Annotated in this window: 38 protein-coding genes (1 of these 38 cut by a window edge); 30 read left to right on the top strand and 8 right to left on the bottom strand. The window is 49.9% G+C overall.

The genetic code is table 11. From position 1 onward, the window contains the following. Positions 1–1,874, top strand: a 1,874-nt coding sequence (locus M0R47_RS07250; protein WP_292552429.1) for a TonB-dependent receptor, incomplete at its 5' end; no start/stop codon positions are given. 237 nt (positions 1,875–2,111) lie between these two features. On the opposite strand, the gene M0R47_RS07245 is transcribed toward M0R47_RS07250, so the two are convergent. Continuing rightward, positions 2,112–3,671 carry a sigma 54-interacting transcriptional regulator gene (locus M0R47_RS07245; RefSeq protein ID WP_292552426.1) on the bottom strand — a complete coding sequence of 520 codons (1,560 nt, stop codon included), beginning with the start codon at positions 3,669–3,671 and terminating at the stop codon, positions 2,112–2,114. 157 nt (positions 3,672–3,828) lie between these two features. Here M0R47_RS07245 and M0R47_RS07240 point away from each other — a divergent pair, with 157 nt between their 5' ends. The 5 genes from M0R47_RS07240 to M0R47_RS07220 all read left to right on the top strand — a co-directional run bounded on the left by M0R47_RS07240 (position 3,829) and on the right by M0R47_RS07220 (position 7,949). Beyond that, on the top strand, positions 3,829–4,485 hold the full coding sequence (locus M0R47_RS07240; RefSeq protein WP_292552423.1) for a DUF938 domain-containing protein: 657 nt from the start codon (positions 3,829–3,831) through the stop codon (positions 4,483–4,485). A 199-nt stretch (positions 4,486–4,684) separates the two neighbouring features. Continuing rightward, the gene (locus M0R47_RS07235; RefSeq protein ID WP_292552420.1) at positions 4,685–5,419 is read left to right on the top strand and encodes an SDR family NAD(P)-dependent oxidoreductase; all 735 of its coding nucleotides are present in this window, start codon (positions 4,685–4,687) and stop codon (positions 5,417–5,419) included. Positions 5,420–5,429: 10 nt separating this feature from the next. Then, the gene (locus tag M0R47_RS07230; RefSeq protein ID WP_292552417.1) at positions 5,430–6,041 is read left to right on the top strand and encodes a DUF1326 domain-containing protein; all 612 of its coding nucleotides are present in this window, start codon (positions 5,430–5,432) and stop codon (positions 6,039–6,041) included. Then, positions 6,038–6,793, top strand: coding sequence for a DUF2182 domain-containing protein (locus tag M0R47_RS07225; RefSeq protein ID WP_292552414.1), 756 nt, complete (start codon positions 6,038–6,040; stop codon positions 6,791–6,793). The genes M0R47_RS07230 and M0R47_RS07225 overlap by 4 nt, the downstream gene beginning before the upstream one ends. Positions 6,794–6,830: 37 nt before the next feature. Continuing rightward, complete coding sequence (locus M0R47_RS07220) at positions 6,831–7,949, top strand: L,D-transpeptidase family protein (protein ID WP_292552445.1); 1,119 nt, start codon at positions 6,831–6,833, stop codon at positions 7,947–7,949. A gap of 9 nt (positions 7,950–7,958) precedes the next feature. On the opposite strand, the gene thiE is transcribed toward M0R47_RS07220, so the two are convergent. Genes thiE through M0R47_RS07205 form a run of 3 tightly spaced genes read right to left on the bottom strand, consistent with a single transcriptional unit; the run spans position 7,959 to position 10,261 of the window. Beyond that, a complete protein-coding gene (gene thiE / locus M0R47_RS07215) occupies positions 7,959–8,576 on the bottom strand; it encodes a thiamine phosphate synthase (RefSeq protein WP_292552442.1) in 618 nt (205 codons plus the stop codon). Further along, entirely contained in the window at positions 8,572–9,363 is a 792-nt protein-coding gene (locus tag M0R47_RS07210; protein ID WP_292552411.1) for a hydroxymethylpyrimidine/phosphomethylpyrimidine kinase, read from the bottom strand. Before M0R47_RS07210 ends, thiE begins: the two co-directional genes overlap by 5 nt. 4 nt (positions 9,364–9,367) lie before the next feature. Beyond that, positions 9,368–10,261 (bottom strand): OmpA family protein, encoded by an 894-nt coding sequence (locus M0R47_RS07205; protein WP_292552408.1) that lies wholly within the window; start codon positions 10,259–10,261, stop codon positions 9,368–9,370. Positions 10,262–10,474: 213 nt separating this feature from the next. Here M0R47_RS07205 and cydD point away from each other — a divergent pair, with 213 nt between their 5' ends. The 5 genes from cydD (at position 10,475) to M0R47_RS07180 (ending at position 20,343) form a co-directional block, all read left to right on the top strand. Then, positions 10,475–12,313 carry a thiol reductant ABC exporter subunit CydD gene (gene cydD, locus M0R47_RS07200; protein WP_292552405.1) on the top strand — a complete coding sequence of 613 codons (1,839 nt, stop codon included), beginning with the start codon at positions 10,475–10,477 and terminating at the stop codon, positions 12,311–12,313. After that, entirely contained in the window at positions 12,310–13,989 is a 1,680-nt protein-coding gene (gene cydC / locus M0R47_RS07195) for a thiol reductant ABC exporter subunit CydC (protein ID WP_292552402.1), read from the top strand. Before cydD ends, cydC begins: the two co-directional genes overlap by 4 nt. Before the next feature lie 849 nt (positions 13,990–14,838). Next, the gene (locus M0R47_RS07190; RefSeq protein ID WP_292552399.1) at positions 14,839–17,421 is read left to right on the top strand and encodes a PAS domain S-box protein; all 2,583 of its coding nucleotides are present in this window, start codon (positions 14,839–14,841) and stop codon (positions 17,419–17,421) included. Then, a complete protein-coding gene (locus M0R47_RS07185) occupies positions 17,418–17,876 on the top strand; it encodes a response regulator (protein WP_292552397.1) in 459 nt (152 codons plus the stop codon). Before M0R47_RS07190 ends, M0R47_RS07185 begins: the two co-directional genes overlap by 4 nt. 4 nt (positions 17,877–17,880) lie before the next feature. Further along, positions 17,881–20,343 (top strand): EAL domain-containing protein, encoded by a 2,463-nt coding sequence (locus tag M0R47_RS07180; protein ID WP_292552394.1) that lies wholly within the window; start codon positions 17,881–17,883, stop codon positions 20,341–20,343. 530 nt (positions 20,344–20,873) lie between these two features. Here the strand turns inward: M0R47_RS07180 and cydX are convergent. From cydX to M0R47_RS07160, 3 genes are read right to left on the bottom strand one after another with little or no spacing between them, the layout of a single operon-like run. Further along, positions 20,874–21,446, bottom strand: coding sequence for a cytochrome bd-I oxidase subunit CydX (gene cydX, locus M0R47_RS07175; RefSeq protein ID WP_366513176.1), 573 nt, complete (start codon positions 21,444–21,446; stop codon positions 20,874–20,876). Between the two features lie 9 nt (positions 21,447–21,455). Next, positions 21,456–22,625 carry a cytochrome d ubiquinol oxidase subunit II gene (gene cydB / locus M0R47_RS07165; RefSeq protein WP_292552391.1) on the bottom strand — a complete coding sequence of 390 codons (1,170 nt, stop codon included), beginning with the start codon at positions 22,623–22,625 and terminating at the stop codon, positions 21,456–21,458. Positions 22,626–22,627: 2 nt separating this feature from the next. After that, positions 22,628–24,184, bottom strand: coding sequence for a cytochrome ubiquinol oxidase subunit I (locus M0R47_RS07160; RefSeq protein ID WP_292552388.1), 1,557 nt, complete (start codon positions 24,182–24,184; stop codon positions 22,628–22,630). 354 nt (positions 24,185–24,538) lie between these two features. Here M0R47_RS07160 and M0R47_RS07155 point away from each other — a divergent pair, with 354 nt between their 5' ends. The 15 genes from M0R47_RS07155 (at position 24,539) to M0R47_RS07085 (ending at position 39,614) form a co-directional block, all read left to right on the top strand. Further along, the gene (locus M0R47_RS07155) at positions 24,539–25,819 is read left to right on the top strand and encodes an FAD/NAD(P)-binding oxidoreductase (RefSeq protein WP_292552384.1); all 1,281 of its coding nucleotides are present in this window, start codon (positions 24,539–24,541) and stop codon (positions 25,817–25,819) included. A 1-nt stretch (position 25,820) separates the two neighbouring features. After that, a complete protein-coding gene (locus M0R47_RS07150) occupies positions 25,821–26,021 on the top strand; it encodes a DUF2892 domain-containing protein (protein ID WP_292552381.1) in 201 nt (66 codons plus the stop codon). A gap of 179 nt (positions 26,022–26,200) precedes the next feature. Continuing rightward, entirely contained in the window at positions 26,201–27,598 is a 1,398-nt protein-coding gene (locus M0R47_RS07145) for a TolC family protein (protein WP_292552379.1), read from the top strand. Positions 27,599–27,898: 300 nt separating this feature from the next. Beyond that, positions 27,899–28,981: an efflux RND transporter periplasmic adaptor subunit gene (locus M0R47_RS07140; RefSeq protein ID WP_292552375.1), complete on the top strand. Its 1,083-nt coding sequence runs from the start codon at positions 27,899–27,901 to the stop codon at positions 28,979–28,981. Continuing rightward, positions 28,981–32,226 carry an efflux RND transporter permease subunit gene (locus tag M0R47_RS07135; protein ID WP_292552372.1) on the top strand — a complete coding sequence of 1,082 codons (3,246 nt, stop codon included), beginning with the start codon at positions 28,981–28,983 and terminating at the stop codon, positions 32,224–32,226. The genes M0R47_RS07140 and M0R47_RS07135 overlap by 1 nt, the downstream gene beginning before the upstream one ends. Positions 32,227–32,512: 286 nt before the next feature. Continuing rightward, positions 32,513–32,902, top strand: coding sequence for a succinate dehydrogenase, cytochrome b556 subunit (gene sdhC / locus M0R47_RS07130; RefSeq protein ID WP_292552369.1), 390 nt, complete (start codon positions 32,513–32,515; stop codon positions 32,900–32,902). Next, positions 32,892–33,272: a succinate dehydrogenase, hydrophobic membrane anchor protein gene (sdhD, locus tag M0R47_RS07125; RefSeq protein WP_292552367.1), complete on the top strand. Its 381-nt coding sequence runs from the start codon at positions 32,892–32,894 to the stop codon at positions 33,270–33,272. Before sdhC ends, sdhD begins: the two co-directional genes overlap by 11 nt. Positions 33,273–33,275: 3 nt before the next feature. Next, positions 33,276–35,060: a succinate dehydrogenase flavoprotein subunit gene (gene sdhA, locus M0R47_RS07120; RefSeq protein ID WP_292552365.1), complete on the top strand. Its 1,785-nt coding sequence runs from the start codon at positions 33,276–33,278 to the stop codon at positions 35,058–35,060. Continuing rightward, on the top strand, positions 35,060–35,845 hold the full coding sequence (locus M0R47_RS07115; protein WP_292552362.1) for a succinate dehydrogenase iron-sulfur subunit: 786 nt from the start codon (positions 35,060–35,062) through the stop codon (positions 35,843–35,845). Before sdhA ends, M0R47_RS07115 begins: the two co-directional genes overlap by 1 nt. Beyond that, positions 35,845–36,084 (top strand): succinate dehydrogenase assembly factor 2, encoded by a 240-nt coding sequence (locus tag M0R47_RS07110; protein WP_292552360.1) that lies wholly within the window; start codon positions 35,845–35,847, stop codon positions 36,082–36,084. The genes M0R47_RS07115 and M0R47_RS07110 overlap by 1 nt, the downstream gene beginning before the upstream one ends. Positions 36,085–36,344: 260 nt before the next feature. Beyond that, positions 36,345–36,569 carry an addiction module protein gene (locus M0R47_RS07105; RefSeq protein ID WP_292552357.1) on the top strand — a complete coding sequence of 75 codons (225 nt, stop codon included), beginning with the start codon at positions 36,345–36,347 and terminating at the stop codon, positions 36,567–36,569. Next, positions 36,566–36,862: a type II toxin-antitoxin system RelE/ParE family toxin gene (locus tag M0R47_RS07100; RefSeq protein WP_292552354.1), complete on the top strand. Its 297-nt coding sequence runs from the start codon at positions 36,566–36,568 to the stop codon at positions 36,860–36,862. The genes M0R47_RS07105 and M0R47_RS07100 overlap by 4 nt, the downstream gene beginning before the upstream one ends. A 722-nt stretch (positions 36,863–37,584) precedes the next feature. Next, complete coding sequence (locus tag M0R47_RS07095) at positions 37,585–37,944, top strand: hypothetical protein (protein WP_366513175.1); 360 nt, start codon at positions 37,585–37,587, stop codon at positions 37,942–37,944. Positions 37,945–38,088: 144 nt separating this feature from the next. Beyond that, the gene (locus tag M0R47_RS07090) at positions 38,089–38,913 is read left to right on the top strand and encodes a helix-turn-helix transcriptional regulator (protein ID WP_292552351.1); all 825 of its coding nucleotides are present in this window, start codon (positions 38,089–38,091) and stop codon (positions 38,911–38,913) included. Between the two features lie 251 nt (positions 38,914–39,164). Then, on the top strand, positions 39,165–39,614 hold the full coding sequence (locus M0R47_RS07085; RefSeq protein ID WP_292552348.1) for an SRPBCC family protein: 450 nt from the start codon (positions 39,165–39,167) through the stop codon (positions 39,612–39,614). Between the two features lie 136 nt (positions 39,615–39,750). Here M0R47_RS07085 and M0R47_RS07080 read toward each other — a convergent pair whose 3' ends face one another. Beyond that, complete coding sequence (locus tag M0R47_RS07080) at positions 39,751–39,942, bottom strand: hypothetical protein (protein WP_292552345.1); 192 nt, start codon at positions 39,940–39,942, stop codon at positions 39,751–39,753. Between the two features lie 331 nt (positions 39,943–40,273). Here M0R47_RS07080 and M0R47_RS07075 point away from each other — a divergent pair, with 331 nt between their 5' ends. The 4 genes from M0R47_RS07075 to M0R47_RS07060 form a co-directional block, all read left to right on the top strand. Continuing rightward, entirely contained in the window at positions 40,274–40,645 is a 372-nt protein-coding gene (locus tag M0R47_RS07075; protein ID WP_292552342.1) for a hypothetical protein, read from the top strand. 353 nt (positions 40,646–40,998) lie between these two features. Further along, positions 40,999–41,532, top strand: coding sequence for a copper resistance protein NlpE (locus M0R47_RS07070; protein ID WP_292552339.1), 534 nt, complete (start codon positions 40,999–41,001; stop codon positions 41,530–41,532). Positions 41,533–42,485: 953 nt separating this feature from the next. Then, on the top strand, positions 42,486–42,776 hold the full coding sequence (locus M0R47_RS07065) for a hypothetical protein (RefSeq protein WP_292552334.1): 291 nt from the start codon (positions 42,486–42,488) through the stop codon (positions 42,774–42,776). Positions 42,777–43,520: 744 nt separating this feature from the next. Beyond that, positions 43,521–43,590, top strand: partial view of a glycine zipper family protein gene (locus tag M0R47_RS07060; RefSeq protein WP_292552331.1) — the 5' portion only. Its footprint extends 347 nt past the window's final position; the window shows 70 of its 417 coding nt (coding positions 1–70); the start codon lies at positions 43,521–43,523; the stop codon falls past the right edge of the window.

Raw genomic sequence — 43,590 nt, 5'->3', positions numbered from 1 at the left:
CGATCTCGGTAGAAACGCCTGAGCCGGTTTTTGCCGAGCCGGGCAAGGATATTTTGCTGGATGGCAGCGCGTCATCGTTTTACCGCAGCAACGGCGATGCCTTTGGCGGCAGTATCTCCGCAGGTGTGGCCAACCAGAACGTGCGATTGGAGTATACCGGTTCGCATACCGAAAGCATGAACTATAACGATGCTAACGGCCAAAATGTGCAATCCAGCGCTTACGAGAATCAAAACCACTCGGCCGCCCTGTCGTTCAAAACTGACAACCACTTAGTGGTGATTCGAGGCGGCCAGCAGCACCAGCCTTTTCAGGGCTTTCCGAATCAACGGATGGACTTGACCAACAACGACAGCATATTTGGCAATATCATGCACAAAGGTGATTTCGACTGGGGTACGCTGGAGAGCAGGTTCTACTACGAGAGCACCCAGCACAGCATGGATATCGGCCAGGACAAGCATAACCAATTCCTGGATGGGTCAGCGAGCGGAGGCGGTTTCGCGCCGCCTAACGATCAGATGCCGATGGAGACCCGTGGCCGTAACCTGGGTTACAAGATCATGGCGGAGATCCCTTTCTCCGACCGTGATACATTCCGTATCGGCAACGAATATCATAGCAACCGGATCAGGGACTTTTGGCCGGCTGTACATACCGATACAACGATAGCAGCCAATAATAACGATCCTCGCACTGCGTTCTGGATGATGGCGCCGGAGAGCTACATCAATATCAACAACGGCGAGCGGGACCGGGTCGGTTTTTTTGGCGAATGGGAAGCCAACTGGAATGCGCAATGGAAAAGCTTGCTGGGTCTACGCTACGATCATACCAATACCGATACCGGCGATGTGCAGCCGTATAACCCGGATTTGATCAATACGGGGCCGGCCAGGACGATGGACAGGGCAGGGGCGATTACCGCATTAAACGCGGCCAATGCGTTCAATGCACGCGATCACGAGCGTAATAACGATACCTTCGATGTGACCGCGTTGATGCAGTACACCCCTAACGATATGAGCCAGTACGAATTCGGCTATGCGCGCAAAAATCGTGCCCCCAACCTTTATGAACGCTATACTTGGGGAGCGCGCAGAATGGACATGGCGATGATCGGCTGGCATGGCGACGGCAACGGCTATGTCGGCAATATGGATTTGACCGAAGAAACCGCGCATACCGTCAGTTTCACCGCAGCGTTTCACGAACCGAAAAGCAGTCTTTGGGAAGTCAGCGCCACGCCTTATTTCACTTATGTGAATAACTTCATTGATGCGGATCGCTGCCAGAGCGCATCGACGTCAACTGCCAGCGGTTGCGGCGCGACCCCTCAAACAGCTACCAACAGCTTCGTCTATTTGCAATATGCCAATCACGACGCCCGGCTGTGGGGCGCCGATGTCTCAGGTCGCGCCCAGCTGTATAAGGACAATAAGCTCGGAGAATTCGCCACTCATACCACGATGAGTTACGTGCGGGGAGAGCGCATGGATGGCGGTAATCTTTATCATATGATGCCGTTCAACATGAAACTTAGTCTGGATCATCGCTTGAGTAACTGGCAAAGCGCGCTGGAAATGCAATTCGTCGATAGCAAGAGCGATGTGCAGGCGATTCGCAACGAAACCCAAACGCCGTCGTATATTCTGCTGAATGCCAGAACCGGCTACGAATGGGGCAAAGTGCGCTTGGATGTCGGCTTGGATAACGTGTTGGACAAACAATATTACCAGCCGTTGGCCGGTGCTTATCTTGGCGACCGTTACGGCATGAACCCAACAGCGGCATCCAATGTTACCGTGCCTTGGGGGCGAAACATCGCCGGCATGGGGCGCTCTGCTTTTGTTGGTATCACTGTCAAATATTGATACCGTTTACACGGGCAACGCCAGGGATGCAGCGCACTTGTTGTGTTGCGTCCTTTTTTATCCGCAAATGACGTCGCTATATCGCAGTGGAAAGCAGGTCTTCTTGCCATAAAACAGACTGGGGCGATATTGCGACTTGGGCTCGTATTTTTCATTTACCATTAAAGTGAGTCTATGGAAATGGAATGCGAGCCTAAACGGCGCAAAATGGGTTTCAAATGCAAACCGCTGCAATAACTAGGCTCTGCGATAATCCGCCAAATTAACCCCATGCTTTTTCAGCTTGCTGTAGACGGCGCGCGATGTAATGCCCATGTCTTCCGCTACTTTTTTTACGTCGCCCTGATGCTGTTTCAGGGCGCTTTCAAGAAACGCTTGCTCTGCTTTGGCAAGCGCTTGTTCCTTGATGTCTTTCCATTCCTCAAGGTTGAGTGTTTTGGCCGGAAGCGGTAAATCCAGCTCGGTCATTTCTTTACCGGTCGCAAATAAAATGCTGCGCTCAAGGATGTTTTCCAGTTCGCGGACGTTGCCCGGCCAGGGATAGGCGCGGATTTTCTGCATCACTTCACGGCTGACCGATTCGACCGCTTTGTTATATTTCTTACTCAGGCGCTGCACAATCAATTGCACCAGGTAAGGCAAGTCTTCCGGGCGTTCGGCCAGCGGCGGGATGCTTAACCGGACCACGTTGATGCGGTAATACAGGTCGTTGCGGAACAGGCCTTGTTGGACCAGTTCTTCCAGGTTGTTGTTGGTTGCGGAGATTATTCTCAAATCGACCGACAGGGTCTGCTTGCCGCCGACTCTTTCCAGCTCGCCCTCCTGTAGCACGCGAAGCAGCCGGGTTTGTGCGGCCGGGGAGAGCGCGTCGACTTCATCCAGAAACAAGGTTCCTCCTTCGGCCCGTTCAAAGTAACCTTGATGCACTTCGATGGCGCCGGTGAACGCGCCTTTTTCATGCCCGAACAGCGCGCTTTCGATCAGGCTCTCAGGAATGGCGCCGCAGTTGATCGGGATAAAGGGTTTGTTGCAGCGGTCGCTCATCGCATGGATGGCGCGCGCGATCAATTCCTTGCCGACGCCGGTTTGACCGTGAATCAGCACGGTTGCCAGCGTTGGTGCAATCACTTCGATGGATTGCAGGATTTTCTGCATGGCCGGCGATTTGGCAATAATCGCCGGGGGCTGGTGTTTTTTTGCCGGCTGTTTGCTTTGTTTGCGCCAAATCTGCTGCATGCTCTGTTCGATGCGCGAGTGCAACTCGTTAATATCCTGCATTTCCTTAACGGGCGTGGTGTCGGTGTATTCCATGCCCGGACGGTTTTTTGCCGCGTTCGGGTTGGTGTACACGCACACTTCGCATTTGCCGTCGTGGCGGGCAATGCTTTTTTTGATTTCAACTTTAGCGTAACCGAAATTCCTGGCGGCAATGCCGCCAAAGACGCTGGATGTCATTCTACATAATTCGGGGAAATTGGTGACCCGGTCGCCAAAAGGGCAACTGGTATTCACAACGGTAATGCAGTCCTGGTTGCTCGAAACCAGTGAAAATTTACCGCCAATATTGTTCTTGAGGCCGAGGATCAGCTCGATATAGCTTTCTTTGTCAAGTAATTCGGTGTTATGCGCTTCTTCCCGGTAAGTTTCTTCAAAAAAGCACCCGGCAGTCTTGGCGATATGCTCGATCAATTGCTCGCAGTGCTTTTGTCCCTGTTGTTCGCTGGCATGCATTAACTCAAGGATAAAAGTTTGCAGGAAAAAAGTAGGCGTTAAATCGGAAAGCGAGTTGTTGGTCATGATGTTTTGTGAAGTAAATTTTCTCTCATTGAAGCATAGCTTCATTAATGAGGTAAAGTAAAAAATCAAGTTGTTGTAATTTAAAGAAAAAATTATTGATAATTACTGGCACGGCGCTTGCTGCTGTTGAAGAGGAACTAACAATGAGGAGTTAATAATGAGTCAAGATAAACCAACTTTAGATCCACATCCCTTAAGCGAATATGTAGCCTGGGCCGGAAACCGCAACCGCGAACCGCTTTTAGGCGTTTTAAAAGAAAAGCTGCCCAAAGACCCTGCAAATGTTTTGGAGCTCGCCAGCGGCAGCGGCATGCATATCAATTTTTTTGCACCGCATTTCGAGCATCTGCATTTTCATCCTTCCGATAAGGATGAAGAGGTTTTTGAGAATATCAAAAAACTGTCGACCGATCACAAAAACGACAATATAGCCGACCCTGTTCATCTGGATTTAACCGATCCAGACACTTGGTTTAATGCCGGTAAGCCCTTTTCATTTTCGGCAATTTTTTGCATCAATATTTTTCAGGTAGCGCCCATTTCTATTGCTGACGGCATGATGAAATGCGCTGAGCGATTACTGGATGATAACGGCATTTTGCTGATTTACGGACCGTTTCAAGTGGAAGGCACGTTTACCACCGATTCCAATAAAGAGTTCCATGAAACATTAAGTTCAGCTGGCGTTTCAGAGTGGGGTTTAAAAGATGTCGCCGATCTGAAAAAGGCGGCGGAAAATCACGGCTTAGAGTTAAAAGAGCAGATCAATATGCCTGCTAATAACTTTTCGCTGATATTTGGTAGAAAGGGTTAAAAAAGACGAAAGACGAAAGATGAAAGATGAAGGGCGAAGGGCGAAAAAAGCTTGCATTGATGGTTAAGAACTTTTTCAATTTTTAGCCTTTAGCCTTTAGCCTTTAGCCTTTAGCCTTTAGCCTTTAGCCTTTAGCCTTTAGCCTTTAGCCTTTAGCCTTTAGCCCTTCTTCAATGATACTCAATTCAGGAAATTAACGATGGAGAAAAAATGTTCAGCCATTATTATCGGGGTTGGTCCAGGGCAGGGACTGGGCGCTATACTCGCCAAATATTTTGCAGCAAAAGGTTTGCACGTTTATATAGCCGGGCGAAGTGAAGACAAGCTTCAACAGGTTGCCGAAGACATTCGGCAAAAAGGCGGTTCAGTCAGCATAGTGCTTGCCGATGCCACTGTTGAGTGCGATGTAGCGCATTTATTTAAAGTGGCGCGATTGGAGGGTCATAGCATTGATATTGCCGTTTATAACGTTGACAGCAACATCCCCTCGCCTTTGTTGGAAACGGATGCGGAAACCTTTACCGCACTGTGGCGGCAAAACTGCCTGGGTGCCTTTTTTTTCGGCAAGGAAGCGATTAACGCTATGAAAGACAAGCATAAAGGAACGCTGATTTTTACCGGGGCGACAGCGTCGTTAAGAGCAAAGCCGCCGTTCACCGGGTTTGCCGCCGCCAAAGCCGGATTAAGGGCGTTAGCGCAAGGCATGGCAAGAGAATTCTCGCCGCAGGGCATCCATGTGGTGCATACCGTTATTGACGGGGTAATTGACGGAGACCGGGCAAAAAACCAATTCCCGGACTATGTTAAAGCTAAAGGCAAAGAGGGCTTGCTACAGTTGGACGCTATCGCCGAAACCTATTGGGCCATTCACCAACAACATCCCAGCGCATGGACTCATGAGCTGGATTTGAGACCGTTCAAAGAACCGTTTTAGGAGGTGTGATATGTCGGAAACCAAAAACTGGATCTTGCAAGGTAGCTATTTTGAAACCTGTAACTGCGAAACTTCCTGTCCTTGCGTATGGCTGCAACCGCCGAGCCAAGGCGACTGCAAATTGCTGGTCGCATGGCATATTGACCAGGGACACCTGGGTGATCAAGCACTGGATGGGTTGAATGTTGCGTTGGCGTGTTATTCGCCGGGACTCATGATAGACGGCAACTGGCAAGCGGCCTTGTATGTCGATGAGCGCGCAGATGACCATCAATTGGATGCGATTGTGCAAATTTTTAGCGGCCAACAAGGCGGGCACCCTGCCATTTTAATGAGCTTTGTCAGCGAAGTGTTGGGTGTGAAAAAAGTAAAAATCGACTATCAGGAACAGGGTAACAGCCGGCGCTTGATTATTCCCGGCATAGCCCAAGCCGATATTGAAAGTGTCCAGGGCATAACCGGCGGGCAGGCAACGATTAACAATCCGCCTTTGTGCGTGGTAACCAGTCATCCTGCAATCGTCGCCAAATCAAAAGACTACCAGTACCAGGACTACGATAAGGACTGGCAGTTTTCCGGACGTAACGGTTATTTCTCCGCATTTGTTTATCAACCTCAATGAATTGGCTTAAAACGCAGACTGCAATTTTAGCGATGGTGCTGGCATGGGTTTTTGCTGCCTGGAGCTATCTGATTTATCAACATACCCAAATGACATCTCAGCCGATGTCGAGTATGTGGATGCCGCCTTCAGAGCCATTGGCATGGCGCTTTATCGACTTTGCTCTGGTTTATTTTATGTGGGCCGTGATGATGGCGGCAATGATGCTGCCTTCCGCTATGCCGATGATTTTGGCGTTTGCCCGTGTGTGCCGGCAGCAAAACAAGGCGGTCTATAAGTTGACCGGCCTGTTTACTTCGGCCTATGTGGGAATATGGATGTTATTCAGCACCGCGTTGGCATTGCTGCAATGGCAAATGCATGGCCTGACCTGGCTGTCGCCGATGATGGAGAGCCAAAATTCAATATCGGCAGCCGGTATTTTGTTCGTGGCTGGCTTTTACCAGTTTATGCCGATTAAAAACGCCTGTCTGGTGCACTGCAAAACCCCAATGGGCTTTTTGTTGAATGAATGGCAGGATGGGTCAGCCGGTGCATTCAAGATGGGATTAAAACATGGTGCATACTGTATAGGCTGTTGCTGGGCGCAAATGCTGATCATGTTCGTCGTGGGCGTAATGAACCTGCTGGGAATGGCGTTGATGACCCTGTTGGTCGTATTGGAGAAAACCTTGCCGCTGCAAGCAAAGCTCATTTGCAATGTGGTAGGCGTCGCATTTATTGCGTGGGGAATCGTCCTGTTAATTGCTTAAAAAAATTTCCGTTAATAAACCTGAGAAAATTACCTTCATGAAAATCCGTTCGCTATTTGCTTGTTCGTTCTTATTGTCTGTGTTCGGCGGTACGGCTAATGCCACGACCTATACGTTGCCCGAAAATAGCAATGACAGCGTTATCACCCAGTTTCAAGACGATGTGCCTTTAACGCGTGCGGAGCAAAACGAGACTTTGCCGGATGTGGCAAGACGTTTTCTTTTGGGACAAACGGAAATCGTCAGGTTGAATCCGAACCTTGATCGCTGGCAAGTCAAAAAAGACGAGATTGTTCGTTTATCCAACAGACGCATTTTGCCGGATACGCCGCACGAGGGCATTACCCTGAATATCGCCGAATACCGGATGTATTATTATCCGCCGGCTCAAAAAGGCGTTGCGCCGCAGGTTATGTCCTTTGCTCATGGCATCGGTCGGCAAGACTGGAAAACGCCTCTGGGCAAAACCAAAATTGTACGCAAGGTCAAAGATCCGGCATGGCATCCGCCGGAATCGATCAGGCGCGAACATGCCGCAAATGGCGATCCGTTGCCGGGCGTGGTTCCGCCGGGTCCGCATAACCCTCTGGGAGCCTACATGCTGCATCTGGCCGTACCCGGAGGCTACCTGATACACGGCACCGATATAGATAAGATTTACGGCATCGGTATGCAGATAACGCATGGTTGCGTGCGCATGTATCCTGAAGATATTGAGGCTTTGTATAACTCGGTTCCGGTAGGAACGCCGGTTTACATGGTCAAACAACCGATCAAGGTTGGCTGGCTGGACAATACGTTATACATCGAAGCGCATCCCGATCTTGAAGGAGAAGAAACGACGCTGGAGCAGAGATTGGATACGGCGTTGAAGCTCATCCAGAAAGCCAATATCGCCAGGGACGGTGTGTATGCCGCAAGCCTGCCGGGAGCAGGCGCGGCGATCTCCAGGGATGGAGTGTATGCCGCTGGCCAGTCAGGAACTGGCGCGGCGCGGGTCTTGCCTGAATTTGATCGAACAGCGTTAAATCAGGCCCTTACCGTGCTGGATGGCAATCCGGTGGCGATTTATCAAAAAGTAGCGCCACAACCGGTGTTGCCGGTAGCGTTACCAGTAGGGCATGGTTCTAAGGGCGGGTACTTTCATGGCGTTTAAGGAAAGCATTTAACGGCTGAATAAAGTCTGATAAGCCCGAGCCGATTGTTCCGGCTGATCGTCGAATATCCCGCCGATGACCGCCAGCAAATCGGCTCCCGCTGCAAGCAGCTGTCCGCCATTGTCCGGCAGAATGCCGCCTATCGCGACAATGGGGATGGTCAAGGCAAGTTTCGCCTGCCTTAATGTTTCAATCTGGGCGGGCGCCGCCAGCGGTTTTGACGAGGACGGGAAAAACCGTCCGAACGCCGCATAAGTTGCGCCTTGTTCCTGGGCGGCTACGGCCAGTTCGACAAAGTTGTAACAGGACACGCCGATAATCGCATCGCCGCCCAACTGCTTTCTGGCCTGGATAACAGCCCCGTCTTCTCTGCCGAGGTGAACGCCGTCGGCGCCGACCAGTGCCGCAAGTTCGATGTCGTCATTGATCAATAAAGGCACGTTATGGCTATGGCAGATTTTAACCAGCTCGCGGGCAAGGAATGGCGCATCAACCGGGTTTTTGTCCCGGTATTGCACAACGGCTGCACCGCCTTTAATGGCCGCGGCAACTTCGCTGATAATGGTATCGCCGGATTTGTTCGCGGTCTGAGTGATCGCGTACAGTCCGTTGGTTGGAAACTTAATCACTCTCGTCCATCCAGAAAAATCGATTGGGAATATGCTGGCCTTGGCCCGGTTGGTAGGCAGCATGTAATGAATTCCAGGTGTATTCCTGGGCCTCTATGACCGCCTGCAACGGCTCCAGGCCATGCGCGATTAATGCCGCAATGCTGGAGGCCAGTGTGCAGCCAGAGCCATGATAGCTGAACGGCAATCTGTCCCAAGTGTAGGTTTCCCAGCTGTGCCGGTCATGGAACAGCTGATTGCTGACCGAAGGCGTGTCTTCATGGCTGCCGGTGATCAGCACATAGTCGCAGCCTTTTTCCAGTAATGCCAGGCCACAGTCGTTAAGATCGGGCAATCCGGCCAGCTTTCGCGCTTCTTCACTGTTCGGCGTTAACACGGTAGTGCAGGGCAACAGCAAGTCAATAATAGTGACAATCAGCCGGTCGTTTGACAGCTCAGCGCCGCCACCCGCCGCCAGCACCGGGTCCAACACCACCGGAATATGCGGGTGTTGTTTCAGTATCTCATGAATGGCGGCAGCGGTTTCATGGTGGCCGATTAAACCGATTTTAAAAGCTTTGACCGGCAGATCGTCCAACAAGGTGGTGGCTTGACTAATAATGGCTTCCGGGTTTTGTGGGATGAGTTTTTTTACATTCCGGGTGTCCTGCTCGGTCAAGGCGGTGATAACGCTGGCGGCATGGCAACGATGACTGACCAAAGCTTCAATGTCGGCCTGAACCCCAGCGCCTCCGCTGGGGTCATGACCGGAAAATGAAAGCACAACGGGGCGGTTTAAGCTCATGGTGTTATTGTTGGTAATAGTACGGCTGCTGCGGATAGTTCTGCTGCTGAGGATAACCTTGTTGCGGGTAGCCCTGCTGTTGCGGATAGCCTTGTTGTTGGGGGTAACCTTGCTGCTGCGGATAACCCTGCTGTTGCGGGTAACCTTGTTGCTGAGGATAGCTTTGTTGTTGAGGATAACCCTGCTGTTGTGGGTAACCTTGTTGTTGTTGTTGTTGTTGTTGTGGGTTACCTTGCTGCGCCCCCGCATTATTGTTGGCGACAATAGCCAACTCTACCCGGCGATTCTGTCCGCGATTGTCCTCACTCACATTAGGCACTTTCGGCATCTTCTCGCCCATGCCCTTTTGGGTCAAGCGGGAAAAATTTACGCCATGTTGCGATAAATAGCTTGCAACGCTGGCTGCACGTCGCTCGGATAACACCTGATTATAACTGTCTGTGCCTTTATCGTCGGTATGACCGGTGACGTTGATCGTCGAATCCGGGTATTGATTTAGTACCCTCGCAACTGAATCCAAGGCGCCTTGTGCTTGCGGCGTTAAATCCGCCGAATCAAATGCAAAAGTAACGTTGCTCGGCATGGTTAGGTTCAGCGTGTTTTCCGCGGTTCTCTGCACTTCAATGCCGGTGCCTTGTAAAGATTTCTGCATGTCTTCTTGCTGTTTATCCATATACACGCCCACAGCCGCACCAAGGGCGCCGCCGGCTAAAGCGCCCCATCCGGCATTCTGAAGATCGTTGCCGCCAAACAGCGTTCCCGCGCCTGCGCCGACCGCTGCGCCCAGTCCGCCGCCCATGGCTGTCTTGCTGAGGCTGGATTGTCCGGTGTAAGGGTCAGTGACACAAGCTGTCAAAAGAACTGAGCTTATACCTATCGTCAATAATTTAATTTTCATAGGAATCTCTTTAGATTGATTTGGATGGGACTTCTAACGAAGTCAGGTCAAGCGCTCTTTGTTAAAGAGACGTTGTTAACATTATATATCGCACTTACTAAATTAAAGCTGAACATTGTCGACAATTTTGGCAACAAGCTATCGACGCGGCAAAGGCTTCCGGCAAAGCCGGTGTGATATGCTTGGCTTCAATAAAACGAACGGCAAAAAACAGTGAAGTTAAAAGAAACAGATAACCAAGCCTATTTCGATAAAAGCAAGGCCAGAGAAAAAAACTGTGCCGACTGGTTAAAAACGCAACGCAAAGCGGTTCGCAAACCCATTTTATTTGCCGCTATGGCTGGCATTGCCAACGGCTTGGGCGTAATTGCCCAATCGGCATTGCTTGCCTTTATCCTGCAAACGCTCATTATCGACAAGCTGCCATGGACATCCTTGATTACGCAGTTCATAGCGCTGGCTGCTGTTTTCATACTGCGTAGCGCGTGCGTTTATTTGCACCAAAGCTGGGGATTTGAGGCCGGGGCGCAGGTCAGGGCGTCGGTAAGACAGCAGTTGTTCGACAAGTTTTTAGCGTTGGGCCCCGCTGCAATCAAACAACGCCAAAGCGGTGAACTGGCGGCCGTTACCTTGGAACAGGTCGATGCGCTGGAAAATTATTTTTCGCGTTATTTGCCCCAGCAAATGATCGTCGGCGTACTGCCGATCATCATGATTATCGTGGTCATGCCGGTTAACTGGGTGGTCGGCTTGATCTTTTTGGTGACCGGGCCGCTGGTGCCGATTTTCATGGCTTTAGTCGGCATGGGCGCCGCCTCGGCAAATCGCAGCCAGTTTTTGGCGATGACGAGAATGAGCGGCTATTTTCTGGATCGATTGCAAGGGCTGGCGACACTCAAGCTGTTCGGCCAAGCGAGCCAGGAGCTAGCCAATATCAACCAAATTGCCGAGGGTTTTCGGGAAAAAACCATGGCAGTTTTGCGTATTGCGTTTTTATCGTCGGCAGTCCTGGAATTTTTTAGCGCGGTTGCGGTTGCCCTGGTGGCCGTGTATGTCGGGCTGGGCTTGTTAGGGTTGGTTCATTTCGGCCCGGCTATGCATATCAGCTTAGGTGAAGCGCTGTTCGTATTACTGCTGGCGCCCGAGTTTTTTATGCCGCTCAGGCAGTTGGCGATCAATTATCATGACCGGGCCGCGGCATTGGGCGCGACTGACGCCATCCTTGAAATACTGGAGCAAGACGCCGAGGTGGTAAGTGATTTAAATAATGATATAGGTGCAAGACAATCGAACCTAGTTCCCACGCGCCGCGTGGAAGCTCATGCCGCCCGCGCTGCGGGCTGTTCCTCAACGCAACGCGTTGATACAGCGTTCCCACGCAGCGCGTGGGAACGAGAAGAGGGTAACACCTGCCTAATAGAATTTAACAATGTTAGTAAAACATATGGCAAGCGGCAGGTCTTAAGCGATATCAATCTGCACATTGCCGCCGATGAAAAAATTGCCTTGGTCGGCGAGTCGGGCGCCGGAAAAACGACGCTGTTAAATCTGTTATTGGGTTTTGAAGCGGCAACCGAAGGCCAAGTGTTGCTTAACGGTCAAATGATTAACCGGGACTATGCTGTTCAAACCATCGCCTGGGGCGGCCAAAACGCCTACATCTTCCACGGCAGCATCAAAGACAATATCGCGCTGGCCGATCCCGATGCGTCCGAGCAACGCATTGCCGAAGCGGCACAAGCGGCCGGCGTGACTGAATTCAGCGCGCAGTTGCCGGACGGTTTGTTGACCCGGATTGGCGAGCGAGGCTATGGCTTGTCGGGCGGACAAGTACAACGAATCGCGCTGGCCCGGGCCTTTTTAAAAAATGCCGACATCGTGTTGCTGGATGAGCCTACCGCCAATCTCGATGCCGCCAACAAAACGCTGCTGTTGGATGTGATCGATAAGCTGTTTGCAGATAAAACCCTGATTATCGCTAGCCATGACCCCGAAGTGATTAATAGAATGGGCAGACGGATCGAACTGCTGCAAGGACGGGTGGTATCGTGAAAGATTTATGGTTTTTCCTGAAATTATTCAAGCCGCATAGCGCCTGGTTAGCGGGCGGAATAGCGCTGTCACTGCTGACGGCATTCGCGTCTATCGCCTTGTTGACGCTGTCAGGCTGGTTTATCAGCGCTTCGGCTATAGCGGGCTTAATCGCTCTCGACGGCAATACGCTGATCTTCAATTATATGTTGCCGGCGGCACAAATCCGCACGTTGGCGATCACCCGCACGTTAGGCCGTTATGGCGAGCGGATAGTCACGCATGAAGCGACTTTCCGGGTATTGGCGGGAATACGCAGCTGGTTTTTCCGGCAGCTTGTTCCGTTGGCTCCGGGGCGTTTGTCGACTATGCGCAGTGGCGATTTGCTGTCACGCATGACAGCGGACATTGATGCCTTGGACGCATTGTATTTGCGATTGCTGGCTCCTGCCGTTGTCGCGGCGGTCGGCATAACCGCTGTTACCGTCTTTTTGGCTTTTTACGCGCCGGTCATCAGTTTAACGACCGGCCTGATGCTGGTGATTGCCTCGGTTTGGGTGCCGTGGATTTTTAACCGCCTGGGTAGCGCCGGGGCCGAAGAGATCGTCGTATTGGCGGCCAATTTCAGGATTCGGCAACTCGATATGATCCAAGGCTTGGCGGATTTAATCGCCAACCAGGCTTACGGACGGTTTAGCGATAAGCTGGTGCAGTTTTCCGACTTGATGATCAGTATCCAACGCCGGAACAACCGCTTGTCGGCGATTTCTTCAGCCTTCACCTTGTTGCTGTCGCAGATAACCTTGTTGATGGCATTGATGCTTGCGGCGGTGGCATTTAAAGACGGCCTGTTATCGGGAACGGATTCCGCCGTGGTCGTTTTTTGCGTGATTGCGGCTTTTGAATTAGTGACGCCGTTGCCGCAAGCCCTGCAAATGTTAGGAAAAACCCAAAAAGCCGCCCGGCGCATCAGGCAGGTTACCGAAATGCCGCCGACCATTACCCCGGCGGCTCAGCCACTAGCCTTGCCGGGCTGTTATGATTTGCAGTTAAACGAGGTGAGCTTTCGCTATCCGGACCAGCAGGAGCGGGTGCTGAAAAATATCAGCCTGGTTATTCCGCAGGGCGGAAAAATCGCCATCGTCGGCCCCAGCGGTTCGGGCAAGACCACCTTGTTGCAGCTGTTGATGCGTTATTACGATCCAGAGCAGGGCAGCGTGTTATTGGCAGGACAGGATATCAGGCAATTCGATGCCGATGAACTGATGAGCTGTTTTGGCGTATTGTCCCAGCGCAGCCAATTGTTTGCGGCTACGATCAGAGAAAACTTGTTAATTGCCAGACCGGACGCATCGCTAGCGGAACTGAATGCCGCGGTTAAAGCCGCAGGGCTGGAGAATTTTATCGGTTATTTGCCGGAAGGTCTTGAAACCTGGGTCGGCGAGAGCGGCGTGAAAGTGTCGGGAGGCGAAGCGCGGCGTATCGCCCTGGCGCGGCTTTATCTTAAAAATGCGCCGGTATTGATTCTGGACGAGCCAACGGAGGGTTTGGATCGCGATACGGAGCGGGATGTATTCACAGCGTTGGCGAATTTTTCCAAGGATAAAACCGTGGTGATGGTGACGCATCGTGAGGCCGGGTTGGGCTTGGTCGATGTCGTCTATAGCATGGAGCAAGGCGTTTTACGTGAGCTGTAGTTTATTCAAAAAATTAACGGATACAAGCCGGACACTCTCATTATCCGAGCGAAGCAATTTAAGTTGTTTATGCTCTTCGACAGGCTCATGGCAGGCTGCACTGCGTTCCCAAGCTGGAGAGACTGTGAAAGTATTATCAAAATTAATTTAAAAAACTATTCACCACGAAGGCACGAAGGTCACGAAGAAAAATAATTGTTTAAACTCAATGTATTGAAAACTTCGTGTCCTTCGTGCCTTCGTGGTGAATGCTTTTGCTTTTGTTCTAAAACGCATACTTTCACAGTCTCTGGAGCTTGGGAACCAGCACGCACTATTAGCACTCACTTTCGAACCAAGCCGGACGGGGCCTATCGGCCTGTTTCTCGCCTGACGCCAGGTAAGGGATTGTTGGAGTGACGATCCCGCAGATACCTGTATAACGATGAGCGCAGTGCGTGGGAACGAGGGCGAAACAACCAACTCCCGTATCTTCGGCCCATATAAATACCTCGCTAACCAAGAAAATACAGAGGCTGTCATCCAGCATCAACTGCATCTCCTTGTGGATATGAATACCGTTTTCGGTAATGATTAGTCGATCTGCTGGAATATCGGCTCAAACCCAAGGTGGTTTCCCGGATTCGGATTGTAAGGCGGCTTGGCTGCAATTTTGAAAACGAACAATTGAACAAAACTCTAGCTCTACAAAATGGAGTCAAGCTGATTCCCCGGTCACTGCTGCATCCATAACCACAAAATTTGCAATAAAAGGTAATAAGGGATAAGTTTCATGCAGGTGTTCGAAAAAATCCTTGCACTGATTTGGCATGACGTTAAAAACGATAAACTGAAATGGTGGCTATCACTATGAGTGGTAAGTTTTTTAGCTCAAACGAAGATCAGCAACATTGGTCGATAATCCGCCAGTTCATTCTCATATGGGCGCTGCTGACCCTGGCCTTGGCCATCGCGTTGTGGAGCGTTTATAAAACTCAAGAAAAATCAATGCTCGCCTACATAAGCGATGAAGAGCGAAAGACTATAAGAGTGGGCAGTCATTTTATCGTCCAAGAATTGCAGGAGCTGCACGACGACCTGTTTTATCTAAGAGATAAGCCGGCGTTGCACGACTGGCTCGATAATGAATCTCCCCTGAATACGACGAGCTTGAGCACTGATTGGGTTACTTTTGTCAAATACCGGGAGCGTTATGAGGGTATCGTGTTTCTGGATGAAAAAAAACAGGAAAGAATGCGCGTTAACCGGGACCACGGGCTGCCGGTGATTGTGCCCGAGAAAGAGTTGCAGGACAGGACCAATCTCTATTTTGTCGGGCAAACGCTGGCCCTGGATAAGGATAATGTTTATATATCCTCATTCGATCTTATCATTGAACACGATAAGATCGATCAGCCGGTCAAGCCTGTGGTCCGGTTCGGTACGCCGGTGTTCGATCGACGGGGGCAAAAACGCGGCATCATCCTGCTTAGCTATGGGGCGCAACAACTGATAGACCGGATTCGGACAATTGCCCGGCAAAGCGTCGGCGACTTATGGCTGCTGAACGCCGAGGGTTATTGGCTGATCGGCGCTCGCCCTGAAGACGAATGGGGCTTTATGTATCCTGACCGTAAGGATAAGCGCTTCACCAACGACTATAGCGAGGCCTGGGCCTCTATTATCGAGCATCCCGAGCGGCAGCAGTTCATGGCTAATGGCGATTTATTCACTTATGACGAAATCCTGCCGAAAACCCTGTTCGGAGACATCCTCGAAGACGTTGTTAGCGGCGATGAGCGCTGGCTATTAGTGGCCCGCGTGCCGGCCGAAAAACTGCTTACCAAACATGTGCTGCAAGCCAGGTTGCTTGCCTTCACCGCGTTATCCCTGCTATCAGGCGTAGTCAGCTGGTTCATTGCCCACTACCGTACACGGCGGCAACAGATAGAGCAAGAAGTGATCGCCAGCGAAGCGCGGTTTCGCAGTTTGGTTGAGTCGGCGCCCGACGCCATTATCATCGTCAATGGAGAAGGGCATATCGTATTGGTCAATACGCAGGCCGAACTTTGGTTCGGCTATAGCCGCGACGAGTTGCTTAATCAGCCGGTCGAATTGTTGATACCCGAGTATTTGCGTATAGCCCATCAGGGCTATCGGCAAGCTTATACGCAGAACCCGGTAGTTCGTCCGATGGGAGTAGCCTGCGATTTGCATGGCCGACGCAAGGATGGTAGCGAGTTACCGATAGAGGTCACCTTAAGCCCCTTGAAGATAGGCCTGGATCTATTCATCATCGGCATTATCCGGGACATTACGGCCCGTAAACGATCTGAACAGCTACAACGCGAGGTGCAAGCCAAGTATCAGGACCTGGTCAATAATCTGCGGATTGGCGTCTATCGCCACACTTCGGAGAGCGGATGCTTTCTTGAAGTCAATCCGGCCATCGTCACGATGTTCGAAGCAGAGTCTGCCGAGCAATTGCAGAAGCACTCTATAGTTGATTTGTGCCGTGATGCGGGCTGCTGGGAAGTATTTATGGATAAAATCAAACAACAGGGCTTTGTCGATAACGAAGAGATACCGCTGGTTACGCTAAAGCATCGCGAGTTTTCCGCATCCGTTACCGCCGCTATGAAAACGGACAGCTCCGGCAATACTTATTATGATGGCATCATCGAAGACATCAGCGAGCGTAAAGAAACAGATCGCCGCATCCAGCAACTGAATACGGCGTTGCGCGAACGAGCCATGGTTCTTGAATCGGTCAACCACGAGCTCGAAGCCTTCAGCTACTCGGTCTCCCATGACTTGCGCGCGCCGTTGCGCGCCGTGGACGGTTTCAGCCGCATTCTGCTTGATGAGTACGCCGACCGGCTGGACGACACGGGCCGGGACCGATTAAGACGGGTACGAACCGCCGCCCAGCGCATGGCGACGCTGATTGACGATTTGCTTAAATTGTCACGCATTACCCGGTCCGAATTGAAACGCGAAGACATCGATTTGAGTGCGCTTGCCGCTGAGGTGATCGATGAATTGCGCAATCAGGAACCGAATCGCGTTGTGCAATGCACAATTCAACCGGGCTTGATTGTCTGGGGCGACGCCCGGTTATTGCGCATCGTGCTGGATAACCTGCTGGGTAATGCCTGGAAATTCACCAACAAGCAGCCTGAGGCGCAGATCGAATTCGGCATGCAAATGCAGGACGATGAACCGGTCTATTTCGTGCGGGACAATGGCGCCGGGTTTGACATGGCCTATGCCGAAAAGCTGTTCGGCGCTTTCCAGCGCCTGCATGATACCAACGAGTTTCCGGGCACCGGCATCGGGCTGGCGACCGCGCAGCGGATTATCCATAAGCACGGCGGACGGATTTGGGCCGAAAGTAAGGTCGAACAGGGAGCGATCTTTTATTTTACGCTGGAAGCTAGAGAGGTTTTATGAAAAATAAGGTCATTCTTTTGGTAGAGGACAATCCTGATGATGAGGAGCTTACCCTGCATGCTTTCGAGAAAAACAACATCAATAACACCATAGTGGTGGCGCGCAACGGCGCCGAGGCGCTGGATTATCTGTTTGCCATGGGTATTTATGCCGGGCGCGATCCCAATGATTTGCCATTGGTTGTGCTGCTGGATCTGAAGCTGCCTAAAATCGACGGCTTGGAAGTGCTGCGCCGAATCCGCGACAATGACTTAACCCAGTTGCTGCCGGTCGTACTGCTGACTTCATCGAATGAAGAGGAGGACCGGCTCAAAGGTTACATGCTGGGCGCCAACAGCTATGTCCGCAAACCGGTCGACTTCGACGAATTCGTTCGGGTAGCCGGCCAGCTCGGGCTTTACTGGATACTGCTCAATGAGCCGCCGCCTCGTTGTCCGGATTGCACAAAAGGGTGATGTCATGGATGAGCCGATAAATATAAAACAGCCATTGCGCATACTGATTGTTGAAGACTCCGAGGATGATACCTTATTGCTAGTGGATCAATTGGAGCAGGAAGCAGGGCGGCTTGTCGATTGGCAGCGGGTTGAGACGGAACAGGCTTTAACCGAAGCACTGCAACAGCACTGGGATATCGTGCTGTCCGATTATACGATGCCGCATTTGAGCGGTATGCGGGCGCTTGAAGTGGTCAGGCTGAACGATCTCGACCTTCCTTTCATCTTTGTGTCAGGTACGATCGGCGAAAATACCGCCGTGAAAGCGATGAAATCCGGCGCCCAGGATTACGTCATGAAAGGTAATTTATCCCGCCTGATGCCGGCTGTGGAGCGCGAGCTTCAGGAAGCACAGCTGCGCCGGGAACGCCGTCAGACCGAACAGAGACTGCGCAAGCTGTCCCTGGTTGTGGAGCAGGCGGCCGACAGCGTACTCATTACCGATCCCAACGGCTTTATTGAATATGTCAATCCGGCTTTCGAGCGAATGACCGGCTATAGCCGGGCTGAAGCCGTAGACGGTAAACCTTCATTGATAAAATCCGGCCGGCATGATCAGGCTTTTTATCAGGATATCTGGGAAACGGTGACCAAGGGCGAGATATTCAGGGGAACTTTGATTAATCGCAAAAAGAATGGCGAGCTGTTTTATGAGGAGAAAGTCATCACGCCCTTGAAGGACGAGCAGGGGCATGTGACCCATCTGGTTTCTACGGGACGGGATATCACAGAACGCGTTAAGGCCGACGAAGCGCGCGCTCAGCTGGTAACTATTCTGGAAGCCACGACTGACTTGGTCGCGATTCTCGATCCCGGCGGCTGCCTTCAGTATCTCAATAATGCCGGTTATCGTTTGCTTGGTCTCGATCCGAAAGTGGACCTGAGCAAATATTGCCTGACTGAGCTGTTTCCCGAACGCATAAAGCAGAAATTGCAGAGCGAAGCCTTGCCTGTCGCCTACCGTACCGGCAGTTGGTCCGGGGAAACCGCGTTGCGGCGCATCGACGAAATAGAAGTCCCGGTGTCGCAAGTCCTGCTGGTACATCGCGATGCAGCCGGCGAGGTTGAATACCTGTCCACAATTGCCCGCGATATTTCCGAACGCAAACGTTTTGAAGCCGAATTGCAGCATCAGGCTACTCACGACATTCTGACCGGCCTGCCAAACCGGATTTTGCTGATGGACCGGTTAAATGCAGAAATGGAGCGCGCCCGGCATGCCAATAATTTCGTGGCGGTATTGTTTCTGGATATTGATAACTTTAAGCGGATCAATGACAGCATGGGGCATGCAGTCGGCGATTCCTTACTCAAGCAGATTGCCGATAGGCTACAGGCGGCTTTACGCCCTAACGATACCATTGCCCGTTACGGCGGTGATGAATTCGCGATAATAGCGGGCGATCTGATCCGCTCTGAAAGTATATTAGCCGTATTGCGCAAGATTTATGCCGCTTTTGAGCGGTCGATGTCGCTCGGTGCGCAGGACGCCTACATCACCTTCTGTACCGGCATCGCGATTTATCCGCATGACGGTACCGGCGTCGAAGAGTTGCTGCGCAATGCCGGCACCGCCATGTACCGGGCCGCCGGAGCGGGCCATAACCAGTACCGTTTCTATGCCCCGGACATGAACGCCCGCAGCCACGAATTGCTGACGCTGGAGACCGATCTGCGCCTGGCCTTTAAACATAATGAGTTTATTGTCTATTACCAGCCTAAGGCGGAGCTTAGTTCCGGCCGCATTGTCGCAATGGAAGGGCTGATCCGTTGGCAGCATCCGCAACGCGGTTTGGTGCCGCCGGCTGGTTTTGTGTCAATGCTGGAGGAATCCGGATTGATTATACAGGTGGGGGAATGGATGCTGAATCAGACTTGTGCCGAGTTTAAGGAAATGGAGCTTCAGGGGATGCGCATTTCTGTCAATGTCTCGGCCTCCCAGTTTAGCGACCCGGAACTGTTACGCAAAGTAGGCCATATCATGAAACAGCAAAACATGCCTGCGGATGCGCTGGAGCTGGAAGTGACCGAGAATATCGTTATGCAGGATCCGGTCGCTGCTGCCGATACCTTGAAGAAATTACGATCTTTGGGCGTTCGCATTGCCATCGACGACTTTGGTACCGGCTATTCATCGCTGTCCTATCTCAAACGCTTTCCGCTGGACGCGCTTAAGATCGACCAGAGCTTTGTGCACGACCTGACCCACGATGCCAACGATGCGGCTATTGTTGAAGCGAGCATCACGGTTGGCAAAAAGCTCGGTCTCGAAGTCGTCGCGGAAGGCGTAGAAACTAAGGAGCAATTCGAGTTCTTGCGCAACCATGGCTGCGATCTGGCTCAGGGCTATTATGTCGGGCGTCCCTTGCGCAAGGCCGAATTTATCAAACTGTTACGCGAGAACGGGGTGGTCAACGGGACGTAGATTAAGCCGTTTCCGGGCAACTTCACGGTCGAGTCAATAATCCGAAATATCAACGCCCGCTGTTGTCATCGAATTAGGTGGAGACACATCGCTATTTTTGTTCTTTGCGTTCACTGTCCTCCGGGCATCCGTAATGTTTGGCCGTGTAAGACGATATCAATATGGAAACGCTGAGAATGGTTTTAGTGATCATGAACGATTTAACCATCAGAGTTGTACTCAGACGCTGCCGCAGCTAAGGGTTTTGTTAAGCGGTTTTTACCAGGAAGGATAAGCGCCTGAATATAAGTTTACAGCTAAGGTTCAGAGCTGGAGTGCAGGCTCTGCCTGCTTTGCAAGCACCAAAAGTAGGCGCTTTAGGCGGAGCTTGCACTCCAAAATACCGGAAAATTTTAGCTCGATTACTTACGAGGTTTTATATTTTTCCGCGTCCTTCGGTGGCATTAAAAATTCTGAACACACGAGCATTCAAGATATAACTTGAAGCCGGACGGATTTTTGTAAATCCGTCCGGGAAGTGTGAGTTCGGTTTAAGCGTTGCTCTTTTCTGCTGCAATTCTGATCAATTCGTCCACTTCATTCGCTGTAGCGGAAAGTTCATCAGGAGCGGTGGGCGAGGAGTATTCCGCAACCCCTGTGCCCACATCAACAACCAGATGGGGCGCTTTAACACATGCTGTAATTTCATGTTTAATCTGCGCCGCGACCTGCTCGGCTTTTTTTAATGGAGAACCGGGCAGTGCAATAAGAAAATCCTGGTCACCCATTCTCGCGGCAATATCAACGCCCGGTCTGATGTCTTCCTGAAAACAGTCGGCTACGTTGCGTAACACGGCGTCCATTTCAAAGTCGGATAAATTATTCTTGGCTTTAAAATTATTTAAGCTGATAAAAAGAACGGAAAATGGAAAACCGTTGCGTTTGGAGTTCTCGATTTTTTCTTTTAAACGGACCCGCATTGTCTCTTTTGTTATCAACTGGGTTAACGGGTCCAGGGGAATATGTTCCTTATCCCATGTTTCCTGCGCCTCCAGCCGAAGCACATTGATAATGCCTAATGAGCAGGCCAGCAATACTCCCAGTATCCAAGTGAAATACCACATAGTTATCTCCTAAATAGCCGTACGATCGGTTTGATGATTCTGTTCCGGCGTTATATCAACCTCATGAATTTGCTCCGCCGTTATCTTGCCGCGCAATACACGAAATACCCAGGTGGTGTAAGCGCCAATGATGGGTAAAAAAATCACCGCCGCCCAGAACATGATTTTTAAAGTGCTAAGGCTGGAACTGGCATCCCACACGGTCAATGAGCTATTCGAAGCTGAGCTTGACGGCAGCAGGAAAGGAAACATCGCTACACCCGCGGTTAAAATGATGGAAGTGACTGCTAATGAGCTGGTTATAAACGCCAGCCCCGGGCGTTCAATTTTTGATAGCAGAATAGTCACAGCACCGGCGACAAAAGCCAGTGCAGGAATAGTCCACAACACTGGATAACTTTCGTAGTTATCTAGCCATAACCCCGGTGCTTTCTGGACAATTTTTGTCAATGGGTTGGACTGTGCGTTAGGGAAAACTTCGGAAGTGATCTGGTAACCGTCAATATTGGAAACCCAGATACCCGCCGCAGCAAAAATTGCGAGTGCGATGACTGTGGAAACAGTAACCACTTTTTTACAACGCCGATTAATATTGCCCTCAGTTTTAAGCTGTAGATAGACGGCTCCGTGCATAATCAGCATCGATAAACTAATCAGTCCCGACGCTAATGCAAAAGGGTTTAATAGTGCCCAGAATGATCCGGTATAAAAAATGCGCATATCGTTATCCAAGTGGAACGGTACGCCTTGCAGTAAATTGCCGAAAGCAACGCCGAAGATTAATGCCGGTACAAAGCCGCCGATAAATAACGCAATATCCCAGTTGTTGCGCCATTTCTGGCTGGGCAATTTGTTGCGGTAATCGAAACCTATCGGTCGCATAAACAGCGCAAACAAGGTCAGCAGCAGCGCAAAATAAAACCCTGAAAAGGCTACGGCATAAGCGGCAGGCCAGGCGGCAAATAACGCGCCGCCCGCAGTGATAAACCAGACCTGGTGGCCTTCCCAGGTCGTGCCTATTGAATCAATAATGATGCGGCGTTCGGTATCGTTTTTGCCTAAAAAGGGTAATAAGATGCCTACGCCCATATCATAGCCGTCGGTAATGGCGAAGCCGATCAACAAAACGCCTAACAGGGCCCACCAGATCAAGCGCATGGATTCATAGTCGAAAGTCATAGTTATGCTCCTGTGGCGATTTCAAAGTGGTAACGGCCTGTATGCAGGCTGCTGGGACCTAACTTGATGAATTTGAGCATCAAGAACATTTCGATGATCAAAAATACCGTATATAAACCGATATAGCCTGACAGACTCAGGTAGATATCCAGTTCGGTAAGGGAGGATGTGCTTAAAAAGGTTGGTAAAATCTCCGCAATAGTCCACGGTTGACGACCAAATTCGGCCACAAACCAGCCCAGTTCAGAGGCAATCCAGGGTAAAGGAATCATATAAAGGCTGGCACGTAATAACCAGTCTTGTCGGCACTTACGAATTGAGCTGGCGACAACCGCTAAAACAAAGATCACCAACATGATAAATCCGCAAGCCACCATGACCCGAAAAGTCCAGAATAAAGGCACGACTCGAGGTATTGAATACTGCACTGCCAGTTCTATTTGCTGATCGGTCGCATCGACTACTTTTTCTGTATAACGTTTAAGCAACAGACCGAAACCCAGATCTTGTTTATAGTGTTCAAACTCGGCCCGGACAATGGGATCTTTGTTGCCTTCTCTTAAGTTTTGCAGCAGTCCGTAAGCCTTCATGCCGTTATGGATACGTAAACGGTTCCTTTCCATAATCTCCGATATACCGATAACCGGCTCGTCAATGGAACGCGTACCGATCAGACCTAATAACCAGGGGATTTTTATGGCGTAGCGCGTTTCCATGGCTTCCTGGTCTGGAATACCGATAGCCGTAAATGCCGCGGGTGCCTCTTCAGTATGCCATTCTGCTTCAATAGCGGCCAGTTTGGTTTCTTGTACCTCGCCGTCGGTATAACCGCTTTCGTCGCCCAACACGATAACCGACAGGATGGCGGCCAGACCAAAGCCCGCCGCTATGGTGTAAGAGCGTTGCGCAAAGGCGGCATCGCGACCTTTGAGCATGTAGTAAGCGCTGATGCCCAGCACGAAAGCAGAAGCGGTGGTGTAACCTGCGGCAACGGTATGGACAAATTTGACCTGAGCAGCCGGATTAAGTAACAGATCGGCAAAGCTGGAGAGTTCCATACGCATGGTTTCATAATTAAAGTACGCTCCAGTCGGGAATTGCATCCAACCGTTAGCGATCAGAATCCACAATGCAGATAAGTTGCTGCCTAAAGCGACCAGCCAAGTCACCATTAAATGCTGTCCTTTGCTTAATTTATCCCAGCCAAAGAAAAACAGGCCGACAAAGGTAGATTCCAGGAAAAACGCCATCAAACCCTCGATGGCAAGCGGCGCGCCGAAAATATCGCCGACATAATGCGAGAAATACGACCAGTTCATGCCGAACTGGAACTCCATGGTCAGGCCGGTCGTCACGCCCAGCGCAAAATTGATGCCGAATAATTTTCCCCAGAACTGGGTCATATCCTTGTAAATTTGTTTGCCGGTCATGACATAGGTCGATTCCATAATCGCCAATAAAAACGATAAACCTAATGTCAACGGAACAAACAAAAAATGGTAAAGAGAAGTTGCCGCAAACTGCCAGCGAGATAGATCAACCACAGCCTCTGAAATCATAAATTCCCCTTGATTTGGAATCTTGTAGATCGGAACTTGAGAAAAGTGACGCTGACTATGTATGCCAATGTCTCTTGTGTTTTAAAGCAATATATTTAAAAAGGCAACTCTGCCTGAGTTTTAGCTTACACTAACATTTGCACTTGGATGCAAAGAGAGTATTGTGTTATTGTCTATCAGCACTTGCTAATATACAAACTTATTTTTAAGCTTTCGGTACTTCTGTCTGATCGGTTACGGGAACTCTAATTACTGCTCAGTGTTGGTATCGCTTCACTTTAATGATATTTTCAATTAACCGGGATTAATTGAAAATACAAGAAACATAGTAGTAACTATTATGAGGAGATTATCATGGCTCGTATTGTAGTTTTAGGCGCAGGTATCGGCGGCGTACCGATGGCTTATGAAATGAAGGAAACGGTAGGGAAAAGTCATGATGTCATTGTGATTTCCGATACGCCCACTTTTCATTTCGTTCCGTCGAATCCCTGGATTCCACCTAAATGGCGCAAACCTGAAGATTTAAAGATCGAGCTGGCGCCGGTGATGAAAAAGAAAGGTATCGAATTCATCCAAAAGGCCGCTGCAAAGGTCGACCCCGCAAATAATCAGGTGCTGCTGGATGACGGCTCGGCCGTTGCTTACGACTTCCTGGTTATTGCGACAGGGCCGCGCTTGGCCTTCGATGAAGTCCCCGGCTTAGGGCCTGACGGCTATACCTCATCAGTCTGTCACGTCGATCACGCCGAGGCGGCTATCGGGGATTGGGACAAGTTCATGGCAGATCCCGGTCCGATTGTTATCGGCGCGGTTCAGGGAGCATCCTGCTATGGCCCAGCCTATGAATATTTAATGATTATTGAAACCGAATTACGCAAAAGAAATATTCGCGACAAAGTGCCGATGACTTTTGTTACCGCGGAACCTTATATCGGGCATTTGGGCTTAGGCGGCGTCGGCGATACCAAAGGCCTGCTAGAAAGCGCTTTGCGTGACAAGACCGTCAAATGGATTACCAATGCCAAGGTCGACAAAATCGAGTCCGGCATGATGTACGTGACTGAAGTCGATGATGAAGGCAAGGAAAAGAAAAAACATGAGTTGCCGTTTAAGCATTCGATGATGCTGCCGGCCTTTACCGGCGTTGACGCAGTGCGTAATGTGGACGTTGAGGGGCTGGTTAACCCACGAGGCTTTGTTATAGTGGACGAGTATCAGCGCAATAAAACTTTCAAAAATATTTATTCTGTCGGCGTTTGTATCGCCATTCCGCCTGTTGAACCGACGCCGGTACCGGTTGGAGCGCCAAAAACCGGCTATATGATCGAGTCGATGGTGACGGCCGCCGCGCATAATATTGCCGATGAATTGGCGGGCAAGGAGCCGACCCATAAAGCAACATTGAATGCTTTATGCTTGGCCGACTTTGGCGATTCCGGCGTAGCATTTTTGGCTAAGCCGCAAATTCCACCGCGTAATGTTACCTGGTCTGCGCAAGGTAAATGGGTGCATCTAGCCAAAATTATCTTCGAAAAATATTTCATGCGTAAAATTAGGAAAGGCATCAGTGAACCGTTTTATGAAAGGTTCATGCTCAAATTAATAGGCATAGTCCGGTTAAAAGGAAAATAAGATGAATATTGATCGCGCAATCTTTGCCGTGGCCGGCGGTTTTATTTTGATTAGCTTGTTACTGGCGCATTATCATTCTGAATTATGGCTATGGTTTACCGCTTTTGTCGGCGCTAACTTGTTGCAGTCGGCATTTACAGGATTTTGTCCGATGGCAATCATACTTAAAAAATTAGGATTTAAACCGGGCACTGCATTTTGATTGCATGAGTCAAGTCATAGAATAGCCTCGGATAACGCCGATTTAAACGGACTTTTCGCGCGTTCCCAAGCTTGGAGCTTGGGAACGCTGTTCGGGAAGCTCTACCTTTCTGAGATACTGAAGGCTGGCGCTTTCGAACCAGCGCAAGACTGTTTCACATTCTTAACAGGTACGTGAAGATGATGCTTAAAACAATAAAAAACAAACTGGCATTGAGTCTGTTACCGATACTCATGCTGTCGAGTGTTACAGCAACAGCGGAACAAAGCCCCCAGAACCCTGCCGATAAAGCTACACCGCAAAAATCCAGCACTCAATCATTTACACTGGACCAGGCGATTGAGCACGCATTAATCAATAACCCCGACATGCAAATCGCCGCGGAACGCATCGGCCAAGCTGAGGCTCAGTTAGGTGTTGCACTGTCTGCGTTTTATCCGCAAGTAACTGCCAAAGTCGGCTATGACCATTCCAATAATCCAGCTCAAGTCTTTTCGATGATTGTGTCGCAAAGGGAATTTACTTCCGACTCGATCAATAACATCAATAATCCCGGTTACCGGCAAAACTTTCGTCCTGAAATCATAGGCAAATTATCCTTGTTCCGTGGCGGGCAGGATTATCAAAACAGCAAGGCCGCGGAGCTGGGAATCGATGCGGCGGAGTTTGAGCGCTCAACCGTGCGCAATGCCTTGATTGAAGCCGTCACCGCTTCGTATTACGCCTATTTGGCTGCGCAGGAAGCGCATAAAGTCGCTCAGGATTCCATTTCGGCAATTGCCAGCGAGTTAAAGCAAACCAAACTCAGGTACGAAGCCGGAACCGTACTTAAATCCGATGTTTTATCGCTGGAAGTTAAACTGGCTGAAGCGCAGGAAGCCCAGATCAGGGCCGCCAACGGCATCGAGCTTTCCAAAACCGGCCTCGCGACGTTGTTGGGCCTGTCAGCGGATCAAGCATTTACTGTCGCGTCGTCTTCGATGCTGCCCGAAGCCAAGTTGAGCGCTTCGTTTAACGACTTGCTTGAGCTTGCCATGACGCAACGCCCGGAAGTTAAAGCGGCCGCCAATCAGGTGGAAATCAGCCAGCGTCGGGTTAAAAGCGCGCAGGGCGCTTATTTGCCCAAGGCGGATGCTTATGTCAGTTACGGTCAGAACAGCGAATCTCCCGGATTTTACAGCAGCAAGGATAATGTCACTGCCGGAGTCAGCGTCGAAATGGATCTGTTTTCCGGGCTGGAAACCAAAAATCGAGTCAGCGCTGCGGAACGAAAAGCCGCCGAAGCCCGTGAAACGGAACGCAAAACAAAACTGGCTATCGAACAAGAAGTTAAAACCGCTTTTCTGAAGCTCCAAGAAGCCCTGGCGCGCATGCGTGTTGCCGAAGCATCGGTGGCCGCTGCCGAGGAAGCGTTAAGACTGGTTAACGAACAGCGGCGTGCCGAAACCGTGGTGGTCACGCGTTATATCGAAGCTGAAGTAGCCAAAAACAGGGCCCATTCCAATACGATTGCAGCGTATTACGACGCACTGAGCGCCGAAGCGGCATTGAAAAAAGCAGTCGGTGATTGGAAATAAATAATAATTAGCACGGCGTTCATCGTGCAATGTAGACCTGCCAGGTTTTTACTGGAGCCGCTCCCGGCGGCTCCAGTACTTCCGCCATCCATGGCAGTCGTAAAACCTGGAAGGTCTAATGCGCAACGTTCACGACAGATGCAGGCCGGACGGAATACCCATAGGGTACAAGTAAGACCGCCCGACGTCAGCCAAGGTGGGCATTCCGGCAATCGGGGCGCCGGAGCGTGGAAACGAGAGTTTTCGTGTCTTTCGTGCTTTTGGTGGACCCAATGATTTATCTAAGATAAAGAGAATCTTATGTCAGTGACCGAATCTAAAAATACTAATAAAATCCTTGCTATTTCCGCAGCTGTTTTAGCCTTGATTTTATTACTGCTTTATATGCAGGGCAGTTTTGTCAGCAAAGTGCCGCCCGGACAAAGCCCGCAGGCTGGCGATTCAAACCCGCCCAGCAACACAGCGGTTGTTGAAAAGAGGCAGATTGACGATATTCTGGCCTGGCCCGGCACGGTAAAGTCGAGAACCGTTGCCAATATTGCACCAAAAATGACCGCACGGATTCTTGAGATCAAGGTCAATGCGGGCGATAAAGTCAAAAAAGGCGATGCAATCGCCCTGCTCGACGAACGCGACGTTAAGGCTCAGGAGAATGCAGCCCTAGCGGCACTTGCCAGTGCCAAGGCCCAGGCAAGCCGCGCCCAGGCGGACGAACAGCGCACCCGCAGCTTGTACGGTAAAGAGGCGGCAACCCGGGAAAGTTTTGATGCCGCAGTCGCCAGGGCAAAAGAGGCTCAAGCCGCTGTGAGTCAGGCAAACAGCGTGATCACTGAAATCAGGACTCATCTATCTGATACGCATTTAGTCGCCCCTTTTGACGGCATCGTTGTTAAGCGCCTTAAGGAACCCGGCGACATGGCGCTGCCCGGCGTCCCTGTAGTGACCTTGCAAACACCCCAAGGACTAAGGCTTGAAGCCGACGTGCCGAACACTTGCGCCGGACGTTACAGCATCGGCATGGATGTTAAGGTGCGCATCGATACGCTGGACGTAACCACCCAAGCGCAGATTGACGAGATCAGCCCCGAAGTTGACCCGCAAACACGCACCCAGCTGATCAAGGTCGCGCTGCCTGCCATCGAAGGCCTGCAACCGGGCTATTTCGGCTGGCTGGAACAAGCTTGCGGCCAGCACGAAGCGTTATTGATTCCTGCCAGCGCTGTGCAACATATCGGCCAACTGGAGATCGTCAAGGTCTTGTCGGATGGGAGACAACTGACGCGCCATATCAGGACCGGCAAGAGCTTTGGCGACCAAGTTGAAGTCATTTCCGGCTTGCACGCCGGTGAAACCGTTATAACCCATCCGCAGCAGGCCCAATAATGGACAGCCTGCACAATGAAAGCCCCAAGCGTGGATTGACAACCCGAATTGTCGAGGTTTTTACCACTTCCCAGTTGTCGATACTGTTCCTGATCATCTCGCTGTTGGCAGGAGCGGCGGCGCTGATCCTGACGCCCCGTGAAGAAGATCCGCAAATAGTCGTGCCGGTTATGGATGTGCTGGTTGAATATCCGGGCGCTTCCAGTGAAGAAGTTGAAAAGCTGGTTGCCACGCCGCTGGAGGTCCTGCTCAAACAGATTGAAGGCGTGGAATATGTGTATTCCATTTCCAGGCCGGGCGCTGCGGTGGTGACTGTGCGTTATTTTGTCGGTCAGGATTCTGAAGACAGTCTGGTCAAGACCTGGGACAGGATGATGTCCAACCAGAACCTGATTCCGCCGGGCGTAACGCACTGGAAAGTGTCGCCGGTTGAAATCGATGACGTCCCCATTGTGTTGCTGACGCTTTCGGCGCAGAACGATAGTTACGATTCGATGGCCTTGCGCCGTATCGCCGATGAGCTGATTATTTCCTTGAGAAGCGTCGGCGATGTCGGTAAAAGCTGGGTTGTCGGCGGCGAGCCGCGGCGTGTATCGATTTATGCCAACCCTGCCGCGCTGGCCGCGCATGGCGTAACTTTGCTTGAAATTACCCAAGCGCTGTCCAGTGCCAATGTCAATCTGCAAGTCGGCAGCATTGAGCGCGGCAACCGTGAAATCCTGCTGGAAGCCGGGCCGCATTTTGAGTCGTCGGCAGAAGTGGGAGCGACCGTCATTAAAAGCGTTGCCGGGCGGCCTGTTTACCTGCGCGATGTCGCGCGGATTGAAGACGGCCCGGCCGATGTTGATCATTACACCCGTATCGGCTTTGGCCCTGCTGTCGATGAGATGCCGACTATCGGCAAAGCCGCCGGCAACCAGCCGCAAGTTGGGCAAGAGCGTCAGATGGTTACTCTTGCCGTCGCCAAACGTAAAGGCAGTAATGCCGTGGATGTCGCCGAAGCCGTTATCGCGACCGCAGAAAAATTGCACGGCACGTTGATTCCCGATGATATCTTGATGAGCGTCAGCCGCGATTACGGTGAAACAGCCAACCACAAGGTTAACGAACTGGTTAAGCATTTGAGTTTTGCTGTCGTGATTATCGTGGTATTGCTGGCTTTTTCGCTGGGGCTGAAAGAGTCGTTCATCGTGTCGATTGCCGTACCGATGACCTTGGCGCTGACTTTGTTGCTGGATTATATCTCCGGTTACACGATCAACCGCGTTACCTTGTTTGCGTTAATCCTGGCATTGGGCCTGCTGGTCGACGACCCGATTGTCGATGTCGAAAATATTCACAGGCATTATAAATTACGCAAAGAATCGCCGCTGCAAGCACTGTTGACGGCAGTTGATGAAGTCAGGCCGCCGACTATTCTGGCGACGTTCACGGTAATCGTGTCGTTCCTGCCGATGTTTTTTATCACCGGCATGATGGGGCCGTACATGGCGCCGATGGCGTTTAACGTGCCGATCGCGATGATCGTTTCGTTGATCGTTGCGTTTACCGTAACGCCCTGGGCCAGTTTCAAACTGCTGCAAAGCGAATATCATAATCACAGCGAAGAAGCGCCGCTAGAGCTCAAACAGACGTACATCTATCGAGCTTATCGCGCGGCACTCGGGCCTTTACTTGAAACTACCGGGCGCGCCAAATTATTCTTGCTGATTGTATTGATAGCCTTTGTGGCTTCGACCTTGCTGGCTGTGACCCGCGCCGTGCCGCTGAAATTATTGCCGTTCGACAATAAAAACGAGCTGCAAATCATCATCGATATGCCGCGCGGTTCGACGCTGGAACAAACCGATGAAGTCGCTCGGGCGCTGGGTAGCTATTTGGCTACCGTCAATGAAGTCACCGATTATCAAACTTATACGGGTCTAGCCGCACCGATGGATTTTAACGGCATGGTTCGGCATTATTATTTGCGTAGCGGCGGTCATGTCGGTGAAGTCAGGATTAATTTATTAGCTAAAGACCGGCGCGAGCAGCAATCGCACGAAATCGCGTTGCGCATTCGGCCCGAAATAGAACGGATAGGCAAGCAATACGGCGTAAATCTTAAGATTACGGAAATCCCGCCGGGACCGCCGGTGCTTTCCGATCTGGTCGCCGAAATCTACGGTCCGCCGGAAGCGAGCATCGGCGATTTGGTCGCGGTCTCCAAGCGCGTCAGGGCCGATATGGAAAAAACCGAAGGCGTGGTCGATGTCGATGATTATTCCGAAGCGCAACATGAAAAAGTGCATTTTCACCTGAACCGGGAGAAAGCTGCGCTATCCGGCGTCAGTGTCGAGCAAGTCGCCCAAACCCTGCGTATTGCGGCCGCAGGCCAGACGGTCGGCATTGTGCATATAGACAGCGAACGCCAACCGCTGGAAATTACTTTGCAACTGCCTCGTGCGCTTCGCTCGTCTGTTGCCGATTTATTGGCCTTGCGCGTTAAAACCGGACAGGGCGATTTGATGCCGTTAAGCGAACTGGGCAGCGCCAATATAGAAACCGAAGACCAGCCTATCTTTCACAAGAACCTGCAACGGGTGAACTATGTGATTGCCGGAATGGCCGGACGCAGCCCGGTGGAAGCGGTTTTCGATTTAAATGACGTGTTTGACGAACGTCCATTGCCGCAAGGCTATACCGCCGAACTGGCAGGCGAGGGCGAATGGAAAATCACTGTCGATGTATTTCGCGATCTTGGCTTGGCCTTTGCCGCCGCTTTGGTAATGATCTATATCTTGCTGGTTGGGCAAACCGGATCGTTGAGCGTGCCGTTGGTGATGATGATCGCCATCCCGCTGACTGTTATCGGCATCATGCCGGGCTTCTGGGTGCTCAATCTGTTTGCTGCGCCTGTCGCCGGTTATCCGAACCCGATCTATTTCACCGCCACGGCAATGATCGGCATGATTGCATTGGCCGGTATCGTGGTGCGCAACTCAATTATTTTGATCGATTTTATCGAACGCATCCGCGCCCGTGCCGATGTGACGCTGGCAGACGCTTTGATTGAAGCCGGTGCGATTCGCCTGCGGCCGATATTCCTGACAGCCGGAGCGGCGATGTTCGGCGCGTTTGTGATTATCCTGGACCCAATCTTTTCGGGGCTGGCCTGGAGTTTTATTTTCGGAATTTTTGCCTCGACTTTGTTTTCTCTGCTGGTGATACCGGTGGTTTATTTTTTGATTAACAAGGAAGAGTGATTCTTACCGCAGCTACTTCAATATCTATTTGAAGAAAGCGGCGGTATTTTTAGGTCTATGATTTTCAATTCGCCGGTTATAAATTACGGTTTTTTACCTTAGCGGGCATTTGCAATATGTGGTAAAACTAATTCAGCTGATGCTCGTGGTGATGTTGCTTAAGAGTCAGAGTTTGCCGCAACGGGCAAAAAAGGTTAAAAAAACCGGAGCCTTCTTCCTGCTGCGGTTATTGCATCGAATTTTGATTTGGAAGCCTATTGGCTAAACATAATAACGGGATAACATTATGGCGATAAACACTAACAGACCTACGTCCCCGCACCTGCAAGTCTACAGATTGCCTTTAACAGGCATTATTTCCATCACTCACCGCATGACCGGCGTTATGCTCTCAGCCGGTTTGGTCTTATTTGTTTATGTTATTTCAGCGCTGGCGGGCGGCGGCGAGTCATACGACACAATGCAGACAGTTATGAACCAATGGCTGTTCAAGCTGGTAGTTTGGGGCTTCATCTACGCGCTGTTTTTCCACCTGTGCCACGGTATCCGCCATTTGATTTGGGATACCGGCAACAGCTTTGAACTTGAAACGCTAAACCGATACGCCATGATTGAGCTGGCGGCTTCGTTGGTGCTGACGTTGATGACTTTCATATGGGGGCATTATGGATTATAGAACGCCTTTATCCAGGGCTAAGGGCTTGGGTTCTGCCAAAAGCGGAACGGGCCACTGGTGGATGCAGCGCATTACCGCCGCGGCTCTGGTTCCGTTGACCTTTTGGCTGATCAAATTTCTGGGCTTGAGCATGACGGCTCCCTATCAGCAAACCTTAGATTGGTTAGTGTCGCCTGTTAATACCATTTGCATCATAGCCTGGATCATCGCCGCTTTTTACCACGCTGCGTTGGGCTTGCAGGTGGTGATTGAAGATTACATAGCCGCCGAAGGCCCCAAGATCATCTCAATCTGGGCCGTCAACCTGGCTTTCTTGTTTTTGGCGCTTACGGCTTTATTGGCCGTGTTTCGCGTTGTATCGATAGGGTGATTCATGGCAGCAGCTTACAAAATTATTGAACATGCTTACGATGTAGTGGTGGTGGGCGCGGGCGGCGCCGGTCTTCGCGCTACCTTGGGCATGGCGGAAAAAGGCCTGAAAACCGCCTGCATCACTAAAGTCTTTCCAACCCGCAGTCATACCGTCGCCGCGCAGGGCGGCATCAGCGCGGCGCTGGGCAATATGGGCGAAGACGACTGGCGTTTTCATATGTACGACACCGTCAAAGGCTCCGATTGGCTGGGCGATCAGGACGCGATTGAATACATGTGCCGCGAAGCCATTCCCGCCGTGATCGAGTTGGAGCATTACGGCGTGCCGTTCTCCCGCACCAGCGATGGCAAAATCTACCAGCGAGCATTCGGCGGCATGACCACGCATTACGGCACAGGCTTGGCGCAACGCACCTGCGCGGCGGCCGACAAAACCGGCCATGCGATATTGCATACCCTGTACCAGCAGTCGTTAAAGCATAAAGCCGAGTTTTTCGTCGAATACATCGCGCTGGACTTGATTATGGAAGACGGCGAATGCCGCGGCGTATTGGCCTGGTGCCTGGATGACGGCTCGCTGCATTTATTCAAGTCCCAAATGACCGTACTGGCGACCGGCGGTTACGGGCGCACGTTTTTTTCCTGCACTTCGGCGCATACCGTGACCGGCGACGGCAACGCGATGGTATTGCGCGCCGGATTGCCGTTGCAGGATATGGAGTTCATCCAGTTTCATCCGACCGGCATTTACGGCGCGGGCTGTTTGATTACCGAAGGCGTAAGAGGCGAGGGCGGCTACCTGACCAACTCCGAAGGCGAGCGTTTCATGGAACGTTATGCTCCGTCAGCGAAGGATTTGGCGTCGCGCGACGTGGTTAGCCGCGCGATGACCATTGAAATCCATGAAGGCCGCGGCGTAGGACCGCTTAAAGATCATATTTATCTGCACATCGAACATCTTGATCCGGCGATTATCCACGAGCGTTTGCCGGGTATTTCCGAAACGTCGAAGATTTTTGCCAATGTCGACATCACCAAACAGCCGATTCCGGTGTTGCCGACCGTGCATTACAACATGGGCGGCATTCCAACCAATTACAAAGCCGAAGTCGTGACTTTGAAAGACGGCGACCCCGATGCGGTTGTGCCGGGCCTGATGGCGATCGGCGAAGCGGCCTGCGTTTCCGTGCATGGCGCGAATCGCCTGGGGTCAAACTCGCTGCTCGATCTGGTGGTGTTCGGCCGCTCCGCCGCGATACGTTGCGCCGAACTGATCAAGCCCGGATCAAGGCAAAAACCGTTGGCGAGCAATGCCTGCGATAAAGCCATCGCCCGCTTCGATAAAATCCGTAATGCCAAGGGCAACCGCAGCACCGCCGACATTCGCCTGGATATGCAAAAAGTCATGCAAGCCAAAGCGGCGGTGTTCAGAACCGGCTCGACGCTGACCGAAGGTATCAACATGATGGCCGAAGTCAGGAAAACCTTTGCCGACGTCAACGTGACGGATAAATCCTTAATCTGGAATACCGATCTGGTTGAAACGCTGGAGTTGGACAACCTTTTAAGCCAAGCTACCGTAGCGATCAACGCGGCAGGCAACCGCACCGAAAGCCGGGGCGGCCATGCACGGGAAGATTACCCGAACCGCGATGACGAAAACTGGTTGAAGCATACCCTGACCTGGCTAAGCGATGATCAAGTTAAAATCGATTACAGGCCGGTACACATGTACACATTAACCGATGACGTCGACGTAATTCCACCGAAAGAGAGGGTGTACTGATGGCTGAATTTACCCTGCCTAAAAACTCGGTTTTAATCGAAGGCAAAACCTTTAAAGCGCCTGTCGGAGCAACCAACATCCGCCGCTTTGAAGTGTATCGCTGGGACCCCGAGTCCGGCGAGAACCCGCGTATCGATGCCTTCGAGCTGGATATGGACAGCTGCGGCCCGATGGTGCTGGACGCGATCCTGAAAATCAAGAACGAAGTCGACAGCACCTTAACCTTTAGACGTTCCTGCCGCGAAGGCGTGTGCGGCTCCTGTGCTATGAACATCAACGGGAAAAACTCTCTAGCCTGCACCAAAGCCATCGATTCCTATTCCGGCACCATCAAAATTTATCCGCTGCCGCATTTGCAAGTCATTAAAGACCTGGTGCCCGATACGACCCATTTCTTTGCCCAATACGCCTCGATTAAACCGTGGATAGAAACCCAAACCCCGCCCCCGGCCGATGCCGAGCGTCTGCAAAGCAAAGAAGACCGGGAAAAACTGGATGGCTTATACGACTGCATCTTGTGCGCCTGTTGCTCGACCAGTTGCCCCAGTTACTGGTGGAACAGCGAGCGTTACCTGGGCCCTGCAGTGCTGCTGCAAGCCTACCGCTGGCTGGTCGACAGCCGAGACGAAAACACCGGCGAACGGCTGGACGAACTGGAAGACCCGTTTAAATTATACCGTTGCCATACCATTATGAATTGCACCGACACCTGTCCCAAGGGCTTGAATCCGGCCAAGGCGATTGCCGAAACCAAGAAACTGTTGGTGCAGAGAAAATTGGGCTGATGGACGAGCTGGCAAGGTTAAGGTGGCAATGTCGGCGCGGGACTAAGGAGCTGGATAAGCTGTTGAACCGGTATTTGGAAACGGGGTATTTGGTAGCGGATCAGGGGGAGAGGGCTTTGTTTGTTGAGTTGTTGGGATTTGAGGATGATGAGCTGTCCGCAGTTTTAATGGTTGATGTAGAAGTGCCGGAAGAGATGAAGATTTTGGTTGGGAAAATACATAATTTTTATGTAGACTGAGATTATTGCTCGTTCCCAAGCTCCAGCTTGGGAACGTAGTGTAGGAAGCTCCAGCTTCCCGAAACATAGAAAGCTACGACTGTATGGACAGATATTTGCTCCTGCAATATCTGCATTTCCCACATCCCTGTGGGTTATGCAGGAGGTAGAGCACCAAAAGTAGGCGCTTTAAGCGACGCAGGAGCGGTTGCCGAGAGCTTTCTGGACTGGGGTTCCCAAGCTGGAGCTTGGGAACCAGCGCAATAGATAGAGTTTCTACAATGAATCTTTCACAACTTGAATCTGAAATTTTTTCCCTCCCCATTCAGGATAGAGCCTTGTTGGCGAAGCGGCTTTTATTAAGCCTTGAAGAAATATCCGAGTCCGAATTTGACAGCTTATGGGGTGATGCATCCGCGCACCGTGCTGCCGAATTTGATGCCGGCAGGGTGCAGGCCATTCCCGGCGAGGAAGTGGCAAAAAAAGTACGCGCGTTGATCCGGTGAACTATAGTTTCCTGCCCGAGGCGGAAGCCGAATACATAGAGGCGGTTCGTTTTTATGAAGAGCAGCAAGCCAAACTCGGGGAATCGCTTATTCATGAGTTTGAACGAATTATCGCCTTAATTATTGAGCGGCCGGAAGCTTGGCGGTTAGTTCATCCGTCAGGGATTCGCTGTACCGGACTATTGCGTTTTCCTTATTCAGTGTTTTATCGGGTAATTCCTGATGGATTACAAATTACGGCGTTTGCCCATCATCGACGGCGTCCGGGATATTGGCTCACGAGGGTTAGTTAAGTTGGGTTTGTATTGTCATGCACGGTGCAAGACTTGACCCCGTTTTTTGTGATTTGTATGTTATCCAGGTTCAGATAATAACTTGTTAGGTTGACGCTTCGCGCCGAGGAGAATGAAGAAGAGTATGGAAATCAAAGATCAATTTCTGAATCACTCAAACGGCGGAAATAACTATGTTCTCAAAGCAGATTCAAAGAATCGTTGGACGGGATTCAATAAGAGAACAATTGACCAGCTGAAGGAGAAATTTGGTTCCGGCTTCAATATCGTTCTCTGGGGATCGAAGTCTGATGAGGACTTTTATTGCATTCCGTATTAGGCACTCCAACACTTGTTCACCGAAGAACACATGACAAAAGCCGGGTAGGGGGCGCATTGCGCCCCATTTCGGAGCCCAAACATACTGAGAATTTTGACCATCAAAAATAGCTTGTCCGTTGGAATGTTTAAAATAATCGGGGCATTTTGGTATTTGTAAATGGGGCGCGATGCGCCCCCTACATCTCGGTTATGCTGTATTTGGATTTGTTCTAATAAATTTGCATTGGGTGGACTGAATCATGTCGAATTACCGGCGGTGTTTTGTTCCTGGCGGCTCTTATTTTTTCACCGTGGTGGCTGAACGGTGAACGAAAATTTTAGGTAACGATCTTGCCAGGGATTTATTACGCGCGGCTTTTCAGGACTGCTTTCAACGTTGGCCGCCGTTTCAGGTGGATGCGATGGTGATGCTGCATGACCACATGCACGCTATCTGGACGCTGCCGCCCGGTGATGCCGCTTATCCAAAACGCTGGGGCGCGATTAAAAAACATTTCACTCAATCCTGGCTTGCACTGGGCGGCGCGGAAAAATCCCGCTCGCCATCCCGCATCGCCCATCGTCGGCGAGGTGTCTGGCAACGTTACTATGCGGAACATACCTTGCGCGATGAAAGAGATTACCAACGGCATTTTGACTACATCCATTACAATCCGGTAAAACATGGCTTGGTGGAAAGCCCCGGCGATTGGCCCTATTCGACTTTCCACCGCTGGGTAAAACGTGGCGCATATAAAATCCCGATTGGGGCTGTTCACTAGAAGGACCGCTGGATTTTTCGAATATACATTCGACCGCAAGCGAATAATAAGCAAGCTACGTAGCTCGGGTTAGCTTATTGAGCCTAACGAGATAACGTAATCCAATATACCCCTAATGATCATTCAAGAATCGAGGACGTCATTTTGAGTTTGAGAGTTTTTGCACCAACCAAATTATTGGCACCCTACGTTACGGCCATTTGGGATTATGAAGACTTAACGGGCAGCGATAACTCGGCGCTTTCAATTCTGCCGGACACCGCAACCTATTTATGTTTTTTGTATGCGGATTTGCTTCAGACCACCCACAAAGACACTATTTATACCACTCGTAGCGGACTCGCCGGCTTCCAAAGCTACCGAAGTGATCTGGGAGGTATTGGAACGGTATCAGGCGTTTCTGCACGCCTTACTCCTTGGGGATTAAATGTATTTCGTCGCGGTATAGTCAGGGAATGTGCTGAAAGGCGAGTGGATTGCAGAGATATTTTTCCTTGGTATGCGATTGAAAAAATAGAAGATAGCTTGGCGCATAAAAGAACAGCTAGTGAGCGTGTTCAATGCGTAGAGAATTTTTTACTTGCGATATTGAACCGGGACAATGGGGATCTGCTGATTCAAAAAGCTTGCAGGGATTTAAGTAGTTCTAACGGAAATTACCCTATTGGGATGCTCGCCCGGAATCTCGGTTTAACTGAGCGTACCCTGGAACGGCGTTTTCTGGCTCATGTTGGCGCTACGCCTAAAAAATATGCGCGTGTAGTACGTTTGCGGAACGCTATTTTCCAACGTAAAACGCTGTCGACTTGGGCAGATGTAGCGCATGCAGTAGGTTACTATGATCAAAGCCACATGATTCGCGACTTTCAAGAACTTTATGGAATTTCACCGGAATCTCTTTACCCTCAAATTGATACTTCCCAAACGATACAGTTTTCGGGGTTGTTAAATTTATATCCAACAGTATAAGTCCATCATTTGGTGGGGGTTTTAAATTAGATCGTAGCGTATCCCAATTTTTTATAGTCTGTCCAAAATTGCCAGTAGTACCTCTAAAATCATATCAACTTAAATTGTCGGTTTTTTCCAATACGACGCATAGTTCGTATTGTTAAAGTGAGCTTAACCGTTCATTTGTGACTAAACCTTTTGTTAAACCGATTCAATTTTATTAATCAAGCTTCTATAAAAGCTTAAATTTTATGAGTTAGGAGATACTGATGTTTACTAAGCAAGCTATTACAAAAAAATTAAATGTACCCTCAGAGCAGGTATGGGAAGCGATCAGCAAAATAGGAAGGCTCGATGTATGGTTTCCATTCATTGAGACTTGTAAGGTAGAGGGCGATGTCCCAGGTGCATTACGCTATATGACCATAGCCGATAATGGTGGCGATATAAAAGATACCATTGAAGAAGTTGATTCAAAAAACATGAAGCTGATATATCTTCGGCCAATATCGCCATTTCCTGTGAGCTATTACAAAGGAACAGTCGAAGTGTTCACATCTTATGATGGCTTGGGCATTGTTGTCTGGACCATTGATTTCGAGTCAAAGCCGGAAGATAGTGCTTCAGTTGCGGAAATAGTACAAAGCGCTATCAGTGCCGGCATTGATGGAATGGAAAAAGATTTAATGAAAGAGGGCGCTATTAGCCACCTGGCCTGAATGAGGCTTATAAAACTAAAGTAACGATGCCTCTGGGGAAACGGTAGGCCAGGTTAAATTTACAGGCTAAATTTAACCTGGCCGCTATTTTAAAAATCCGGTAGCTATCAGGTTAGGTTTTAACCAATACCGGTATTTAAACTAATAACTCCAAATCAACCCAGTCGACTTGTTTTTCTACGATCGTACTTAACTCCAACGGTCCAAGTGAAGAGGTCATGTTCAGTTCTGATTCGACCGCTTTCAGCTTCTCCATCTGTTCCAGCCAATCAAACAAATCCGTCTGGTTGATGTTCTTCTTTTTCCTAGCTCTCGTAATTTTCTTCATTTTCAGATCAAAGATAGCCGATATAAGCCATCATTTTTAAAGATTGGATGTGTCAATGTATAACTGTTTAAGTTTACCACTTGGCTAACTTGCTATCGTCCTTTTTTTGGCCGTCAAACACTGTGCTGTAATGAACGGAACCTTTTTCAATGTATTGGCTTTTATGTGTTCAAGCGTCATCACTACCCTGTTAGCCCGTTCGGAATCCGGATGCCATAATGCTGTGTGCGGAAACGTACAGACTACCTGAAACGGGAGGGCTTATATAGACGACGCCAGGTCGTACTAAGCAACCGTTTTCCTTAAAACCCGTTTTTATAGGAGTTCTGCCATGCGCAAATTAGTTGCGGGATTTATTCTGATTATGGCGTTACCGATGGTGAGCCATGCCCAAGAGCCCGGGGACGTGCCACGTCCATCTTCTGAAGCTATGCCGTCCGGTTCCAGCCCAGGGCAGAGCACTGGCACTGCCGACGAGCAAAATGAAGCTTATAATATCTGCTTACGCGCCACTCAGCTCTTCGAACAGCAGGAAAAGGCTAAAGGGCAGAAGCAACCTGCGGAAGCCCCTATATCGGCATCGTGCAAAGAGGAATTGAAACCGGCATCGTACTGGAGTTGCATGGAAAAAGAAGCCATGCAAAAAACTGATTTTAATACTGCCCATTGGCGATGTGCGAAACAAACCAATATATTGAAATAACTTTTAGCCCTGCCGAAAAACGGAGTTAGTTTTAATAGGATTTGAACCTGTTTTTGCGCTTGATGGGCATGCCTAACCTGACATTGCACTCAATCGGGGCGGGGTTATAATGGCCTTTTTCAACATCCAGCGCTGCGCTTGATTAGCTTTCTGTTCAGGTGCGTAGCGGCATGGCAACCGCTGTTGTGGAATAAAGGCCAATTCATTTCTTGGGTGCGTGGCGGTTTTATGATGGAATGGCAGAAGTTTTGACAACCTAGCAAAAAGGTCGGGTTCTTGCCTTGCGCATTTTCATGACCGTTCAGGTTATTCGGCAACGTTGAACGTGAATTACAAATTAAAGAGATAGTGATATGCAAACATTAAAAAACCAATTAAAACAAAATCTGGCTTTGATTTTTTTCGGCACTCTGCTTTCTGCCAATACTCCTGTAATGGCAAAAACAGACTTCGAAGCTCAAGAAAAGTACCTCAGGGCGCGTGTAAATAGCAGCCAGCAAAACACAGATCACTCAGCCCATGCGAACCCTATTGATAAGAGCCTGGATTTTCATGGTGTTTTTTACGGTTATTTTCCTTGCAACGATTGCAATGGGGTTAAAACAACGCTGTCGTTAAAGCAAAATAACAATTATCTGCTGGTGACTCAGCCCGCCAGGGAATCCTCAAGGGAGTTTTATGAAAAAGGAAAATACAGCTGGAATGATGAAAATCGTACCGTTGTTTTAACGCCGCGTAATGAATCGCCTATAAAGCAATATCGTATTGAAGATGAAGGAACGCTCATTCAGCTTAATAGTGGGGGAGGGAAGATGGTGGGCGATGAAGAACGCTATACTTTGCGCAGAAGCGATACGGTAAAGTCACGTGAGGTGCACATTCACTAGAAGAATGTTCCCAAGGCTGTAAGGCTGGTATTTGCAAGCTGGATTCGCCATTAGGCAATCCACCGCAATTACTGATCGATCATATTGGTTTACTGTGCGCCTCGGTATCGCTCGCATCTATATTCCACATTGATGGCTGAGTGGCGTACTGCACTGCATCCGGGCATTGCCCTCATATACGGAATATACGGATGATTTTCCGGGAAGTCGGCGTTAATAAATTATTTTTCTCCAAAAACTTATCGTATTTCGATCGGGGTTTTAACAGCCGCCTTTCATGACGGCTGTCCTGCAGATGTTGGGGGGGGCGATTGGCCGTATTCAACTTTTTATCGCTATGTTGCTGATGGTGTTTTATCGTTCAATTTGGAGCGATATAGTGCTTGATAAGCCAAGCCATTTAGTGGACGCGATGCAATTTCCAGACGGCCGAGCTTAGAAATTGTTAAAGGTCTTCAAATAAATATTATCGAGATGAATCGATAATGTCAGTTCTACAAAGAATCCAAAAAGAAATTCAATCATATCTTCTCAATGGCAAGAAAAAAATTAGCAACAAAAAGAGTTTCATCTGTGCAGATTATCAGTATGCGCACAAATATGATGCATTTATTGACAATAATTAAATAGGCTTAATTTAGTATTGTTTTTTGTAAGTGTTTGTATTTAATAAACAATAAGTAAATTTAATTTATGTGTTAATTTTGGCTCAGCATTTGCTTTCTATGTTATAGGGAGCCCTAAATGATGAGTGGTGCCACTATCAAATTCTAAAGCTTATCAATATAAGCCAGCTCGAATTGGGTATTTCTTAGACGCTTCCTGTAATTGTCATGAAATCTTAAACAAACCGTCATCAGTTTGTTATAGATAAGTTTTAATCTGTATCTGAAAAGCAAAACCGTTTAAACGGAAAATTTGCGGTTTTATACGATTTCTTCAGGAGAATAAAAATGAATCTGCTCAATTTCATCCAAAAAGAGTTTTATGCAGCATTGCAGGAGGCTAACCGCCCATTATTTCCGGAAGGCTCCGAGAATGATGAGCATTATATGGAACTGTTTAACTTCTATCATTCGCTTAAAGGCAAGACCATCGATACAAGGAACGGTGAGTCGTTATTTCCAATAACAATTGATAACGTCTATTTTATTAATAAGGAAATAACTAAAGCGCGGGACCAAAAGTTACCTGAGGCATCGGCCCTGGCTGATTTTGAGGTAAAAAACTGGATGCCCGCTTAAATTCATGAAAATCCGGATGCTAAATCAGTATCCGGATTCCTCCTGTCAAGCGGCAAACTTTGAGTTTAAGTAAACTAGTCAGCCGTGCCCGCCATTGAGCTATAACCTCCCTTTAATGCGATTCGTACGACCCTGTTGTGCAGTCTGGGTTCGCCTTGAGGGACACATCACTGCAATTACTACAAAGCCTAATTAAGCAACGGAAATATGGCCCAATAGGGGTTCCCGTCCTGAGTGAAAGTGTCCTAGAGCATTTCTTTGTTAGTCAGAAACATAGCCCGAATTTTTAAAAACACTTGTCTCGTTCCCACGTGCTACCAAGGAATGCCGTCTGGGATGCGTGACCTTGTAGTTTAAGGGGTCGCTGCCGCGACGCTCCACCCATCCACTCTGCCTATTGGTAGCCCCGGTGCTCGGCGCGGCAAACGGGACCCAGTCCGTGCCACTGCAAGGGCCTACCGCTCAATAGAGTGAGTTTAACAATGGGAGTAATCTTAAATAATCGAGAATTGCTAGTAAATGATGAATGAAGAGAATGTTATTTATGTAAACGGACATTCTCGTTTATCGGCTTGAATCTTAATGCTATTAGGCGGATATTTGTAAGGTGGCTTCGGTTTTACAATCTGCCGCAACTGCTACAGTTCCGGCCATGGGTGAGTTGTGCATGAACATCATGCCGGCACTGCGAAGTCACCCCATGTTACATTGGGCCCCAATTGTTATCTAAAATAGGAGATTCTCATGTTCAAGATTATTTTGGCTCTAGTCACTGCCCTGTCGATGCAAGGCTGCGCATCGACCCGCCCGGTTC

It is taken from the genome of Methylobacter sp. (genome assembly GCF_023227905.1).
In the GTDB taxonomy this organism is placed as follows: domain Bacteria; phylum Pseudomonadota; class Gammaproteobacteria; order Methylococcales; family Methylomonadaceae; genus Methylobacter_A.
This window is presented reverse-complemented; position numbering and strand designations above follow the sequence as displayed.

Bases quoted from the DNA above. Each gene is read 5' to 3' on its own strand.
- M0R47_RS07245 (WP_292552426.1), bottom strand. From the start codon at position 3,671: ATGACCAACAACTCGCTTTCCGATTTAACGCCTACTTTTTTCCTGCAA.
- M0R47_RS07240 (WP_292552423.1), top strand. From the start codon at position 3,829: ATGAGTCAAGATAAACCAACTTTAGATCCACATCCCTTAAGCGAATAT.
- M0R47_RS07235 (WP_292552420.1), top strand. From the start codon at position 4,685: ATGGAGAAAAAATGTTCAGCCATTATTATCGGGGTTGGTCCAGGGCAG.
- M0R47_RS07230 (WP_292552417.1), top strand. From the start codon at position 5,430: ATGTCGGAAACCAAAAACTGGATCTTGCAAGGTAGCTATTTTGAAACC.
- M0R47_RS07225 (WP_292552414.1), top strand. From the start codon at position 6,038: ATGAATTGGCTTAAAACGCAGACTGCAATTTTAGCGATGGTGCTGGCA.
- M0R47_RS07220 (WP_292552445.1), top strand. From the start codon at position 6,831: ATGAAAATCCGTTCGCTATTTGCTTGTTCGTTCTTATTGTCTGTGTTC.
- M0R47_RS07210 (WP_292552411.1), bottom strand. From the start codon at position 9,363: ATGAGCTTAAACCGCCCCGTTGTGCTTTCATTTTCCGGTCATGACCCC.
- M0R47_RS07205 (WP_292552408.1), bottom strand. From the start codon at position 10,261: ATGAAAATTAAATTATTGACGATAGGTATAAGCTCAGTTCTTTTGACA.
- M0R47_RS07190 (WP_292552399.1), top strand. From the start codon at position 14,839: ATGAGTGGTAAGTTTTTTAGCTCAAACGAAGATCAGCAACATTGGTCG.
- M0R47_RS07185 (WP_292552397.1), top strand. From the start codon at position 17,418: ATGAAAAATAAGGTCATTCTTTTGGTAGAGGACAATCCTGATGATGAG.
- M0R47_RS07180 (WP_292552394.1), top strand. From the start codon at position 17,881: ATGGATGAGCCGATAAATATAAAACAGCCATTGCGCATACTGATTGTT.
- cydX (WP_366513176.1), bottom strand. From the start codon at position 21,446: ATGTGGTATTTCACTTGGATACTGGGAGTATTGCTGGCCTGCTCATTA.
- cydB (WP_292552391.1), bottom strand. From the start codon at position 22,625: ATGACTTTCGACTATGAATCCATGCGCTTGATCTGGTGGGCCCTGTTA.
- M0R47_RS07160 (WP_292552388.1), bottom strand. From the start codon at position 24,184: ATGATTTCAGAGGCTGTGGTTGATCTATCTCGCTGGCAGTTTGCGGCA.
- M0R47_RS07155 (WP_292552384.1), top strand. From the start codon at position 24,539: ATGGCTCGTATTGTAGTTTTAGGCGCAGGTATCGGCGGCGTACCGATG.
- M0R47_RS07150 (WP_292552381.1), top strand. From the start codon at position 25,821: ATGAATATTGATCGCGCAATCTTTGCCGTGGCCGGCGGTTTTATTTTG.
- M0R47_RS07145 (WP_292552379.1), top strand. From the start codon at position 26,201: ATGATGCTTAAAACAATAAAAAACAAACTGGCATTGAGTCTGTTACCG.
- M0R47_RS07140 (WP_292552375.1), top strand. From the start codon at position 27,899: ATGTCAGTGACCGAATCTAAAAATACTAATAAAATCCTTGCTATTTCC.
- M0R47_RS07135 (WP_292552372.1), top strand. From the start codon at position 28,981: ATGGACAGCCTGCACAATGAAAGCCCCAAGCGTGGATTGACAACCCGA.
- sdhC (WP_292552369.1), top strand. From the start codon at position 32,513: ATGGCGATAAACACTAACAGACCTACGTCCCCGCACCTGCAAGTCTAC.
- sdhD (WP_292552367.1), top strand. From the start codon at position 32,892: ATGGATTATAGAACGCCTTTATCCAGGGCTAAGGGCTTGGGTTCTGCC.
- sdhA (WP_292552365.1), top strand. From the start codon at position 33,276: ATGGCAGCAGCTTACAAAATTATTGAACATGCTTACGATGTAGTGGTG.
- M0R47_RS07115 (WP_292552362.1), top strand. From the start codon at position 35,060: ATGGCTGAATTTACCCTGCCTAAAAACTCGGTTTTAATCGAAGGCAAA.
- M0R47_RS07110 (WP_292552360.1), top strand. From the start codon at position 35,845: ATGGACGAGCTGGCAAGGTTAAGGTGGCAATGTCGGCGCGGGACTAAG.
- M0R47_RS07105 (WP_292552357.1), top strand. From the start codon at position 36,345: ATGAATCTTTCACAACTTGAATCTGAAATTTTTTCCCTCCCCATTCAG.
- M0R47_RS07095 (WP_366513175.1), top strand. From the start codon at position 37,585: ATGGTGATGCTGCATGACCACATGCACGCTATCTGGACGCTGCCGCCC.
- M0R47_RS07085 (WP_292552348.1), top strand. From the start codon at position 39,165: ATGTTTACTAAGCAAGCTATTACAAAAAAATTAAATGTACCCTCAGAG.
- M0R47_RS07080 (WP_292552345.1), bottom strand. From the start codon at position 39,942: ATGAAGAAAATTACGAGAGCTAGGAAAAAGAAGAACATCAACCAGACG.
- M0R47_RS07075 (WP_292552342.1), top strand. From the start codon at position 40,274: ATGCGCAAATTAGTTGCGGGATTTATTCTGATTATGGCGTTACCGATG.
- M0R47_RS07070 (WP_292552339.1), top strand. From the start codon at position 40,999: ATGCAAACATTAAAAAACCAATTAAAACAAAATCTGGCTTTGATTTTT.
- M0R47_RS07065 (WP_292552334.1), top strand. From the start codon at position 42,486: ATGAATCTGCTCAATTTCATCCAAAAAGAGTTTTATGCAGCATTGCAG.